Origin of the sequence: Streptomyces sp. NPDC098781, assembly GCF_044759995.1 — a bacterium.
Lineage (GTDB): Bacteria > Actinomycetota > Actinomycetes > Streptomycetales > Streptomycetaceae > Streptomyces.
The window spans coordinates 110,819-166,649 of sequence record NZ_JBIWAK010000002.1 but is presented as its reverse complement, the minus strand read 5'-3'; the positions used below and the strand labels follow the sequence as shown (position 1 = coordinate 166,649).

Below are 55,831 nucleotides of genomic sequence, written 5' to 3'. Positions count from 1 at the left end.
GCGTGGGCCACGACTTCGGTGTAGTAGGCCACGACTTCGGTCATGAATCGACAGGAGCCCCCCGATCATGGTCCCCCGAGTTCTCCCCGTCCCGCGTGCCCGCCGCCGAGCGGGTGGGGCCGCCGTGCTGTGCGCCGCGCTCGTCATGGCCGTGGGCGGATGCACGGCTTCCGGCGGCGAGGGCGGCGAGAACGGCGAGGGCGGCACCGCGTCGGGGCGCGCCACCGCCCCCTCGACGCCGGGTGGCTCGGGGAAGGTCGTACTGCCCGAGCCGGGGGCCGCCTTCGACTACCAGATCGGTGGCGCCTACCCGCCGCCGGCCGGGGTGCGCGTGGTGTCCCGGGACCGTGCCGCGAAGCCCGCGGCGGGCCTGTACAACATCTGCTACGTCAATGCCTTCCAGGCCCAGCCGGACAGTGAGCGCTGGTGGGAGGCGCACCACCCGGACCTGCTGCTCCGGGACGACGAGGGCGCGCTCGTCGTCGACCGGGACTGGGACGAGGCCCTGCTGGACATCTCGACGGCCGCCAAGCGCGCGCGGCTCGCCGAGGTGGTGGGGGAGTGGATCGACGGCTGCGCGGCGGCCGGATTCCAGGCGATCGAGGCCGACAACCTCGATTCGAACGAGCGGTCCGACGGCCTGCTGGCCCCCGAGGACAACGTCGCCTTCGCCGAGCTGATCGCCGACCGGGCCCACACCGCCGGTCTGGCGATCGGCCAGAAGAACGCCGCCGGTCTGGCCCGCCAGGGCCGGGACGTCGGCTTCGACTTCGCGGTCGCCGAGGAGTGCGGCCAGTACGACGAGTGCGGCGCCTACGCGGGCGCCTACGACGACCGGGTCCTCGTCATCGAGTACCGCTCGGACGGCCTCGCCGCGGCGTGCGCCGAGTGGGGCGACAGGCTGTCGGTGGTCGAACGGGACCTGGACGTCGTACCGGCGGGGGACAGCGGGTACCGCCGCCGTACCTGCTGACCCGGGCGGCCCGACTCCCGGCGAAGACGCGTCAGTCGAGGACCGCGACGGCCTCGATCTCGACGAGGTGCTCGGGTACGTCCAGCGCCGCGACGCCCAGCAGCGTGGCGGGCGGTGCGGCGGTGGTCCCCAGCTTGGTGGCGGCCCGGGTCAGGCCCTCCATGAGCAGGGGCATCTTGTCCGGGGTCCAGTCGACGACGTGGACGTTGAGCTTCGCGACGTCCTCGAAGGAGGCGCCGGCGGCGGCCAGGGCGGTGCCGACATTGAGGTAGCACTGCTCGACCTGGGTGGCGAGGTCGCCCGCCCCGATCGTGGTGCCTTCCGCGTCCCAGGCGACCTGCCCGGCGACGAAGACCAGCTTCGACCCGCTCGCGATCGACACCTGCCGGTAGGCATCGATCTCCACCAGTCCGGTCGGGTTCATCAGGGTGATGGCCATGCGGTGGTCCGCCTCTCTCGACGAGCTCTGGTCCGTGCGGCTCCAGCGCTCTCTTGTGGATACCCAGGAACCGTAGGAGAGTGAGCCCTGACATGGAAGAACGCACTTTTCAGTGACTGGGGAACCTCATGGGAACCAAGCAGTCCAGCGGCCTGCTGGACGAGGCGGACGTGACGCGGGCGGACTCCCTGGCCCGGGAGATCTTCTCGGACATCGCCAACAAGTGGGCCCTGCTGATCATCGAGGCCCTGGGGGAGCGCACCCTGCGTTTCAGTGAGCTGCGCGGCGATGTGGAGGGCATCAGCCACAAGATGCTCACCCAGAACCTGCGCATGCTGGAGCGCAACGGCCTGATCGAGCGCACGGTGTATCCCACGGTGCCCCCGCGCGTCGAGTACACCCTCACCGAGCCCGGCCAGGCCCTGCGGGTGACCATCGACGGCATGTGCGACTGGACCCACCGGTACCTCGGCGCCATCGAGGAGTCGCGCCACCGCTTCGAGGCGGGGAAGCCGTAGCTCCGCCGCCGGTTCACGAACCGTTTGTGTACGGCCGTACGCATCGGTGTGTACGCTCGTACACATGGGATACCTGCTGCTCGCCGGAGCCATAGCGGCCGAGGTCGGCGCCACGACCGCCATGAAGTACAGCGACGGATTCAGCAGGCTGCTGCCGTCGCTGCTGACCGCCCTGGGCTACCTCGTCTCCTTCGCGCTGCTCGCCCAGACACTGAAGACCGTCTCCGTGGGCACGGCCTACGCGATCTGGGCCGGGGTGGGCACCGCCGCCATCGCCACCATCGGGATCGCGTTCCTGGGGGAGGGGATGACGGTCACCAAGGCGGCCGGCATCGCGTTGATCATCGTCGGCGTGGTCGTGCTGAACCTGGGCGGCGCCCACTGATGGCCCGGCGCTACGACCCTGAGCGGCGGCAGCGGATCATCGACGCCGCGATCCGGGTCGTGGGGGAGAAGGGCATCGCGGGGCTGAGCCATCGCACCGTCGCCGCCGAGGCGGACGTACCGCTCGGCTCCACGACGTACCACTTCAAGACCCTCGACGATCTGCTGGTCGCCGCGCTGCGCCAGGCGAACGAGGGCTTCGCCAAGGTCATCGCCTCGCGCGGTGGCCTGGAGGACCCGGACACCGACCTCGCGGCCGAACTGGCCGGATGGATGGGCGAGTGGCTCGCGGGCGACCGCACGGGCGTGGAACTGGAGTACGAGCTGTACCTGGCCGCCCTGCGCCGCCCCGCCCTGCGCCCCGTCGCCGCCGAATGGGCCCACGACCTCGCCGACCGCCTGTCCGACCGTACGGACCCGGTCACCGCACGGGCGCTGGTGGCGCTGATGGACGGGATCTGTCTCCAGGTGCTGCTCACGGAAACGCCGTACGACGAGGGGTACGCACGCGATGTGCTGCGCCGCGTGATCCCCTGAAGTGCCCTGCGGGACGAGGTCCCTGATCGGCCGTGAACTCTTTGCCGTCCCGCGGGGAACAGGGGGTGACACGCCCGGTACGAACGACAGGGGGATGCCTTGTGAGCGGACCACCGCCGACGACGGCAAGTGTGGCGGACGATGCCGAGGTCGTGGCCGGATCGCTGGAACAGCCCGAGCTGTTCGCCCGGCTCTACGACCGCTACGCGTCCGACATCCACCGCTACGCGGCACGGCGACTGGGGGAGACGGCCGCCGACGACATCACGGCCGACACCTTCCTGACCGCCTTCCGCATCCGCGCCCGCTACGACCGCGGCCGCCCGAGCGCCCGGCCGTGGCTCTACGGCATCGCGGCCAACCTCATCGGCAAGCACCGCCGTGCCGAGGTACGGGCGCTGCGGGCGCTGGCCCGCACGGGGCACGACCCGGTGGCCGCCTCCTGGGTGGAGGACACCGACAGCCGTGTCTCCACGCAGGGTCCGCTCGCCGACGCCCTCGCCTCCCTCTCGGCGGGCGACCGGCATGTGCTGCTCCTCGTGGCCTGGGCCGACCTCACCTACCAGGAGGTCGCCGAGGCACTGGACCTCCCGGTGGGGACGGTCCGCTCCCGGCTCAACAGAGCCCGGCGCAAGGTACGCACGGCGCTGGGCGCCGATCCGGCATTCGTGAGCGACGCGGCGGAGGTGGCGTGACCGTGGACGAGATGACCCAGGTGCGGGAACTGCGCGCCGACGCCCCCGTGGCCGACCGGGCGCGGCTGGCGCCGGGGCGTGACCGGCTGGTCGAGGCGGCCCTGACGGCGAGGCGGAGCCGGGTGACATGGGGACGACGGAGCCCGCTGATGGTCGCCGCGGTCTTCGTCGCCGTGACGGTGGTCGTCGTCACCGCGACACTGCTGGTCAACGGGCATCGGGCGGGACGCGTGAGCACGCCCGCCACGGCGCCGGGACTGGATCTGAAGGGGATGAGCGTGCCGGAGCTGCTGGAGTTCGCGGCACGGACGGTGGAAGGTCAGCCGCCGGTCGCCGAACCGCGCGCCGACCAGTGGATCTACGCCAAGGAGACCCAGGAGGGCGACGGCGACGCGGACTTCGAGCTGGAGAAGTGGCTCCGCTACGACGGTGCGAAGCTCGTCTCCTACCCCAGGCCCGGGGCGGACGACCCGGGCGAACTCGAGACGACCGAGCTGAACCTCGAAGGGCTCGGCGACGAGTACGACGACCGCTCGCCCCGCCAGCTGTACCGCTTCCTGGCGACCCTGCCGGCCGACGGCGAGGGCACGCTCAAGGCGCTGCGCGAGGAGAACGCCCTGGTCGATGACAAGAGCCTGACCCAGGCGGGCAACGACTACACCGAGATCCTGGTCCTGCTCGACGCCTACGTACAACCGCACGCGGGCCTCGCGGGCCTGTACCGCGCGCTGGCCACCCTGCCGGGCGGCGAGCTCGTCGACCACCTGGTGGAGGACGAGGCCGGCCACCGGGCCGTTGCCCTCAGGTTCCCCGTGCCGGGCCGCGAGCGGGAGAAGCACGCCGACGAATGGCTGCTCGACCCCGTGACCTTCGAGGTCGTCGGCCAGCGCAGGATCGAGGACGGCGAAGTCGTCGGCGGCAACGCGTACGTGGCGAAGGCGGTGGTGGACGAGGCGGGCCGGCGTCCCTGACACCTGACGCCGGCTGGGCCGGCCCGCGCCGTGAGGGGGAGCGCGGGTCGGTCGGCGCGGGTTGGTCGGGGGCCGGGTGCCGTGGTCCGGGCGTAGCCGACGGGACCTGGGCGCCCGTGGGCGCACCTGCCCGGCGGCTCGCACCCTGAGACGCCGCCTGGCCGAGTTCCGCCCCGGGGAGCGCGGGTCGGCGGGCGCCGGTTGGTCGGGGGTCGGGTGCCGGGTCCGGGCGTAGCCGACGGGACCTGGGCGCCCGTGGGCGCACCTGCCCGGCGGCTCGCACCCTGAGACGCCGCCTGGCCGAGTTCGCCCCGACCCGCCCCGGCCGGTTAGGTTGCCCTTATGACCGACACGACTGCTCCTCGCACCACCGGCGCCGTGGCCGCCGGCCTCGCCACGATCGCCGCTGACGGCACCGTTCTCGACACCTGGTTCCCCGCGCCCGAGCTCGTCGCCGAGCCCGGCCCGTCCGGCAGCGAGCGGCTGTCCGCCGAGAAGGCCGTCGAGCTGCTCGGCGAAGGCGCCGCCAAGGCGATCGGTCCGGACGCCCGCCGTGGCGTCGAGGTCGTAGCGGTCCGTACGGTCATCGCCTCCATCGACGACAAGCCGATCGACGCGCACGACGTCTACCTGCGCCTGCACCTGCTCTCTCACCGCCTGGTCAAGCCGCACGGCCTGAGCCTGGACGGCCAGTTCGGCTTCCTCGCCAACGTCGCCTGGACGTCGCTCGGCCCGGTCGCCGTCGACGACATCGAGAAGGTGCGCCTGAACGCCCGCGCCGAGGGCCTGCACCTCCAGGTCACCTCGATCGACAAGTTCCCGCGCATGACGGACTACGTGGCCCCCAAGGGCGTCCGCATCGCCGACGCCGACCGGGTCCGCCTCGGCGCCCACCTCGCCGAGGGCACCACGGTCATGCACGAGGGCTTCGTCAACTTCAACGCCGGCACGCTCGGCACCTCCATGGTCGAGGGCCGCATCTCCGCGGGCGTCGTCGTCGGCGACGGCTCCGACATCGGCGGCGGCGCGTCCACGATGGGCACGCTGTCCGGCGGCGGCAACGTGATCATCAGCATCGGCGAGCGCTGCCTGATCGGCGCCGAGGCGGGCGTCGGCATCGCCCTCGGCGACGAGTGCGTGGTCGAGGCGGGCCTGTACGTCACGGCGGGCACCCGCATCACGATGCCCGACGGCCAGATCGTCAAGGCCCGCGAGCTCTCCGGCGCGTCCAACATCCTCTTCCGCCGCAACTCGGTCACGGGCGCGGTGGAGGCCCGGCCGAACAACGCGGTGTGGGGTGGGCTGAACGAGGTTCTGCACAGCCACAACTGATCATCGGCGGCCGTGACCTGCGGCTGCCTTATCGATCAACGTCCTGACCTGCTGCTGAGCTGTCGGTAGCTGTCGGCGTTGGTCAGCGTTGAGCGCCCTCCCACGGCCCTAGGACGGCCCGGGAGGGCGCTCGTGCATGATCACCGCATCAGGAGTTCGATCCGCGTCCGCACCGGCTGCTGCCGACGGCTGGCGCGACGGCCGGACAGAGACGCTGGTGTACGCCTCCGTCCGGCGTCGTTGATGTCAGCTGTAGATGTCGGAAGCCTCCAGCCTGGGCCCCCTACAGACCGCGCAGCGCCTCGTACAGATCGGCGTAGGCTGCCCAACAGTCGATGCTGCCGTCGTCGTAGAGGCTGCCCATGTACCAGTCGTCATCATGAATAGGCTTCACGAGGCACAGGCTGTGGAATCGGAGAACGATCTCCGGGTGCAGGACCTCGTCAGGGGCTGCGGGGCGGGCTACCCACTTCACCGCCCGGTTTAGATCCAGGGCGACAGCCTCTTTGTCTCCGGATGCGTCACGGATCTGCTGGAGAGACCATCCAGGGGGGAGCTGTGCGTCTGCCATCCATGGATGGTCTCACCCGCCAGATGTGAAGCACCGCTTTAGGAGCGAGGTGAGGTGAGTGACGCTCTGACCTGCGAACTGTCCACATGGGCGGACCGAGGGTCGCCCACCCGCCGGCCACCGTCGTTCCCCGTGGCTCCCCGCTGGATCGGGCACGGCAGTGGCACGGGGAACTCCTAATCCGTAGCTCTATGTGGATCGGTCGCGAACGGTCGCACCGGCTACGCTGCGGCCCTCAAGGGACGCTACCGGATGGATCGATTGCTGGGGTTGCTGTACTTCGCTGCTGTACAGCAGGATCGAGTGATGTCCCGATCAGTATGCGCACACACCGCCGATCCCTGCCCTCGGTGCTTCGTCGAGGCGGTCCGTCCGGGCAGGCTGATGACTGTTGCGGGGCACGATGTGGTCGGCTACGTCTGCGATCACTGTGCGCACACGTGGTCTCGGCCGGTCGAGGATGACCTGGAGGTCTATGACGCCGTGAGGGTTGACCTCCCCGACGCCACGCTCTACGGCACCGCCTGGCAGGTGGAGGCCGATCGCGTCCAGGTACGCGGTACGGACGGTGACTGGCTGCTGTGGGTCGAACGCTGGAGAGTCATCATCTACTGAAGACTCTCCGCAGGGCTGAGCCGAAGACCTGTGAGGCCAGGGAAGGATCTTTCTCCCTGGACTCATCCTTATCAGGTCGATCACGGTAGGTCGCCGAGGTCGCATAACCCTTGTTGTGCCTCGACCGACGGTACGCAGAGGTTCAGCGGCGTTCGCTCGCGTTCGTGCCTGTTGGTGTCAGACGTAGGTGTCAGATGACCGAGTGGGGCTTGACAAGCTCGCGGTGCGAAACGCAGCCGAGCTCCGCGCGAAGGACACCCCTTCGCTAGCAACGGGAAGCCGCCACTTCCCAATACATGCCTAGTCATCCCGTTACGCCGAAGGGCACTTGCTGTTAGTCGGGTGCGTCAGACTGGTCCACGCGGCCAACGGGTCGGAGCAGCACGCCGCCACTTCCGCCGATTCCTCAACTCCGCCACATATGAACTCGTGCGGGCCGGGGTGAAGGCCAGCCTGAGGGGGGTTGCCGCATTCGCGCTCTACTGGTGGAACCACCACAACTGATCAGCACGCGCGTCAGCCCTTCCATGGCCCGAGGACGGCCGGGGAGGGCGCTCATGCGTGTGGCCGGCCCGCGGGCCACGCCCACGTACGGGTTACTCCTCGTGACCTCGCCCCGGTCCAGGCAGATGAACGGGTGGACGCAGTTTCCGATCACACGCCGAACCGACGAGATGAGGGCTGAGGGCCGATGACGGGTCGAGTGAAGAGGAACCAGCGGGGGCGGGTCGTACTGCGCCTCGTGGCCGGAGTGCTGGGGGTGGGGGCCGTGTGCTGGTTGCCGGCGGGGAGTGCGTACGCCGACGAGACCAATACGGGCTCGCACAACGGGCCGCGCATCGGGCTCGTCAACGTGGGGCAGGTGGACGACCCGATGGAGGACGTGCTGGAGCACTTCCTGCTCTTCGGCGACGGGTACAAGTGGGGCTGAGCCACCGCCGGGCGCACAGGACGGGGCCGGTGACCGCAGGGCATCCTGCGGCATCGGCCCCGGCCGCGTTTCCTGCGGGATTCTCGCGCCGGTGATCAGGCGGCGGCGGTGACCGACTCGTACGCCGCCAGCAGCGCGTCGACCGCGGCGCGGTCAGCGGGCCGCAGCGGCGGGCGGACCGGGCCCGCGGGCAGCCCGAGTTCGTTGAGTACGGCCTTGGTGGTGACCGCGCCCGGGAGGCCGGCGGCCATCATCAACTCGATGAGTGACGTGGCGAGTTGCTGGAGGTGGGCAGCGCCCGCCGTGTCTCCCGCGTCGAACGCGTCCAGTACCGCAAGCAGGTGACGGGGGATCACATTAGAGACCGTGCTGACGTACCCGGTCCCGCCCACCGCGTACAGCGCCAGATTGTGCTCGTCGCAGCCCGCGTAGTACGCCAACTCCGTGCGGGCCAGCACCTTCTGGGCGCCGAGGAAGTCGTAGGAGCAGTCCTTCACCGCGACGATCCGGGGGTGCTCGGCGAGCCGCAGCACCGTCTCCGGCTCGATGCGGGTGCCGGTGCGGCCCGGGATGTCGTAGAGCATGAGAGGCAGACCGGCCGCGTCGGCGACCTCGCGGAAGTGCGCCTCGACGGCGTCCTGCGGGGGCCTGCTGTAGTACGGCGTGACCACCAACAGACCGTCGGCGCCCGCCTTTTCGGCCGCCAGGGCCAGCTCGACGGTGTGCCGGGTGTCGGAGGTACCCACGCCCGCGACGATCGAGGCGCGGTCGCCGACCGCCTCCCGCACCGCCCGGATCAGGTCCGCCTTCTCGGCGTCCGTGGTGGTCGGCGACTCGCCCGTCGTCCCGGAGAGCACCAGACCGTCACAGCCCTCGGTCACCAGTCGGTCGGCGAGCCGCCGCGCGCCCGCGAGATCCAGGGCTCCCGTCTCGGTGAAAGGCGTGATCATGGCACACAGGGCGCGGCCGAAGGGAGCTGCGGAGGGACGGGAGGAGGGACGGGCGGAGGGACGGGAGGAGGCGGCTGGCGTCATGGGAGTAGTGTCGGCAAGGAAATCCCGTAGCTCCACTTAATTCTTCTACTACGTATTGATAAGCGATGCTGCGGAGTGGGGGAGCGGGTGGGTGTCTTTGCGGCCTCGTAGGCCCTATGTCCAAGTGGGGCGCCATGGGTCACCATGGCCGGGACGGTCAACGACCCCTGCTTGTGGGAGGCGTCATGAAGCTCGGTAAAGCACTCGCCACCGGAATGGCGGAGGAGCGCCCGCGGGAGCGCGACGAGACACTCGAACTCGCCGAGGGGATGGGGGAGATCGGGGGACTCGGGGAGATCGGGGAGATTACCGAGGCCGGCTACGGTGCCGCTGTCGCGCCCGAAGAGGTCCCGTCCGCCCGATGAGACTGCGGCTTCCCGAGGAACGCCCGACGGAGCCGCCGACCGGATTCAAGATCGCCCACCCGATGCTGTCCCAGGACGGCACCCGGGCCGGGTTCACCGGTGTGTCGCTGGGCGGCCCGCTGCCGTACGGAGTCCTGGCCGACGCGTCCTGCGTGTACGGCCTGCGGCACCGCGCGCCGAGCCGCCGCTGCGACTGCGGCTTCCACTGTGTGCACGACCGTACGACGGCCGAGGCGCTGCTGTGCACGGCCGAGCACCGGTCGGCCGTACTGCTCGAAGTCACCGTGCTGGGCCGCTACATCCGCTTCGAGCGCGGCTTCCGCTGCGCACGTCAGCGGGTACGCACAGCCACCGTCGGCCCCTGCGCCTGCGGCACCGTCGCCGCCGTCCTGACCGACGCCGGCTGGGGCCGCCCCGGCTGGCGGGCCCTCACCGCGTCCTGCGTGGGCTGTCTGCGCGGCCGTACGGCCGTCTCGCTCGCCGGGTTCGCGCGGCTGGCCGGGGAGGGGCTGCGGGTCGTCGCCGGGAAGGGGATCCTCGTGGCCGGGGTCGCCGACGAGCTCGGCGTTCCCGAACTCACTGCGGAGGCGGCGCTGTTGCAGGCCCGCCTCGACTGGTTCCAGGCCCAGCTGGCCCGGTTGGGCGAGCGCGGACCCGGCGCCGCCGGACAGGGATAGCGGGGCCCGCCCCGGGTACTCGGGGTGCTCCGAACCCGAGAGAAGGCGGAACACCGTGACCGGGACCACGGCCCACGAGCCGGCGCACGACGAGCATCACTCGGTGGGTGAACTCGTAGCGCAGGCCGGCGAACAGCTCTCCCGACTCGTACGACAGGAAGTCGCCCTCGCCAAGGAGGAACTGGCGGAGAAGGGCCGACGGGCCGGGCGCGGCGGCGGTCTGCTGGGCGCGGCGGGTGCCTTCGCGTACGCCGGGCTGCTGTTCCTGGCCGCGACCGCCACCGCCGCGCTCTCGCTGACGCTGTCCCTGTGGGCCTCGGCGCTCATCGTGACAGGGGTGCTGTTCGCCGTCGCGGGCGTGCTGGCGGCGACCGGCCGCGCCCAACTGCGCCGGGCCGCACCTCCCACGCCCGAGGAGGCTCTCGACAGTGTCAGGACGGACGTCGACGAGATCAAAGGAAGGGTGCACCGATGACGGACAGGGCAGCCGGTGACATACGCGGCGCTGCCGCGAGGGCGACCGGCGGGGCCAAGGGGCCTGCCGAGCTACGTGACCAGATCGAGCGGACACGCGGCGAACTGGGCGACACCGTGGCCGAGTTGATGAGCAAGGCCGATGTGAAGGGCCGCGCCATGGCCCGCGCCGCCGACCTGCGGGACAAGGCGGGCGCGATGACCGTGCAACTGCGCAGCAGCGCCGCGCAGGCCGGACACGTCGTGCAGGACCGGGCGACGCGCGCCGGACACGTCGTGCAGGACCGGGCGACGCGAGCGGGGCACGTGGTTCAGGACCGGGCGAGCCAGGCCGGTCACACCGTCCAGGACACGGCGACGCAGGCGGGCCACACGGTGGAGGACCGCGTACCGCGCCGAGTCCGCACCCTCGTACAGACCGGGCTGCGGCATCCGCGTCCGGTGCTGGTGGTCGGTGCGGCGGTGGGCGCGCTGGTCGCGGCCGGGCTGGTGCGGCGGCGACACGAGGGGCGCGGCTGAAGCGGCGGTGACACGAGGGGCGCGGCTGAAGCGGCGGCGCGGCTGAAGCGGCGGCGAGGTCGCCGGTATGGCGAAGCGGCGCGGGACCGATGTGCATGACCGGGCATCGGTCCCGCGCCGCTCACTTGACCTCAAGTCCGCTTGAGGCCGAAGGGTGGTGGGTGCACGCACTCGACCACCGAGCCCTGGAGGCCCCGTGTCCCGCCGCACCGACGCCCATCCCGACCTCACCCACCCCGAGACCGGCGCCCCCTTCTTCAGTACCTGGCGCGTGGGCACCCCCGAGCGGCAGCGGCAGACCGTCGAGGCGATCGGCGCCACCTGGGAACGCCGTCCATGGCCCTCCGGTGACCTGCTCGGCTACTACGTCTACGCGGGCCACGACGGCTCCACCCTCCTCCACTACTCACAGTGGCGCAGTGAGCAGGCCTACGAGTCCTTCGTGAAGGCCCACCGCCAGGAGCGCGTCGACGAGATCGACACCGCCGTTCCGGGCATCGAACGGCTCGGCCTCGGCCGGTACCGCCCCTACCGCAGCGCGCGCCGGCCGGACGACACCCGCGTCCCCGGCTGCATCGTGATCGTCGACATCGAGTTCGAGGGCCACGACCCCGACCGGCAGCGCGCCTGGGTGGACGCCGTACTCGAAGCACTGGCGGCCGAACCCGACCCCCACCCGGGCGGCATCTCGGGCCACTTCCACCTGAGCACCGACGGCACCAGGGTCCTCAACTACGCCGAGTGGGAGACCGCCCAGGCCCACATCGACGCGCTCACCGCCCCGGGCGACGGCATCGGCTCGGCGACGGAGTCGTGGCGTCGCGTGCAGACCTGGCCGGGACTCAAGAGCAGCACGGTCAACCGGTAGAGTACGCCCTCGGGCTGATTCCCGGTGAGCCCGGTCGCCGGTAGGGCACAGAGCCTTCTCCTGCGCCGAGCACACCGACCACGAGGAACACACCGGCCACACCCACACCGAACACACCGAACACTCGAACTTCCTGGACAAAAAAAGTTTTCGGTGAGACGGTGGTTCCATGTTGGACGTCACCGTGATCGAGGACCCCGAGGCCGCAGCCGTCTCCCTGGACCCCACAAGGGCCCGGCTGCTCGCCGAGCTGGCGGTCGGCCCCGCGTCGGCCGCCATGCTGGCCGGCAAGGTCGGGCTGCCCAGGCAGAAGGTGAACTACCACCTCAAGGCGCTGGAGCGGCACGGCCTGGTCGAGCTGGCCGGAGAGCGTCGTAAGGGCAACGTCACCGAGCGGCTGATGCGGGCGACCGCCGCGTCGTACGTGATCTCCCCCCTCGCGCTCGCCTCCGTGCAGCCGGACCCGGACCGCTTCCGCGACCAGCTCTCGGCGCGCTGGCTGCTCGCCCTCGGCGCCCGCCTCGTGCGGGACGTCGGTTCGCTGATCACCGGCGCGACCAAGGCGCGCAAACGGCTGGCGACCTTCGCGCTGGACGGCGAGGTCCGCTTCGCCTCCGCCGCCGAACGAGCAGCGTTCATCGAGGAGTTGACGGCCGGCGTGAGCGCGCTGATCCGCAAGTACGACGCGCCCGGCGCCGACGGCGGCCGGGATCACCGGATCGTCGTCGCCGTCCATCCCACGGTGAAGCCCACGGCCGAGGCGGCGGCCGAGTCCTTGCCCGAGGTCACGGCGGAACCCGCCGTCGAGGCACGGCCCCGTCCCGAGCCCACCCCCGAACCGAACCAGTAGCACCGCACCCAGGAGTCCAGGAGCCCACCATGTCCAAGGAATTCGAGATCGCCCGCGAGTTCGAGGTCGATGCCACACCCGAGGAGGTGTGGGAGGCCGTGACCGCCGGCACCGGCGGCTGGCTGTGGCCGATGGAGGCGCCCGAGCCCCGGGAGGGCGGCCAGGGCCCCTTCGGGTCGACCGTGACCGCGTGGGACCCGCCGCATCACTACACCAACCGCGTCGAGGACGTGGAGGGCATCTCCGAGCAGACCCTCAACCAGCTCGACTACACCATCGAGCCCCGCGACGAGGGCCGTCGCGCCTGGGTGCGGTACGTGCACAGCGGGATCTTCGTCGACGACTGGGACAACCAGTACGACGGCGCCAGCCGGCACACCGACTTCTACCTGCACACCCTGCGCCAGTACCTCACCCGCTTCCGGGGCCGCCCGGTCACCGGCTTCGCCACCTTCGACGGGCCCGAGGCCTCCAAGGCGTCCGACGCGCTGGTCACCGTGGGCCGCGCGCTCGGTCTGGCCGACGACACCGCCGAGGGCGCGCGGGTGCAGGTGCGCGGCCCCGGGAGCAAGGTCCTCGACGCCGTGGTCGACTTCCGCAGCCCCTACTTCCTCGGGCTGCGCACGGACGACGCGCTCATCCGCTTCTTCGGCCGCAATCACTGGGGCTACATGGTCGGCATGTCCGTGCACGACTTCGCGCCGGACGCGGACGCCGAGGCGGACGAGGAGATGTGGAAGGGCTGGCTGAAGGGTGTGTTCAGCCAGCCCTGAGACCACCGGAGGTTACGGGCGGAAGCGCAGCACCTGCGGGTCGTGGTCGGAGATCTGGTCGTTGAACTCCGAGTTGATGTGCACGCTGTCGTACTCGAAGTCGCAGGAGCGCCGGATCGACGGGCTGACCAGGATCTGGTCCAGCGTCTGGGCGTTGCCCTGATAGACGTAGGAGTAACGCTCGCTCCGCGGCAGCGACTTGATCGCCGACCACAGCTCGCCACGGCCTTCGAGGATGTCCACGGTGTCGGAGAACTCGAAGTCGTTGATGTCGCCGAGGGCGATGACGTCCGCGTTCTTCTGCGTGTCGAGGATGTCCTTGACGAAGGAGTGGATCGCCGTGGCCTGCGCGTGGCGCTGGGTCTCCGAGCTACGGGTCGGCGGCTGGTACTGCGCGGTCAGACCCTGGTCGCCACCCTTGGAGTTGAGGTGGTTGGCGATCACGAAGACGGTCTCGCCGCGGAAGACGAACTCGCCGACCAGCGGCTTGCGGCTGTTGGTGAAGGCCGCGTTCGCCGGGTCGATCCGGCCCGGGGAGACCGTCAGGGCGGCCTTGCCGCGCACCTTCGTCACCCCGGCGGCGGTGGTGGCGTCGCCGCCCGCACGGTCGGTGAAGGAGACCCGCTCCGGGTTGAACAGGAAGACCTGGCGGATGTTGCCGCCGGGCTCGCCGCCGTCGGCGTTGTTGACCGGGTCGACGGAGCGCCAGTCGTACTTGGGGCCGCCCGCCGCGACGATCGCGTCGGTCAGCTTGGCCAGCGTCTGATCGGCGGCGACCGTGCCGTCGTTGGTCGCGCTGTTGTTGTCCTGGATCTCCTCCAGGGACACGATGTCGGGCGACTGGAGGTTGTTCACGATCGCGGAGGCGTGCTCCTCGAACGTGGCGTCGGACGGGTCGAGGTTCTCCACGTTGTACGTGGCGACCGCGAGCTCGCGGCGCGACTGCCGGTGCGTGGTCTCCTTCTCCAGACCGGCGCTCTTCAGGGTGCCGAGCTGGTTGGCGACCAGGGTGTAGCCGCCGAACTGGTTGTAGTCCAAGGGCCCGGCCGTGGCGCCCTTGAGGACGTCACCGACGTTCGCGGCCGGGAAGTCGGCGACCTTGCCCAGGGACTGGATCTGGAGCCGACCGGTGTTCTGGGAGTCGTAGGAGCCGTAGACCGTGCCGCCGCGGCGGTTGCGGTGCTCCCACGGCTTCACCGTGACCCAGAGCTCGGTGTACGGGTCGGTGGCGCCGACCACACGGGTGTCGGCGACCTGGACGTTCTCGCCCTCCAGGGACTCGTAGTAGTCCAGGGCGTACTTCTCGGGCCGCAGCGTCAGGCCGTTGACCGAGCCGCTCGCGGCGGTGTCGCCCTCCGGGCTGTAGGCGGCCGGCACCGAACGGGCGTCGATGACCTTGGCGGCCGGGACGGCGTTGCCGCTGGACACCACGGTGATCACCGGCTTGGTGATCTCGGTCAGCGACTGGTTGCCGGAGGAGGCACCGCCCGGGACGTACTCGGAGACCGTGCCCGAGACCAGGACCGAGTCGCCGACGGCGACCTTCGGGATGGAGCTGGTGAAGACGAAGACGCCCTCGCTGGTGGCCGGGTCGGCGTCGGGGCTCGGGTCCTGGATCCAGAAGCCTCTGGACGAACCGTAGGTGCGTACGCCGGTGACGATCCCGGCCACGTCCGCGACCTGCTTGCCGGCGTACGGGGATATTCGGGTGCTGCCCTGGACGTCATGGATGCGCACGGAGTCGGCGTGCGCGGGCGCCGTGAGAACGACGGTGGACGCCGCGGAACAGACGGCGGCGACGGTGAGCGCGGCGAGACGCGCGGACTTCTTGCTCGGCAACGGGATCCCTCCGGGGACATACGTGGGTGCCGGGACGAGAGCGAACGTGAGTGGTGCGTGGAACGTGAGGTCACGGCCGGTGGGGCGGCAACGCGCGTAGAAAGTCCAGTGAACAAATGTCCGCCAAGTTTCTACGCGCGTAATCTCGTGCCTGGTCAGGCCAGTTGTCAAGGTTTCGGCCATGTACGCCCCCTGACGGGGAGATGAACCGGGCGGCATGGGTGGAAATCCGTCTAGGCTGACGGCTGAGCCGTGAAGTGTGCGGCCAGGGCCGTGTCGTGTACGGCCATGCAGAGCGCCCTAGGAGAACCATCCGATGTCAGACAGCTCCCCCCTGCCACCGGTACGGCTGCACCCCGAAGCGGAGCTGGCGCGGGACGCGCTGGCCACGCCCCTGCTCTCCCGTGCCGCGCGGCTGGCCCGCTGGGCCGGGCCCGACACCCGGGTCGACGCCGGCGGAGAGCTCGTCGACGAGCAGTTGCCCGCGGCCGCGGAACTGCTCGGGCTCAGCGGGGACGACGCCGCCGCCTACGCCGGTGAGGCCTGGCGGGTGGCCGTGGACACCGGGCTGGTCGAGGTCGTCGACGAGGAGGCGGGCACCGTGACGGCCGGCGCGGACCTCGCGCTGCTGACCGGCGGCTCGCCGCACGACGTGCTCGCGGTGTGGCTGGGCGCGCTGGAGACGGTGCTCGCCGACGCGAGCGTGCCCGACCTCGACGACCTGGTCGAGGCCATGGGCGAGGGCGGCGAGGTCGACCTCTCCGAGCTGGACTGGGACCCGGAGGCCGAGGCGGAGTTCCTCGACGGCGTGCTCGGCAACCTGTATCTGCTGACGGTCAGTGAGGACGGCCCCGGCGAGGGACCTGTGCCGCTGCCGGCCCTCGCCGCTTCGATGATCGTGCCCAGCGACATGGGCGAGCCCACGAACGACGTGCTGGAGCAGGTCTCCGACGCGATGATGCGGCTGGACGACCAGTTCCGGGTGCTGGAGCCGGTCGGCCTGGTGGAGTACCAGCCGGTCGACGAGGCGTTGATGGCGGACGCCGAGAGTGCCGTGGAGGAACAGGCGGCGAGCGACGACGACACCGACGTGTCGCGCTACGGCATGGTGCGGCTCACCCCGCTCGGACGGTACGGGATGCGGGCGCGGCTGCTGGAGGCCGGGTTCGAGGCGCCCGCCGTCGGAGAGCTCAGCGACAAGGGCGCCGACGCGCTCCTCGACGGCACCGCCGCCTTCCCGCAGGCCGCCGCGCGGACGGAGACCGAGCAGTGGCTGACCCGACGCGAACCCCTCCCCGCCGCACGGGAGTTGCTCGCGGCGGCACGGGGCGCGGACGCCGGGGCGCCGCTGCGCCGGCTGCGCTGCCAGCAGGCACTGTCCCTGCTGGGCGCCGAGGCCGAGCCGGCCCTGCGGGAGGTTCTCGACGATCCGGAGCTCGGCGGGCTGGCCCGGGTATGGCTGTCCGAGGCGGGGTTCGGTGACGTTCCCGCGCCGTCCCAGGACCTGGTGTTCTGGCTGACCGTCGACACGGTCGCCGCGCAGCTGGCCGCCGAGGGGAACTCGGACGAGCTGCGGGCGCTGGTCGAGGGACTCGCCGCGCAGCACAGCGGGTTCTTCGCGGCGGCGTGGCGGGTGGACCATCCGGCCACGGCGGATGTGCTGGAGGCGATGGGGCGGCTGCATCCGGACAAGAAGGTCGCGAAGGAAGCACGCAAGGCGGCGTTCAAGGCGCGGTCGCAGCACGGGGGTTGACGCCGGGTGGCGGCCCCTGAGAGGTAGGACCGGTCGCGCCCTCGCGGGCGCGGCCGCATACGGCCACAGTCCCGCGCCCCTTGGGACGTTGTTCAACCGGCGTTAACGCGTGAGCGGGAATGTGGCGCCGATCGAAGTCCGCCACCCTCCACGGCACTCACTGTCACAGGGAGACACCATGTCGCTCACCCGCAGGGACTTCGCCAGAACATCCGCGGTCACCGGCGTCGCGCTGGCCGGCAGCGCCGGCGTCCTCGCCACCGCCCCGAACGCGCTCGCGTCCACCGAGTCCGAGGCCGAAGCCGATGCCGCGAGCGAGCGGTCCGCGGACGCCCACCACTGCGGCGGCGTCGGGTACGGACCGCTGATCGCGGACCCCGAGGGTCTCCTCGCGCTGCCCGCGGGCTTCAAGTACCGCGTCATCACCTACAGCGGCAGGACCAAGCTGGAGTCGGGCGAGTTCACCCCCTCCAACCACGACGGCACCGCCGCCTTCGACGGCCCGCGCGGCACCACCCTGCTGGTCAACAACCACGAGCTCGGCGGACCCCGCGCCCAGTGGCCCCACCCCGTGCCGCTGACCGAGGGCCTCGTCTACGACCCGGCGGCGTCCGGCGGCTGCACCGTCGTCGAGGTGCGCCCCGACGGCCGTGTCGCCGAATGGGTCGGCATCGCGGGCACCGCCACCAACTGCGCCGGCGGCAGCACCCCCTGGGACACCTGGCTCACCTGCGAGGAGACCGAGGACAAGGCCGGCGCCAACGGCATGACCAAGGACCACGGCTACGTCTTCGAGGTCGACCCCGCCGACCGCCGGGCCAACAAGGACCCCAAGCCCATCAAGGCGTTCGGCCGCTACGCCCACGAGGCCGTCGTCATCGACCCCAAGCGCGGCCACGCCTACCTCACCGAGGACGCCTCCAACCCCAACGGACTGCTCTTCCGCTGGACCCCGCCCGAGCACTTCCGGCACGGCCGCGGCAAGCTGCGCACCCTCGCCGACGACGCGGGCAGGCTCCAGGCGTTCCAGTGCTTCGACTCCGGCGGCAAGTTCGTCGACGACCTCTCCCGTGCCACGAAGATCGGCACCGTGTACGGCGTCGACTGGGTCGACGTGCCCGACCGGGACGCGAAGACGACGGCCGTGCGCAAGCAGTTCACCACCGGCCAGGTCACCCGCGCCCGCAAGCTCGAAGGCATGTGGTGGGGTGACGGCGGCGTGTACATCGTCTCCTCCTACGCCCGCGCGGAGAGCCCTGGGCAGCCGCACGACGGCTCGGTCTGGTTCTACGACCCCAAGCGCCGCACCCTGACCCTGAAGGTCCTGCTCGGCGTCAACCCCGACCCGTCCAAGGACGGCGCCTTCGACGGCCCCGACAACATCACCGTCTCCCCGTACGGCGGCCTGGTCATCGCCGAGGACGGCGAGGGGGTCCAGCACCTGTTCGGCGCCACCGACAGCGGCCGTACCTACCCGATCGCCCGCAACGAGCTGAACATCGGCACCGAGGAGGAGCCCGAGTACAGCGAGTTCACCGGCGTCACCTTCTCCTGCGACGGCCGGACCCTCTACGCCAACATCCAGACCCCCGGCATCATGCTCGCCATCACGGGGCCCTGGAAGCGGCAGCGGCGGTAATCCACCGACGGGTGCGTTTAATTCGTTCGCCCGGCCGGAGCTGTGCCTCCTACAGTGAGATCACAACGTCACGCACCTCCCGGTGCGATGGCAGCGGCTACTTCTTTGCAAGAGAATCCCACGCCGCCGCCGACTTGATCTCGGGAGGCGCAGCTCATGGTGGGTGCCCGGTGCGCAGGCAACGGTTACTTCATTGGATCTGAGGGTTGCGGGTTCGAATCCCGTCATCGACTTCGGGTCGGTGTAGCTCAATTGGGTAGAGCATCGGGCTAAAGTCCGTCGCCGACTTCTGATCTCGGGCATCCATCTTTTGCTGTGCCTTCCTCCGGAACACGATTGAATTCGGGGGGAATTCACCATGGCGCGATTCAACACGCGCGCCGCGAAGGCGCGACCGACCTCGCGGGTCACCTCGACGGGGCGGGTACTGCGTACGTACGAGGGCGGCCGCGGCCGTGAGCGCGACGCGCGCTCCGAGCTCTTCCTGCTGGCGGTCTCCCACTTCGTCACTCAGCAGGCCTTCTACGAGACCGGCGCCGACCGCGACGACCGGTTCGCACGGCTCGTGCGCGAACTGGCCGTCACCGACCCCGAGTGGACGGCCGGCCTGCTCGGCTGGCTGCGCGGCGAGGGCAACCTGCGCACCGCCTCGATCGTGGGCGCCGCCGAGTACGTCAAGGCACGTCTGGACGCCCGGGCCACCGACGGCCCGTCGAACCGTCAGGTCATCGCCTCCGTCCTCCAGCGGCCCGACGAGCCCGGCGAACTGCTCGCGTACTGGACGGCGCTGTACGGCCGTAACGTCCCCAAGCCCGTCAAGCGCGGCATCGCCGACGCCGTACGGCGTCTCTACAGCGGCAAGTCGCTGCTGAAGTACGACACCGCGTCCAGGGGCTACCGCTTCGGCGACATCCTCAACCTGGTGCACGCGGCCCCGGACGCCGACAAGCCGTGGCAGGGCGAGCTGTTCCGGTACGCCCTCGACCGCCGGCACAACCCGGACACCGCGCTGCCGCCCGCCTCGGACCGCACCCTGGTCGCGCACCGCGAGCTGATGGCGCTGCCCGTCGAGGAGCGGCGTGCGGTGGTCGTGTCGGACGGTGGGGCCGAGCGGCTCGCGGCGGCCGGGATGACCTGGGAGGCGCTGGCGGGCTGGCTTCAGGGGCCGATGGACAAGGAGGCCTGGGAGGCCGTGATTCCGTCGATGGGTGCCATGGCGCTCGTACGGAACCTGCGGAACTTCGACGAGGCCGGCGTCCGCGACGAGGTGGCGGTCCAGGTCGCCGCACGGATCAGCGACCCGGCGCAGGTCGCACGGTCGCGGCAGTTCCCCTTCCGGTATCTCGCCGCCTACCGGCACGCGCCGTCGCTGCGCTGGGCGTACCCGCTGGAGCAGGCGCTCGGCCACTCGCTGGCCAACGTGCCCGCGCTGCCCGGCCGCACGCTGGTGCTCGTCGACCGCTCGGGCTCGATGTTCTGGTCGCGGCTGTCGGACCGCTCGGAGCTCAACCGGGCCGACGCGGCGGCGATCTTCGGCACGGCGCTCGCGCTGCGGGCGGCGGACGCGGATCTCGTCGAGTTCGGTACCGCCAGCAACGCGATCCCGTTCCACGAGGGCGAGTCGGTGCTGAAGGTGCTGGACCGGTTCGGGGACCTCGGCGGCACCGACACCACCGAGGCCGTGCGCCGGCACTACCGGAAGCACGACCGGGTGCTGATCGTCACCGACGAGCAGTACGCGCCCAGCCGGCACGGCGACCCGACCGAGCAGGTCCCGGCCCATGTGCCGGTCTACACCTGGAACCTCGCCGGGTACCTGGCGGGCCACGGTCCGTCGGGGTCGGGCAACCGGCACACCTTCGGTGGCCTTTCCGACGCGGCTTTCCGGATGGTTCCGCTGCTGGAGGCCGCCCGGGACGCCGACTGGCCCTGGGTGGCCTGAAGGGAGAGCGGCCCGCACCACGTGGGGAGTGCGGGCCGCTCTCTTGTCGCCCAGCACGCTGACATCTAACATTTCAGTTCATGGAGGCGATCCGACCCGTGGCCCGGACCCTGCTCAGGGACCAGGCCTACACGGCGATCCGGGACGCCATCGTGGCCGGGGAGATTGAGCCCGGCGCGGTGGTGCGGGACGCCGAGTTCGCCGAGCGGCTGGGGCTGTCCCGGGCGCCGGTGCGCGAGGCGTTCTCGCGGCTCGTGGACGACGGGCTGCTGGAGAGCAAGCCGCAGAGCTACACCCGGGTGACGCCGGTCGTGGCCGCCGACGTACGGGACGCGGCAGCCGTCGTCGGCTCCCTGCACGAACTGGTGACGCGGGTCGCCGTGCCCCGGCTGACGGCAGGGGACCTGGAGGCCATGCGCGCCGCCAACGGCCGCTTCGCCGGTGCCGTCGCGGCCGGCGAGGTGGACCTCGCCCTGCGGGCCGACGACGAACTGCACGACGTCCTGGTCCGGGTGAGCGGCAACCGCGCGGCCGCCGCCACCGTCGCCCGCTACACCCCGCTCATCCGCCGCCTGGAGCGCAGGCGCTTCGGCGAGGGCGGGAGCTGCCGTTCGGCCGGACTGCACGAGCGGTTGATCGAGGCGTGCGCCGCCGGTGACGTGGCCGCGGCGGTCCGCGTCACGGCGGAGATCTGGCGCACCCTCGCCGACCTGGCCGACTCCTGGTGACGCCCTTGCCTTCTGGAGGCGCCTGATGTCCCTGTCCTCGTACGCCCGCTACCCCCTCCTCTTCGGCCCGTCACCGGTCCATCCCCTGGAGCGCCTCACCGACCACCTCGGCGGGGCCTCCCTGTGGGCCAAGCGCGAGGACTGCAACTCCGGTATCGCCTACGGCGGCAACAAGACCCGCAAGCTGGAGTACCTGGTCGCCGACGCGCTCGCGAAGGGCTGCGACACGCTCGTCTCGATCGGCGGGGTGCAGTCCAACCACACCCGGCAGGTCGCGGCCGTCGCCGCCCGCGCCGGGCTCAAGTGCGTGCTGGTCCAGGAGAGTTGGGTCGACTGGCCCGACTCCGTGTACGACAAGGTCGGCAACATCCTCGTCAGCCGGCTCGCCGGAGCCGATGTGCGGCTGGTGCGGGCCGGGTTCGGGATCGGCTTCAAGGAGAGCTGGGAGCAGGCGCTGCGCGAGGTGGAGGAGCAGGGCGGAAAGCCCTACGCCATCCCGGCCGGCGCCTCCGACCATCCGCTCGGCGGGCTGGGCTTCGCCGGCTGGGCGTACGAAGTCGCCGAGCAGGAGCGCGAGTCGGGTGTCTTCTTCGACACGGTGGTCGTCTGCTCGGTGACCGGCTCCCCCCAGGCGGGCATGGTCGCCGGCTTCGCCGCCCTGGAGGAGGCGGGCGCCCGCCCGCGCCGGGTCCTCGGCGTCGACGCCTCGGCGAATCCCGTCCGCACCCGCGAGCAGATCGCCCGGATCGCCCACGCCACCGGCCGGCTCATCGGCGTCGAGCGCGAACTGACCGAGGCCGACGTCGAACTCGACGAGCGCTATCACGCGGGCACCTACGGCATCCCGGACGAGACCACCCTGGAGGCGATGCGGCTCGCGGCCAGGACCGAGGGGATGGTCACGGATCCGGTGTACGAGGGCAAGTCGATGGCCGGGATGATCGATCTGGTCCGGCGCGGGGAGATCGGGCGGGACTCGACCGTGCTGTACGCCCACCTCGGCGGTCAGCCGGCGCTGAACGCCTACAGCGCGCTGTTCTAGGCCGTCGGTCACGGACGGCGAGGTGGCGCCCGGGGCCCGTCCTGGTACCGGGACCTGCCCCGGCTGCCACCTGGCCGGATACAGTGCTCAGCGTGTTGGCGGACGAACAGCAGCGGGAGCCGGGTGTCGACCGGGCCGACGACCCCCGTCGCCGGGCCACGATCCACGACGTCGCCAAACTGGCCGGAGTGTCACGTCAGACGGTCTCCCGTGCGGTGAACGACAAGGGTGAGATCGACCCGGCGACCAAGCAGCGGGTCCTGGAGGCGGCCCGTCTGCTCGACTACCGGCCCAGCCGGTTCGCGCGCGGGCTCGTGCGGAAGGGGACCGTCACGGCCGGGCTGGTGATCCCGGATCTGATGAACCCCTTCTTCCCCGAGGTGGCCGCGGGAGTGCTGGAGGCCGCCGAGCAGCGCGGCTGGCAGGTGGTCGTCTGGGACTCGCGGACCGACGAGGCGCGTGAGCGGGAGGCGCTCGACGTGCTCTCCCACCAGGCGGACGCGGTCGTGGGCTACTTCAGGAACGCGGAGGACGTGCTGGCCCGGCACCTCGGAGGCGTGCCGCTGGTGCTGCTGGAACGCGGCCCGGAACGGACGCGGTTCGCGGCCGTGGGCATCGACGCGGCGGCCGGCCTGCAACAGGGCATGGCCCATCTGGTCCGTGCGGGGCATCGCCGTATCGGCATGCTGGACGGCTTCCACGGGCCCGCCCCGAGGAGGCACGCCTTCCTCGCGGAGGCCCGGCGACACGGTCTGCCGGTGGACGAGGGCTGGGTCACCATGTGCCCCGAGCACAGTGTGGCGGGCGGTGAGGAGGGCATGGAGCGGCTGCTGGACGCGCGGCCCGAGATCACCGCGGTGTTCGGCTTCAACGATCTGATCGCGGTCGGCGCGATGCGCGCGGCCGGGCGCCGTGGCCGCAGGGTCCCGGACGACCTGGCCGTGCTGGGCTTCGACGGGCTGTCGCTGGGCGAGCTGGTCCAGCCGGCCCTCACCACGCTGCACATCGACAAGCGGAAGCTGGGCCGGCTGGCCGTGGAGCAGGTGGCGCGGTTGCGGGCGGGGGAGGATCCGATCGGCGGCGCCGAGGCCTGGGTGGTGCCGGAGCTGGTGGTACGGGCGTCCGCTTGACGCACGGCCGGGGCGCCCCCTGCCGCCGGGGGCGCCCTGGACGTCGTACTGCTGCCTAGAGTGCCTGGGCGGCCGGCTTCACCATCCCTCGCACCGTGCGGGACTTCACGAAGTCGCCCATCGCCGTCATCTCCCACTCACCGGAGAACTGCTTGATCAGCTTGGCCATCATCACGCCCGTCTGCGGCTCGGCGCTGGTGAGGTCGAAGCGGACGAGTTCCTCGCCGGTGGTGGCGTCGAGGAGGCGGCAGTAGGCCTTGGCGACCTCGGTGAACTTCTGGCCGGAGAAGGAGTTGACGGTGAAGACCAGGCCGGTGACCTCCTGCGGCAGGCGCCCCAGGTCGACGGTGATGACCTCGTCGTCTCCGCCGCCCTCGCCGGTGAGGTTGTCGCCGGAGTGGCGGATGGCGCCCTGCACGATCTGGAGCTTGCCGAAGTAGCAGCTGTCGATGTGGTTGCGCTGCGGTCCGTAGGCGATGACCGAGGCGTCCAGGTCGATGTCCTTGCCGCGGTACGCCGGCTCCCAGCCGAGGCCCATCTTGACCTGGGAGAGCAGCGGGCGGCCGCCCTTCACCAGGGAGACGGTCTGGTTCTTCTGGAGGCTGACGCGGCCCTTGTCGAGGTTGATCTTTCCGGCGCCGGGGGCGGGGGCCGGCGGCGCCGGCGGGGCCGGGGGTGCGGCCGGCGCCTGGGGCGCCGGGGGAGTGGACATGGGCGGGGCCGGCGGGGCGACCGGGGGCTGCATGGTGGGCTGCGGCGGGGCCACGGGGGCGGCCGGGGCGGGTTCCTCGACCGTGACGCCGAAGTCGGTGGCGATGCCGGCCAGGCCGTTGGAGTAGCCCTGGCCGACCGCGCGGGCCTTCCAGGCGCCGTTGCGCTGGTAGACCTCGACGATCACCAGGGCGGTCTCGGTGCCCAGCTGCGGGGGTGTGAAGGTGGCGAGGACGCTGTTGTCGTCCGCGTTGCGGATGGTGGCCGTCGGTTCGATGCCCTGGAAGGTCTGGCCGGCGGCGTCCGGGCTTGCGGTGACGACGATCTTCTCGATGCCGGGGGGTACGGCCGAGGTGTCGACGGTGATCGCGTCGGGGGCGGTGCCGCCGCCCGAGCGGTACGTCACGCCCGGGCCGGCCGGCTGGTTGTAGAAGATGAAGTCGTCGTCCGAGCGCACCTTGCCGTCGGCGGTGAGCAGCAGGCCCGATACGTCGAGCCGCACCGGTGCGGCGACGTCCACCGTCACGCGCGCGGCGGAAAGAGGGATGTTCGAGCCGGGGGTCATAGCTGTCATGCCCCGTGAACGAGCGGGGTCGCTTTACCGTTCCCTTACCCGGGGCCGTTCGGCTCAGCGGCGGTTTCGCGGGTGGTTACGGGCCGTGCGCTCGTTGCCCCGCTTGTAGTTCCCGGTCCAGCGGGCCATGACGAGCTGAGGGTCGGAGGACGCCTCGACCTCGGCGAGGAACTGGCCGGAGCGGGGCGCGTGGAGCGTGGTGGCGGGGCGGCCGTGGTGCGTGATCCGCACGGTGTCGTCGGCGTGTTCCTCGTAGCGGAATCCCTGGGGGCGCGGCATGCCCGGATCGTACGGGCGCGGGGCCCGCGCCCCCAACGGATTTTTCCGCGGCTACGGCACCACCACGATCTTGCGGCCCACCCCCGACGCGAACTGCTCCAGCGCCTGCGGGTACCGCTCCAGCGGGATCCGGTCGCTGATGAAGATCTCCGGGTCGAGGACACCGTTCGCGAACAGCTCCGCCGCGCGCTCGAAGCTGTGCAGGACGGCCATCGAACCCGTGATGGTGATCTCCTGGTTGTAGATGCGGTACGGGTCGATCGTCACCCGCGTCGCGTAGTCCGCCACCCCGAACTGCAAGAACGTGCCCGCCTTCGCCACCCGGTCCAGGCCGTCCTGGATCGCCGCCGCGTTGCCCGTGGCGTCGACGACGAGGTCCCACCCCTGCGGCCGGTCCAGCTCGTCCGGGTTCGCCGCCGACGCCGAGACGCCGAGGCGGCGGGCCGTCTCCAGGCGCTGCGGGTTGACGTCCACGATATCGACGCTCGCCGCGCCGGTCCGTTTCGCCAGTTCCAGCATCATCAGGCCCATCGTGCCGGAGCCGTAGATCAGCACATGTGCGCCGAGACGGGACTGAAGGACGTCGTAGCCGCGCACCGCGCAGGACAGCGGCTCCACCAGCGCGGCGTCCTGCGTGCGGACGTGCTCGGGCAGCTTCACGCAGTTCGCCACCGGGGCCACCGCGTACTGCGCCGCGCCGCCGGCCGTCGTCACACCGATCGCCGCCCAGCGTTCGCAGAGGTTGTTGTGGCCGGTACGGCAGTAACGGCACTCGTAGCAGTACAGGGACGGGTCCACCGCGACCCGGTCGCCCACCGACACCTCCGTGACCTGGGTGCCGACCCCGACCACCGAACCGGCGAACTCGTGCCCGGGCACGATCGGCAGCTTCGGCGCGAACTCGCCCTGGAGGATGTGCAGATCGGTTCCGCACAGGCCGCAGGCGGCGACCTCGACCACGACCTCGCGCGGTCCCGGCGTCGGGTCGGGGACCTCGGCGACGACGGCCTTGCCCACGGACTCGATGACGGCGGCCTTCATTTCACGGCTCCCAACGACAGGCCCTGGACCAGCTTGTCCTGGGCGGCGAACCCCGCGGCGAGCACCGGCAGGGAGATGACGAGCGACGCGGCACACACCTTGGCCAGGAACAGGCCCTGGCTGGTGATGAAGCCGGTCAGGAAGACGGGGGCGGTCTCCGCGACCACGCCGGTCAGCACCCGGGCGAACAGCAGCTCGTTCCAGCTGAAGATGAAGCAGATCAGGGCTGTCGCGGCGATGCCCGGCAGCGAGATGGGGGCCACGATGCGCGTGAGGATCGTCGGAAGCCTCGCGCCGTCCACCCGCGCCGCCTCGATCACCGCGACCGGGATCTCGGCCAGGAAGGACTGCATCATCCACACCGCGATCGGCAGATTCATGGAGGTGTAGAGGATGACCAGCAGCCATATGTTGTCGAGCATGTCCGTGTTCTTCGCGAACAGGTACAGCGGCAACAGGCCCGCCACGGCCGGCAGCATCTTGGTCGACAGGAAGAAGAACAGGACGTCCGTCCACTTCTTCACCGGACGGATCGACAGCGCGTACGCCGCCGGCAGGGCGAGGACCAGGACGAACAGCGTCGAAGCGACCGACGCCACGGTGGAGTTGATCAGCGCGGGCCAGGGGCTCGCGCCACCGCCCGCCCCGAAGAACTCGCGGTAGCCGTCCAGCGTCAGCGACGCGGCGAAGGACGGCGGGTTGGTCGCCGCGTCCGCCTCGCTGTGCAGGGATGTCAGGGCCATCCACGCGATCGGCAGGAAGAACGCGATCCCGAGCAGCCAGGCCACCAGGCCGAGGCCCGCTCCCTTGCGGCGGCTGCGAAGTCGTACGGCCACGGCACTCATGCGCGCGACACCTCCTCGCGGAACAGGGACGACACCACGCGCAGCGCGAAGGTCGCGATGATGATCGAGCCGATGACCACCAGGACGCCCGCGGCCGAGGCGAGGCCGTTCTCATGGGCCTGGTAGAAGCTCTGGTAGACGGTGTAGGGGAGGTTGGCGGTGCCGAGGCCCCCGGACGTGATCGTGAAGACCGCGTCGAAGTTCTGGACGATGTAGATCGAGCCCAGCAGCGCGCCGAGTTCGAGGTAGCGGCGCAGGTGCGGGAGGGTCAGGTGGCGGAAGATCTGCCAGTCGCTCGCGCCGTCGACCCGGGCCGCCTCGATCTGCTCGTGGTCGCGGCTCTGGAGGCCGGCCAGCAGGATCAGCATCATGAACGGCGTCCACTGCCACACGAGTGAGGCCTCCACCGCCAGCAGCGGTGTGTTGGAGATCCAGTCGGGCTGTGGGCCGCCCACATAGTGCAACAACCCATTGAACAGGCCGTATTCAGGGTTGTAGAGCACATGTTTCCAGAGCAGTGCCGCAGCCACGGGGACCACGAGGAACGGGGCGATCAGCAGGGTGCGGACCACTCCCCGGCCCTTGAACCGCCGGTCCAGCAACAGGGCCAGGATCAGCCCCAGGACCAGGCTCGCCAGCACCACCGCGACCGTGAGCAGCACCGTCGTCCACACCGACTGGCGCAGATCCGCGTCGGTGAGGACTTCCCGGTAGTTGTCGATGCCGGCGAACTGGCGGGCGTCCGGATAGAGGGAGTTCCAGTCGAAGAACGAGATCACCAGCGTCGCCACGAACGGCAGCTGGGTCACCACGATCATGAAGATCAGGGCGGGCAGCAGGGGAGCCCGGGTCGCCCAGGCGCGCAGCCGGGCGGAGGGTTGGCGCGTCGTGTGCACGGGAGTCGTGGCCACGGGGGCCGTGGTGGTCGCTGTCATCGCCCCTCGTACTCCTCGGAGATCTTCTCGGCGAGCTGCTGGGACTTCTTCAGGGCCGAGTCGACGGACTGGCGTCCGGCGATGGCCGCGCTGATCTCCTGGGAGACCTTGGTGCCGAGGTCGGTGAACTCGGGGATGCCGACGAACTGGATGCCGGGCGCGGGACGTGGCTGTACACCCGGGTCGTTCGGGCGGGCGCCCTCGATGGCCTCCTTCGTCATCTCCTGGAAGGCCGCCGCCTCTTGGCGGTACGCCGGGTTGGCGTAGGTGGAGGCGCGTTTGCCGGCCGGCACGTTGGACCAGCCGATCTCGTCGCCGACCAGCTGCTCGTACTGCTTGCCGGAGGCCCAGGACACGAACTTCCAGGCCTTGTCCGGGTTGCGGGACGCCTGCTGGATGCCCCAGGCCCAGGTGTAGAGCCAGCCCGCGGACTCCGTCTTCTCGACGGGTGCGGGGGCGTAGCCGACCTTGCCCTTGACCGGGCTGTTCGCCGCCTCCAGGGAACCGGCCGCGGAGGTGGCGTCGTACCACATGGCGACCTTGCCCTGGGTCATGTTGTTCAGGCACTCGGCGAAGCCGGACTGGGCGGCGCCCGACTCACCGTGCTCGCGCACCAGGTCGACATAGAACTTCGTCGCCTTCTCCCACTCGGGGGAGTCCAGACGCGCCTTCCAGTCCTTGTCGAACCAGGTGCCGCCGAAGGTGTTCACGACGGTGGTGAGCGGTGCCATCACCTCGCCCCAGCCGGGCAGGCCGCGCAGACAGATGCCCTTCATGCCGGGCTCGGCGCCGTCCGCCTTCGCCGCCAGGTCCGCCACCTGCTGCCAGGTGGGGTGCGCGGGCATCTTGAGGCCCTCCTTGTCGAACACGTCCTTGCGGTACATGAGGAAGGACGACTCGCCGTAGAAGGGCTGGCCGTAGAGCTTGCCGTCGTCGCCGGTCAGGGACTGACGCATCGGCTTGAGGACGTCCTGCTCGTCGTACGCCGGGTCCTTGGCGACGTAGGAGTTCATCTCCTGGAGCCAGCCGTTGCGGGCGTAGATCGGTATCTCGTAGTTGGAGAGGGTGGCGACGTCGTACTGGCCGGCCTGGTTGGCGAAGTCCTGGCTGATCTTGTCGCGGACGTCGTTCTCGGGCAGGACGGTGAAGTTGACCTTGATGCCGGTCTCTTCGGTGAAGCGGGGGGCGAGCTTCTGGAGCTCGGTCATCTGGGGGTTGTTGACCATGAGGACGTTGATCGAGTTGCCGCCCGACCCCGCCCCGCCGGCGCCGACCCAGCAGCCGGAGAGCAGCGGGGCGAGCAGCGTCCCTGCGGCGGCCATGGCGAGCGTGGCTCGCGGTGGCCGTCGTCGGCTCTGGGTTCGCATGGATCGCTCCTGGACGTATGGGGAGATGAGAGGTAGAGGGGTGAGGCATGGAGGGATGAGACGTAGAGGGCATAAGGGGCATGCGGCGGCTGGTGCGTGCGTGCCCCGAGGGGAGGGGGTTCGGTTGTCAGACGCGGATGACCTGTGGTCCCAACAGCGAGTACCGGTGCGCCTCGGCGGCCGGCAGCAGGGTGCTCGTCACGATCGTCTCCAGTGCGCCGATGTCGGCGAACCGGCAGAAGCTGACCGCGCCGAACTTGGTGTGCACTCCCGCGAACACCGTGCGCCGCGCGGCCCTGATGGCCTGTGCCTTGACCTCGCTGACGGCCGGGTCGGGGGTGGTCAGGCCGTGTTCGCGGGAGATGCCGTTGGCGCCGATGAACGCCAGGTCGATGACGAATCCGGCCAGCATCTTCGTGGTCCAGTGGTCGACGGTGGCGAGGGTGCCGGACCGCACCCGGCCGCCGAGCAGCAGCACCGAGATGTGCTCCGTCTCGGCGAGCGCCCCCGCGACCGGGAGGGACGCGGTGACCACGGTCAGCGGCCGGTCGGTGGGCAGGGCCTCGGCGATGAGCTGGGGGGTGAAGCCCTCGTCGACGAAGACCGTCTCGGCGTCCCCGAGCAGCTCGGCCGCGGCGGACGCGATCCGGCGCTTCTCGGGGACATGGCTGGTGGCGCGGAAGGCGAGGGTCGTCTCGAAGCCGGCGCTCTCCACCGGGTAGGCGCCGCCATGGGTGCGGCGGAGCAGGCCGTGGTCCTCCAGGACACGCAGATCCCGTCGTACGGTCTCCTTGGCCACGCCCAGCGAGGTGGCGAGCTCCGTGACGTCGACCGAGCCGTCACGCCGTGCGGTCAGCACGATCTCGCGCTGGCGTTCTTCCGCCGTCTTCGTGCTCATGGCCGACGCCTGCCCTCCGCTTGGCTGCCCGTTCGGGCCCGGTGCGGCCCATGGGGGAAGTTCTACAGCGGGGGTCCGACGCTGACCAGCTCTGTTGCGTGCCCGATGCTGCCCGTGTGTGCCCGTTCACCGTGTGCGGTGCCCGTCTCGGACCTGCGCGGTTGCGACGGGGCGGGTGAGATCGGGCGCGCGCGGCGCCCGAATGCGCGGGCGGGCGGGCCCGTTCGGTGCCCGCCCGCTCTTTCACGCCGACTTGTTTCGGTCAGTACGGCCAGATCGGCGGGTCGCTGACGAAGTGGCCGCCCAGGTAGGCGTGCGCGATGTTCCGCGGGTCGAGCTCGCCCTGTTCGGCGACGAGCTTGTCGGCGTACGGTTCGGAGTCGTCCTGCGGCTCGTAGCCGAGGGCACGGGCGGAGGTGAGGTCCCACCACAGGCGGGTGTTCGCGGAGGAGCCGTGCACGACGGTGTGTCCGACGTTCTCGGCGGTCAGGGCCGCGTGGAAGAGACGGGCGCCGTCGGCGGGGCTCATCCACACCGAGAGCATGCGGACGCTGGTCGGCTCGGGGAAGCAGGAGCCGATGCGCACGGACACGGTCTCCAGGCCGTGCTTGTCCCAGTAGAACTGCGCGAGGTCCTCGCCGAAGGACTTGGACAGGCCGTAGAAGGTGTCCGGGCGGCGCGGGGTGTCGATGGGGATGAGGGGGTCGTCCCCCTGGGGGCGGGGTGTGAAGCCGACCGCGTGGTTGGACGAGGCGAAGACGATCCGCGCGACGCCCTCCTCGCGGGCGGCCTCATAGAGGTTGTACGTGCCCTCGATGTTCGCCTTGAGGATCTTCTCGAACGGCGCTTCCAGAGAGATGCCGGCCAGATGGATGATCGCGTCGACGCCCCGTACCGCCTCGCGCAGCGCCGCCCGGTCGGCGAGGTCGGCGACGATCGCGTCCGGCTCGCCCTCGACCGGGCGCAGATCGAGCAGCCGCAGGGCGTAGCCGTAGGCCGGGAGCAGGTCCCGCATCAGGGTGCCGAGGCCGCCGGCGGCGCCGGTGAGCAGAACGGTGCGGGGGGCTGGCATCCTCGGTACTCCTTGGGTTCCAGAGCCGTATTCATACACGGGATTCACATTCGTGGACAAGCTAAGGATCAACGACCTTTCACGTCAAGGGTGGTGCGCCACGCGTTCATAAACGTAAACTTTGATCAGAATGCCGCATGCCCCGCATGCACCTCGCAGTCGTCCTCGTCCTAGGGAGAGCCCGTGACGTCAGCCCCTCTCGCCGCACGCCTGAGCGTCCCCGGCGGGCCGCTGTTCTTCCCCGTCACCGCCTACGGCCCCGACGGCTCGGTCGACCTGGACACCTACCGCACCCATGTGCGCCGAGGAGTCGAGGCCGGCGCCGCCGCGGTGTTCGCGTGCTGCGGCACCGGCGAGTTCCACGCGCTCACGCCCGAGGAGTACGAGGCGTGCGTACGGGCGGCCGTCGAGGCGGCGGACGGACGCGTGCCGGTCGTCGCGGGCGCCGGGTACGGCACCGCCCTCGCCGTGCGCTTCGCCGGGCTCGCCGAGGCGGCGGGCGCGGACGGGCTGCTCGCCATGCCGCCGTACCTCGTGGTCGCCGGGCAGGAGGGGCTGTTGCGGCACTACAAGGAGATCGCGGCGGCGACCGCGCTGCCTGTCATCGTCTACCAGCGCGACAACGCCGTGTTCACCCCGGACGCCGTCGTCGAACTGGCCCGCACGGACGGCGTGATCGGCCTCAAGGACGGCCTCGGCGACCTGGACCTCATGCAGCGGATCGTCAGCGCCGTGCGCACCGAGGCGCCCGGCGACTTCCTCTACTTCAACGGCCTGCCCACCGCCGAACAGACCCAGCCGGCCTACCGGGCCCTGGGCGTCACCCTCTACTCCTCCGCCGTGTTCTGCTTCGCCCCGGAGATCGCCCTCGCCTTCTACGAGGCGCTGGAGACCGGCGACGAGCCGACGGCCACCCGCCTCCTGGACGGCTTCTACCGCCCGTTCGTCGAACTGCGCGCCCAGGGCCGCGGTTACGCCGTGGCCCTCGTCAAGGCCGGTGTACGGCTGCGCGGCCTGGACGTCGGTGCGGTGCGGCCGCCGCTGCACGAGCCGAGCGAGGACCATGTCAAGCAGCTCGCCCAGGTGATCGAGCGCGGCCACGCGCTGCTGGAGAAGAAGCCGGAGGACGACAAGTGAAGGCGTCGACATTCGTCTACCCCTGGGACGTCAACGAAGACCCCGAGGCGCCCGGCAGGATCGCCGACCTCGGCGTTCCCCAGGTGACGCTCGCCGCCGCCTACCACTCCACCCGCGCCCTCACCCCCCGCCACCCGCGCCACCGCATCGTCACCGCCGAGCACGCCGCCGTGCTCTACCCGACGGACGACCGCTGGAAGGGCCGGGAGCTGCGCCCGTACCCCGCGGGCGACTGGGCGCCCGGCGACGCCTTCGGGGAGGCGGCCGAAGCGCTGGCGCACGCGGGCCTGGAGGTGCACACCTGGGTGGTCCTCGCGCACAACTCCCGCCTGGGCGCCGAACATCCGGCGACCTCCGTCGTCAACGCCTACGGCGACCGCTACCCCTGGGCCCCGTGCATCGCCCAGCCCGCCACGCGCGCGTACCTCGTCGACCTCGCCGCCGAGGCCGCCGTACGCCCCGGCGCCCACGGCACCGAACTGGAGTCCCTCGGCTGGTACGGCCTCCAGCACCTGCACGCGCACGACAAGACGGCCGGAGTCCCGCTGGGGGACGCCGGGTCGTACCTGATGGCGCTCTGCTTCTGCCCCACCTGCGAGGAGGGCTACGGCGGTCAGGGCCTGGACGCCGACGAGCTGGCGACCGCCGTACGCGCCGCCCTGGAGCCGCTGTGGCAGGGGACGCGGGACGACGGGGGGTGGGCCGGCGTCGAGAAGCTGCTCGGTCCGGACACGGCGGCGGCCACGCGCGCGTGGCGGGACGGAGTCGCCCGCACCCTCCAGGAGGCGGCGGTCCGCGCGGTCCGCGCCGCCGCCCCGGACGGCTTCCAGGTCCTGCTGCACGCCGACCCCGTGACGTACCACGTCGGCGCCAACGCCGGCGTCGACCCCGAGCACATCCTCTCCGTGGCGGACGGCGTGGTCGTGCCCTGCGCGGGCGGACCCGGTCCGCTCGCCCCCTTCGCCGCGCAAGGCCGCGACGGCGCGGTCGTCGCCGCCAACCTCGGTGTGGTCGCCGGGATGGGCGGCAGCCCCGGCACGCTGGCCGCGGACGCGGCACGCGCGCGTGAGGCGGGGGCCACGGAGATCCGGCTCTATCACGCGGGATTGGCGTCGGACGGGGACCTGGCCGCGGTACGGGAGGGGCTCGCCGCGCTCTGAAGCAGCGGTACGGCGGTCAGCAGCCACGCCGGGCCCAGTACGGCCAACAGCAGCCGTACGTCGCACAGTTCCACCAGGACCGCGCCCCCCGCCAGCCCGATGACGTTCGGTGTGAAGACGAGCGTGTTGGCCGTGGCCGCCGTACGGCCGAGCAGTGCGTCCGGTGTCTCGCGCTGCACGGCCGTGAACGCGGCGATCAGAACGCAGGGCAGCCCCGCGCCGATGGCCGCGCTGCACACCAGGGCCGCCGCGTCGGACGGGACGGCCCGCAGTCCCGCGGCGACGGCGGTCAGGGCGATGCCGTACCCGGCGAACCGGCGCTCGCCGAGACGGCGCAGCGCCGGCCCCGAGAGCAGCCCGATCGCCACCGAACCGGCGCCCTGGACGGCGTACAGCACACCGGCATACGCCGGGGCATGGCCGAGGCCGTCGATCACGGCGTAGAGCATCGCCCCGCTGAGACCGGCGAACAGCATGGTGGTGCCGCCGGCCAGGACGAGCGGGCGCAACGTCGGGTGGGCCCACAGGTGCCGGACGCCCTCGGCGGTCTGTGCCCGCCATCCGCCGGCCGGGCGCTCGGGCCCGCTCTCCCGTACCCGCAGACAGGCGTACAGGCCGGTCGCGAGCACGAACGTGACGGCGTCGAGCAGGGCGACGTCCGCACCGCCGTACGCCGCGTAGACGGCGGCCCCGGCCAGCGGGGCGAGGAGCTTCATGCCCTCGGTGGCGGTCATGCGCAGCCCGTTGAAGTCGCCGAGGAGAGGGCCGGGTACGGCGGCGGCGACCAGGGCGGACTCGGCGGCGTCGTGCACGACGCCCGCGACGCCGTACCCGAACAGCACGACGAACACGAGCCACACCCGTTCCGCCGAGTCGACCAGGAACAGCACCGGCAGCAGCGCCGCCAGCAGCAGATTCGTGCCGATCAGCAGCGGCTTGCGCCGGACACGGTCGGCGAGCGCACCGAGCAGCGGGCCGGCCAGGGTGGGCGCCCACAGGGCGAGCATGCACAGCGCGGCCAGTCCGTCGGACCCGGTGAGGTCCTTGACCCAGACCCCGGCCACCAGCCACAGCGCGGAGGTACCGAAGCCGGAGACCACGACACCGGCGAGACAGAGGCCGGCATTGCGATCGCGCAGGACGCGGGGGAGGGAACGCGGGGTGGGGGTGGTCGTCATGCCTGGCCACTGTGGGGGTAAGGCGGGGGTGGGGGGATCGGTCATGTGCCCTAATCGCTACTGGACGAGCTCCATTTGAACGTGTTCAAATATGACCGGCGGACGGACGATGGGGGAGTGAACCGTGGGTTCGGGTGCGGGCGGGATCATGCTGGCGGTGTTCTTCCTCTACGTGCTCCTCATGGGGCCGTTCTGCGTCCTCGTAGGAACGCGAACGTCCTGGCGCATGGGCTGGCTGATGTCGATTCCGTTGATCTTCCTGCCCTTCGCCCTGCTGGTCGGCGTACTGGTCCCCTGAGCCGTTGGGCTGTCGGCGAGAACCCGTCGGTACCTGTCGCTTCAGCCACTTGGGTGCGGGAGAGCCCGCTCATAGCGTGGTGAGCCGTCCAAGTCACCCGCGGGAAAAGGCACTTCCATGCAGTACGTCGCGCCCATCGGCGTCGGTCTTCTCTACGCCCTCCTGATGTCCCTCATCCGGGAACCGCACCGCCGCCGCTTCAACGCGATCATGGTCGGTGGAGCCGGGGCCGCCTATCTCAGCGGGGGAGGCCTGAGTGGCTGGGAGTTCGCGTTCACGGTCGTGGCCACCTACGTCGCCTATCGCGGCCTGGAGTCATGGACCTTCATCGGCGTCGCCTGGCTGCTGCACACCGCATGGGACGTCGTCCACCACGTCAAGGGCAACCCGATCATCCCCTTCGCCCACACCTCCTCCCTGGGCTGCGCGATCTGCGACCCGGTGATCGCGCTGTGGTGCTTCGCGGGCGGGAGGACGCCGAAGGAGCTCGTGGAGTGGGCGCGGGGAGCCCGGACGGTGCCCCTGCCCCCGGCGCCGGATCCCCTCCCGCGGCGCCGATGAGTTTCGTGCCCGCCGTCGGTCCACCTCTCAGGAACACAGCCGTGAGGAGCCCGCCCATGACCGACATGATCCTCGACCTCGGACCGCAGACCCGCGTCGTCGCCCGTCTCGCCGCCGCCGTCGGCGACGAGCAGCTCTCGGATCCGACGCCGTGCCCCGACATGGCGGTACGCAACATGTTGGGCCATCTGCTCGGCCTGACCGTCGCCTTCCGTGACGCCGGCCGCAAGGACCTGGGCGCCACGACCGACACCAGCCCGGAATCCGCCCTGCCGGACATCGACCCCGGCTGGCGCGAGGAACTGCCCAAGGTGCTCGACGAGCTGGCCGAGGTCTGGCGTGCCCCGGACGCGTGGACCGGCATGACCCGCGCGGGCGGCGTCGAGCTGCCCGGTGCCGTCGCCGGCGCGGTGGCCGTGGACGAGCTGGTGATCCACGCCTGGGACCTGGCCGTCGCCACGGGACAGCCGTACGCCCCGGACCCGGCCGCCCTCCAGATGTCCCACGACTTCCTGCGTGCCGCCGCCGACGAGGGGGACCGCGGCGGCGGCATCTTCGGCCCGGTCGTCCCGGTGCCGGACGAGGCACCCCTGCTGGACCGGGCGGTGGGGCTGAGCGGCCGGGATCCGGGCTGGAAGCGGGGTTCGTAGGGCGGAAACCGAGTACCGGAAAGGACCGGAACAGCGCCACGGCCTGAACAACCACTGTTCGGAGGGCGCCGGAGCACGCGGGAGGTCGTGTCCGCTGTGCTGCCGTGGCTGGAGACCTTCTGCGCACCGGTCGATTTCGACGACCTGCTCGCCCACCCGGCTGCGGCACGTCGGCGACGCCGAGTTCCTCGCGGCCTGGCTGCGGCATCCCCGGTTCCGTCTGCCGTAGGAGACCTCGTCTGACCTGCGCAGCCCTGGGCCGAGAAGGTGCACAGCGCCCTCAACTTCCCTGCCGCGTCCTCAACTTCCTTTGTCAGAAGCGTTGACGAATCATGCGCCCCCTCCTACCTTCATCGCGTCGTACCTCGTACGTCATATATGAGACGCGATACGTGAGATCCGATACGCGAGATCCCTCCCCTGGGCCCCGCGAAGATCCGAGAGGCGCGCATGACCTCTGTGCCCACGCCGATCCCGTCCCGCACGCAGTTCGTGCTGGAGGAGATCAAACGCCGCATCCTCACCGGGCAGTTGACGCCAGGGCAGGCCCTGGTGGAGACCGACCTCGCCGCGCAGTTCGGGGTGTCGAAGACACCGGTGCGCGAGGCGCTCAAGACGCTCGCCGGGACCGGCCTCGTCGTGATGAACCAGTACAAGGGCGTCACGGTGCGCATGGTGGACGCGGACATGGCGCGCGAGGTCTACGACGTACGGCTGCTGCTGGAGCCCGAGGCGCTCAAGCGGGCCGTCAGGCGCGGCGCCTCCCTCGACGCCGCCCGTGACGCGCTGACCCGCGCCGACGCGGCCGGCGACACCGCCGAACGGTCGCTCGCCAACCGGGAGTTCCACCGGGCCCTGTACCTGCCGTGCGGCAACCCGCTGCTCGGCCGGATGCTCGACGAGGTGCGGGACCAGGCCGCCCTCGTCTCCGCCGTCGCCTGGGCCGCATCGCCCTCCTGGGAGCGGGAGGCCGGCGAGCACCGGGAGATCCTGCGGCTGGCGCTCGAAGGGGACGCCGACGGCGCCGCGCGCGCCCTGCACGCCCACATCGCGTCGTTCGTGCGACGGGCCTTCCCGGATGCGGGAGTCGAGGCCCAGGGAGAGGACGGTCCGGCATGACAACGACGTTCGAGCCCCAGCGGACTGCCCTGGCCGACGTGGTGGCGATCCCGGTGACCCCGTTCGCCGAGGACGGCACCGTCGACCGGGACGCCCACCGGGCCCTGCTGCGTCGCCTGCTCGACGGGGGAGTCATCACCCTCACCCCGAACGGTAACACCGGCGAGTTCTACGCCCTCACCCCCGAAGAGCGCCGTCTCGTCACGGAGTTGACCGTCGAGGAGGCCGGTGACCGTGCCGCCGTCCTGGTGGGCGTCGGCCACGACGTGCCCACCGCCGTGGCCTCCGCCCGCCACGCCCGCGACCTCGGCGCCGGGATGGTGATGGTCCACCAGCCCGTCCACCCGTACGTCTCGCAGCGCGGCTGGGTCGACTACCACCGCGCCATCGCCGCCGCCGTGCCCGACCTCGGCGTCGTGCCGTACCTCCGCAACGCCCAGCTGGGCGGCGAGCGCCTCGCCGAACTCGCCGACCACTGCCCGAACGTCATCGGCGTGAAGTACGCCGTCCCGGACGCCGCCAGGTTCGCCGCGTTCGCCCGGGACGCCGGCCTGGAGCGCTTCGTGTGGATCGCCGGGCTCGCCGAGCCGTACGCGCCGTCGTACTTCTCCGCGGGAGCCACCGGCTTCACCTCCGGGCTGGTGAACGTCGCCCCCGCCGTCTCCATGAACATGATTGAAGCGCTTCGATCCGGTGACTACCCCGGCGCGATGAAGGTCTGGGAGCAGATCCGCCGCTTCGAGGAACTGCGCGCCGCGGGCGGCTCCGCCGACAACGTCACCGTCGTCAAGGAGGCCCTCGCCTCCCTCGGCCTGTGCCGCCGCGACGTCCGCCCGCCGAGCAGGGAACTGCCCGAGGACAAGCGTGCCGAGGTCGCCGCCATCGCCGCCGGGTGGTCCATATGACCGACAGGAAGCGCCCGGAGGAGCTCAGAAGCCACCAGTGGTACGGCACCGAGGGGCAGCTGCGCACCTGGTCGCACAACGCCCGGATGCGTCAGCTGGGGTACGAGGCGGCGGAGTACCGGGGCCGTCCGGTGATCGCCGTCCTGAACACCTGGTCCGACATCAACCCCTGTCACGTCCATCTGCGTGAGCGGGCCGAGGCGGTCAAGCGGGGGGTGTGGCAGGCGGGGGGCTTCCCGCTCGAATTCCCGGTCGCCACGCTCTCGGAGACCTACCAGAAGCCGACCCCGATGCTCTACCGGAACCTCCTCGCGATGGAGACGGAGGAGCTGCTGCGGTCGTATCCGATCGATGCGGCGGTGCTGCTCGGAGGCTGTGACAAGTCGACTCCGGCGCTGCTCATGGGCGCGTCCTCGGCGGACGTGCCGTCGATCTTCGTGCCCGCGGGGCCGATGCTGCCGGGGCACTGGCGCGGGGAGACGCTCGGCTCCGGCACCGACATGTGGAAGTACTGGGACGAGCACCGTGCGGGCAACCTGACCGACTGTGAACTGCGCGAACTCCAGGGCGGGTTGGCACGTTCGCCCGGTCACTGCATGACCATGGGTACCGCGTCCACGATGACCGCGGCGGCCGAAGCCCTCGGCATGACCTTGCCCGGCGCCTCCTCGATCCCGGCCGTCGACTCCGGGCACGAGCGCATGGCCGCCGCCTCCGGGCGCCGCGCCGTGGAGCTCGCCTGGACCGGGCTCGAGCCGTCCGCGATCCTCACCCGCGCGGCCTTCGAGGACGCCGTCACCACGGTGCTCGGACTCGGCGGCTCCACCAACGCCGTCATCCATCTGATCGCGATGGCGGGCCGCTGCCAAGTCCCGCTCACCCTGGACGACTTCGACCGCATCGCGCGCTCGGTGCCGGTCCTGGCCAACGTACGGCCCGGCGGGCGGACGTACCTCATGGAGGACTTCCACTTCGCCGGCGGTCTGCCCGCCTTCCTCTCGCGGATCACCGACCTGTTGCACCTCGACCGGCCGACCGTGACAGGCACCCTGCGCGAGCGGATCGAGGGAGCCGCCGTCCACGACGACGACGTCATCCGGCCCCGCGACAACCCGGTCGCGAGCGAGGGCGGGGTCGCCGTCCTGCGGGGCAACCTCTGCCCGGACGGCGCCGTCATCAAGCACATCGCCGCCGAACGCCACCTGCTCAAGCACACCGGTCCCGCGGTCGTCTTCGACGACTACAAGACGATGCAGCGGACCATCGACGACCCGTCGCTGAACATCACCGCCGACAGCGTGCTGGTGCTGCGCAACGCCGGACCCAAGGGCGGTCCGGGCATGCCCGAGTACGGCATGCTGCCGATCCCCGACCACCTGCTGAAGCAGGGCGTACGGGACATGGTCCGGATCTCCGACGCCCGGATGAGCGGCACGAGCTACGGCGCGTGCGTGCTGCACGTGGCGCCCGAGTCGTACATCGGAGGGCCGCTCGCCCTGGTCCGCACCGGCGACGCCATCACCCTCGACGTCGCGGCACGCACACTGCAACTCGACGTGGACGACGACGAGTTGGAGCGCCGCCGGGCCGCATGGGTGCCGCCGGCCGCCCGTTACGAGCGAGGCTACGGCGCGCTCTACAACGAGCAGATCACCCAGGCCGACACCGGTTGCGACTTCGAGTTCCTCGCGCGGCCGGGCAAGGTGCGCGACCCGTACGCCGGTTGAACCACCCTCGACCGCAGCCCGGTTTCTCTTGGTCGAGATCCCGAACAATGATCGGAAAGCGCTTCACCGAGAACGGAGAACAGTCATGGCCCAAGCCGCAGCCGTGGCGAAACCGCCCGCGCCACCCCGGCGGCGCCGTGCCTCCGCCACCCCGCGCAGGCTGCCGTATCTGCTGATCGCCCCGGCCGCCCTGCTCATGCTGGGCTTCATCGCCTACCCGGTCATCAGCGTCTTCTACTACAGCCTTCAGGAGTACAACCCCACCAAGCCCTGGCGGAACGGCTTCACGGGCTTCGACAACTTCGTGCACGCCTTCACCGAGGACCCGCTGTTCTGGGACACGCTGGTCTTCAGCGCCAAGTGGGTGGTCGTCGAGGTCGGCTTGCAGCTGCTGTTCGGGCTCGCACTCGCGCTGATCGTCAACCAGACGTTCGCGGGCCGGGCGCTGGGCCGGGCGCTCGTCTTCTCGCCCTGGGCCGTCTCCGGAGTGCTCACCTCGGCGATCTGGGTGCTGCTGTACAACTCCCAGACCGGCATCACCCGTTACCTCGCGGACGTCGGTGTCGGCTCGTACGGCACCAGCTGGCTGTCGGACACCTCCACCGTGTTCCCGGCGGCGATCGTCGCCGACCTGTGGCGCGGGGTGCCGTTCTTCGCGATCCTCATCCTCGCCGACCTCCAATCCGTCTCCAAGGACCTCTACGAGGCCGCCGAGGTCGACGGGGCCGGCCGGATCAAGCAGTTCTGGTACATCACGCTGCCCCATCTCAAGGACGCGATCGTCCTGTCCACGCTGCTGCGCGCGGTGTGGGAGTTCAACAACGTCGACCTGCTCTACACCCTGACGGGCGGCGGGCCGGCCGGAGTGACCACGACACTCCCGCTCTACATCGCCAACACCAGCGTCGACGCCCACAACTTCGGCTACGCGTCCGCCCTGACCACGGTCGCGTTCGTGATCCTGCTCTTCTGCTCGATCGTCTATCTGCGGCTCAGCAAGTTCGGAGGCCAGGACAAGTGAGCGTGAAGGAAGCCACCGAGGCCGCGCCCGCGCCCCCGCGCGCCGACCCCGAACCGCCGCGTCCGACGAAGAGGCACCACGCCTGGGACGAGGTCCCCCGCTGGCAGATCTACCTCCCGCTGTCGGTGTACCTGGTCTTCACCCTGATCCCGTTCTACTGGATCCTGCTGTTCTCCCTGCGCCCGGCCGGCTCGACCTCACTCGTGCCCTGGCCGATGACCTTCGACCACTTCGAGAAGGTCTGGACGGAGCGCAGCTTCGGTACGTACTTCCAGAACAGTGTCCTCGTCGGCGTCGTCACCCTGCTGATGACCACCCTCGTCGCCCTGGCCGGCGGCTACGCCCTCGCGCGCTTCGACTTCAAGGTCAAGCGTGCCTTCATGCTCGCCCTGCTGTGCTCCCAGTTCGTGCCGGGCGCGCTGCTGCTGGTACCGCTGTTCGAGATCTTCGCCGAGCTCCGGATGATCAACTCGCTGGGCAGCGTCATCATCGCCGAGACGGTGTTCCAGTTGCCGCTGTCGATGATTCTGATCAGCAACTTCATCAAGAACGTGCCGTACTCGCTGGAGGAGGCGGCCTGGGTCGACGGCTGCAACCGAATGACGGCGTTCCGGATCGTCGTCCTGCCGCTGCTGCGGCCCGGTCTGATCGCCGTCGGCTCCTTCGCCTTCGTGCACTCCTGGAACCACTTCCTGTTCGCCCTGATGTTCCTCAACAACCAGGAGAAGCAGACCATCCCGGTCGGCCTCAACACCCTGATGGGCGCGGACAGCGTCGACCTCGGCGCGCTCGCCGCGGGCGGCATCATCGCGGCCGTACCCGTGGTGATCGTCTTCGCCTTCATCCAGAAGTGGCTGATCACGGGATTCAGCGCGGGGGCGGTGAAGGGATGAGGCTCCGTCGGACCAGCGTGCTCGGGGCCGTGCCGGCGCCGCGCGGCCTCACGGCCGACGTCGGCCGGGCACCTAACCTGCACCCAAAGATCGACAGCGCCGGGGCCCCCGACCGTGCGGTGGCCCGTGGCGCGGGCGCAGGGAGGTTCCCATGAGCACTGCCGTACCCGTCGTCCTCGCAGGCGCCCGCGGCCACGGCCGCTGGCACCTCGACAACATCCGCCGGCTCCAGGACAAGGGAATCGTGCGGCTGGCGGGGCTCTGCGAGCTGACCCCGCTGAGCGAGGACGAACTGCCCGAACGCCTCGGGTCACCGGATCAGTCCGCCGACTTCGACGCCCTCCTCGACTCCACCGGCGCCAGGATCGCGGTGATCTGCACGCCGATCCCGACCCACACCGACCTGGCCCTGACGGCTGCCCGCAGGGGCGTGCACATCCTGCTGGAGAAGCCGCCCGCCCCGTCGTACGCCGAGTTCCGGCGCATGGCCGACGGGATCGCCGCGGCCGGGGTCAGCTGTCAGATCGGCTTCCAGTCGCTGGGCTCGGGCGCGGTGCCCGCGATCCGGACGCTGATGGCCGAGGGCGCCATCGGCGAGATCGCCGGCATCGGCGGCGCGGGCGCCTGGGCGCGCCCCGAGGCGTACTACCGGCGGGCGCCCTGGGCCGGCCGACGCACGCTCGACGGCGTCGACGTGATCGACGGAGTGCTCACCAACCCGCTCGCGCACGCCGTCGCCACCGCGCTCGCCCTGGGCGGCACCGTCCACGCGGACGACGTCACCGGCATCGAGACCGAACTGCTGCGGGCCAACGACATCGAGTCCGACGACACCTCCTGTGTCCGCGTCACCACGACCGGGCCCCGGATCGTCGTCGGCGCCACCCTCTGCGCCGAGGAACCCGACGAGCCGTACGTCGTCGTGCACGGCGATCGAGGGCGGATCACCTTCTGGTACAGGCGGGACCGCGTGCTGCTCCAGCGCGCGGGCCACGGTCCCGAGGAGTTCGAGTACGGCCGCACGGACCTGCTCGAGAACCTCTTCGAGCACCTGGGCGACGGCACCGACCTGCTGGTCGCGCCCGAGGCGACCGGCGCCTTCATGAGGGTCGTCGAAGCGGTGCGACGGGCCCCCGACCCGACCCCCCTGCCCTCCGACGCCTGGCACCTGCTGCACGGCGGATCCGACGAGCGGCGCCGGGTCGTGCCCGGCATCGACGGCCTGGTCGCGGCGGCCGCCGACACCCTCGCCCTCTACTCGGAACTGGGCGCCCCCTGGGCCCTTTCGGCGAGATCGAAAGAGGTGAGCACCTGATGACCCCCCACGACACCCCGGTACTGCGCGTCGCGGGCCGGCCGGTCGGCCGGTACGTCACCCGGCCGGAACTGCCGGCCCGGCTCTCCCCGCGCCCGTATCTGCACCCCGTCACCACCCTGGCCGGCACGGCGGTCACCGAGCTCGGCCCCGCCGACCACGCACACCACCTCGGCGTCGGTGTCGCCGTCCCCGACGTCGAGGGGGCCAACTTCTGGGGCGGGCGCACCTACGTCCGCGACCGGGGCCCGACCGAGCTGGACAACCACGGCGCCCAGCGGCACAGCTCCTTCCAACTCCGCGACCCCGACGGCTTCGTCGAGGAGCTGCGCTGGGTGGCGGCGGGCGCCGAGCTGCTGCGCGAGCGCCGCACGGTCGCGGCCACCGAACTGACCGCCACGGCCTGGGCGTTGGACTTCACCTTCTCCCTCACCAATGTGACCGCACGCCCGCTGTCGATCGGCAGCCCGGCGACCAACGGACGGCCCGGCGCGGCCTACGGCGGATTCTTCTGGCGGGCCCGCAAGGAGCAGCGGCCCCCGGAGGTCTTCACCGCCGACCGCGAGGGCGAGGCGGCGATCCACGGCACCCGCGCGGACTGGGTCGCCCTCGTCGGCGGCACTTGGACGCTCGTCTTCGCCGGGGCCACCGAACAGACCCGACGGGATCCGTGGTTCGTGCGCGCCGAGGAGTACCCGGGCGTCGGGTCGTCGCTGGCGTCCGAGGAACGGCTCACCGTCGAGCCGGGCGAGACCGTCGTACGGCGGATCGCCACCGTCGTCGCCGACGGACACCTTCCCCGCCCGGAGGCCGCGGCCCTGGTCCGCAAGGCGGTGAGCCAGTGACGGCCGACGTCTACCGCAACCCCGTCCTGAACGCCGACTGGTCCGACCCGGACGTCGTGCGCGTCGGCGACGACTTCTATCTCACCGCCTCCACGTTCGGCCGCGCCCCCGGCCTGCCCCTGCTGCACTCCCGGGACCTCGTCAACTGGACGCTGATCGGCCACGCCCTGGAACGCCTGGAACCGGCGCCGGAATTCACCGAACCACGCCATGACTGCGGGGTCTGGGCCCCTTCCCTGCGGCACCACGACGACCGCTTCTGGATCTTCTGGGGCGACCCCGACCGGGGCATCCTCCAGGTCAACGCCCCCGAGATCCGCGGCCCCTGGACCCGCCCGCACCTGGTCAAGGCGGGCAAGGGGCTGATCGACCCGTGCCCCCTCTGGGACGACGAGACCGGCGAGGCGTACCTGGTGCATGCCTGGGCCAGGTCCCGGTCGGGGGTGAAGAACCGCCTCACCGGCCACCGGATGCACCCGCACGGCACCGAACTCCTCGACGAGGGCAAGGTGATCGTCGACGGCGACCGCATCCCCGGCTGGTTCACCCTCGAAGGGCCGAAGCTGTACCGGCACGACGGCTGGTTCTGGATCCTCGCGCCCGCCGGGGGAGTGGAGACCGGCTGGCAGGGCGCCCTGCGCTCGCGTGCCTTCTTCGGGCCGTACGAGGAGAGGATCGTCCTCGAACAGAAGGACACCGACGTCAACGGCCCGCACCAGGGCGGCTGGGTGCGCACCCCGTCCGGTGAGGACTGGTTCCTGCACTTCCAGCAGCGCGGAGCGTACGGCCGGGTCGTCCACCTCCAGCCGATGCGCTGGGGCGCCGACGGCTGGCCGGTGCTCGGGTCCGACGGCGCCCCCGTCGCTGTACACCGAAAGCCCGACCTGCCGCCGCAGCCGACCGCGGCGCCCGCCACCGACGACGACTTTCCCGGCGGACGCTTCGGCCGTCAGTGGTCGTGGACCGCCAACCCCCAGGACGGCTGGGCCACCCAGCACTCCGGCGACGGACTGAGACTGGCCTGCGTCCGCTCGGCCCACGCGCACGACCTGCGCGGACTGCCGAACATCCTCACCCAGCGGCTGCCCGGCACACCCTGCGCGATCGAGGTCGAGCTGCGGCTGGACAGCGCGGAGCCGGGGGCGCGGGCGGGGCTCGCGGTGCTCGGGGACGCGTTCGGCTGGATCGGGCTCCAGCGCGGCACGGACGGGGAGGTGCGGGTCGTGCACCGGTTCGCGGAGGCCGTCGCGCGGCGGGAGCGGGACGCCGAGCACCCGCGGCTCGCGCCGGAGGGCCGGGTGCGGCTGCGGATCGAGGTCGGCGCCGGGGCGCGATGCCGGTTCTTCCACGACGTCGGCGACGGGCCGCGCGCCTCGGGACCGGTGTTCGCCGCCACGCCCTGGCGCTGGGTCGGTGCCCTGCTGGGGCTGTTCGCCCTCGCTCCCGCCGGTCAGGGACACGCCGGCGCGGCGACTTTCGCGCAGTTCAGGGTCAGCGCCCTGTGACACGGCCGGGCGCCGTACGCCCGTCGCCGACCCCCCACAACTCCATAGTTCCGCTGGATCCAGCAGAAGAAGAGAGCCGACCGATGAAGATCAGCATCCGTAGAAGCAGGCGCGCCGCCACGGCCGTCGCCCTAGGGTCCGTCCTCGCCCTGACCGCCACCGCCTGCGGTGACGACGGCAGCGGCACGGGCGGCGACAAGGGCGCCGAGGGCAGCGGCACCGGAAAGATCGTCTTCTGGGACAACAACGGCGGTGTCCGCACCGACATCTGGAAGGAGATCATCGCCGACTTCGAGAAGGCCAACCCGGACATCGAGGTCGAGTACGTCGGGATCCCGTCCACCGACTACCAGTCCAAGGTCGACACCGCTATCCAGGGCGGCGGCCTGCCGGACGTCGGCGGCGTCGGCGCCGCGATGCTCGCCGGGTTCGCCGCGCAGAACGCGCTGGAGCCACTGGACGACCGGCTCGCCAAGTCCTCTCTGAACGGCAAGCTCAACGAGGACATGGTCGCCTCCCTGAAGGCCGCGGGCGGCGGTGACGGCAAGCTGTACTCGCTGCCGACCTCCGCCAACAACGGTGTGCTGTACTACCGCACCGACCTGTTCAAGAAGGCCGGACTGGACGAGCCGGCGACCTGGGACAAGTTCTACGAGGCCGCCGAGAAGCTGACCGACGCCGGGAAGAACGAGTTCGGGTACACCATTCGCGGTGGCGCCGGTTCCATCGCGCAGGCGCTCGACGCCATGTACGGGCAGTCCGGGATCACCTCCTTCTGGGACACCAGCGGTGCGAAGACGACCGTCAACGACCCCGCGAACGTGGCCGCCTTGGAGAAGTACGCCGCGCTCTACAAGAAGGTCACTCCCGCCGCCGACCTCAACAACGACTTCACCAAGATGGTCGCCCAGTGGGATTCCGGCACGATCGGCATGCTGAACCACAACCTGGGGTCGTACCAGGACCATGTGAAGGCGCTCGGGACCGAGAAGTTCCGGGGCATTCCCCAGCCGGTCGGCTCGGGCGGCAAGCGGGTCCAGGTGTCCAACCCGGTGGACGGGATGGGCCTGTTCAAGAGCTCCAAGAACAAGGAGGCCGCCTGGAAGTTCATCGAGTTCGCCACGTCGCACGACGAGAACTCGAAGTTCAACAAGGCGGCCGGGCAGGTGCCGTCGAACAACGATGCGGCCAAGGACGCGTGGATTTCCGAGGCCGAGCCCACGAAGCTGGCCGCCGCCGCGTTGACGGACGGGTCGACGACGATCGTGCAGTTGCCGTACTACCTGCCCGACTGGAACACCATCTCCAAGGCCGACAACGAGCCGAACCTTCAGAAGGTCCTGAACGGGGACATGAGCGCCAAGGAGTTCCTGGACACGGTCGCCGGTCAGCTGAACGAGGCTCAGGCCGAGTGGAAGTCGCGTAACGACAGGCCCTAGGTGGGACAACCCACCCCTGCTGAAAGGCACCCCCCGTGTCTCCTACGCGCAGACAGGTCACCTTCGCGGCCGTTGCCGCCGTCCCCCTCGCCCTCGGCGGCACCGGTATCGCCCGAGCAGCGCAGCGGAACCGCACCCTCTACATCGCCGGTGATTCCACCGCCGCCCAGAAATACGCCGAAGCCGCCCCCGAGACCGGGTGGGGCATGGCGCTCCCCTTCTTCCTGCGCCGGAACCTGCCCGTCTCCAACCACGCGGTGAACGGGCGCAGTTCCAAGAGCTTCGTCGACGAAGGGCGGCTGGATGCCGTCCTCGCCGCCATCCGGCCCGGAGATCTCCTGCTCATCCAGTTCGCGCACAACGACGAGAAGGCCACCGACCCCACCCGGTACACCGAGCCCTGGACCACCTACCAGGACTACCTGCGTCTCTACCTCGACGGCGCCCGTGCCCGGGGTGCCCGCCCCGTCCTCGCCACCGCCGTCGAGCGCCGCAGGTTCGACGCCGACGGCAACGCTCTGCCGACCCACGGCGACTACCCGGCGGCGATGCGCGCGCTGGCCCGGCGGGAGCGGGTCACGCTGCTCGACATCCAGGCGCTGTCCCTCGCCCTGTGGCAGCGGATCGGGGTCGAGGAGACGAAGACGTACTTCAACTGGACCGCCACCGAGCAGGACAACACGCACTTCAACCCGCCGGGCGCGATCGCCGTGGCGCGTCTGGTGGTGCGGGAGCTGCTGCGTACGCGGGTGCTCGGCCCGCAGGACGTGCGCAGGCTCGGCGAGGAGATCCCGGAGTCCTGGATCACCTGGCCGGAAGCCTCCGCCGCCTAACCACCCCGACTGAAGAAGAGAGAGCCGCACCATGAACACACAGATATGGCATGGGCATGTCACAAGGAGAGCCGCCGTTCTGATCGGCTGCACGGCCCTCGTCCTCGGCCTCACCGGTACCGGCGCCCAGGCCGGGCCCCGCGACCTCGGCCGCCAGGTCCTCGGCGCGCACGACGGCTGGGCCTCCGAGGGGACCGGGACGACCGGCGGGGCCACCGCCGACGCGGCGCATGTGTACACCGTGAGCACCTGGGCGGAGTTCCGGCACGCGCTCGCCGACGACGCGGGCGCGCCCCGGATCATCAAGGTCGACGGCATGATCGACGCCGTGTCGGAGGGCTGCGACGCCTTCGCCGCGGACGGGTACGACTTCCAGCGGTACCTCGCCGACTACGACCCCGCGGTGTGGGGGCACGACAACCCCGTCAGCGGCGAGCAGGAGGACCTGCGGGCCGCGTCCGCCGCCGAGCAGGACAAGGCCATCAAGGCGAACGTTCCCGCCAATACCACCATCGTCGGGATCGGCAAGGGCTCCGGGATCCTCGGCGGCAGCCTCCAGATCAAGGGCGTCGACAACGTCATCCTGCGCAACCTGACCATCGAGGCCCCGGTCGACTGCTTCCCCCAGTGGGACCCGACCGACGACAACCGGACCGGTGCCTGGAACTCCGAGTACGACGGCGTTGTGGTGTACGGCTCCACCCATGTGTGGATCGACCACAACACACTCACCGACGGCCGCTACCCCGACAGCTCCCTGCCCTCGTACTTCGGCAAGGTCTACCAGCAGCACGACGGGCTCCTCGACATCGTGCGCGGCGCCGACCATGTGACCGTCTCCTGGAATGCGTTCGCCGACCACGACAAGACCATGCTGATCGGCAACAGCGACAGCGCAGGTCCGACCGACACCGGCAAGCTCAAGGTCACCCTGCACCACAACCGCTTCGAGGGGATCGTCGAGCGGGCGCCGCGGGTGCGGTTCGGGCAGGTCGACTCGTACAACAACCACTTCGTCGTCACCGGCGGCCAGAACTTCGCGTATGGCTTCGGCATCGGCGCCTCCTCACAGTTGTACGCCACCCACAACGCCCTGTCGCTGGCCCCGGGCGTCAGCGTCGGCAAGGTGCTGAAGAAGTGGAACGAGGCCCCGCTCACCGCCGAGCACAACTACGTCAACGGCCGGGCCACGGACCTCATCGCCGTCCACAACGCCGAGATCCCCGGCGAGACGCTCCAGTCGGGAGCCGGGTGGACGCCGACCCTGCGGACCAAGGTCGACAACCCGAAGGCGGTGCCCGCCATCGTCGATCACCGCGCGGGCGCCGGCCGGCTGCGCTGACCGGCCCGACGGGGGAGGGGGCACGCCCAGGCGCCCCCTCCCCACAGCGGCCATCCCCGACAAGCCGTCCCGCGAAGGAGCACCCGCATGCCCTCGCCCCACCACCGTAAACTCCCCCTGTCCAGAAGGGGATTCCTCACCGTGAGCGCCGCCGGAACCCTCGCGCTCACCTCGGCCCCCGCACGGGCCGTCACCGGAGCCAGGCCCCGCCCCTTCGGCCGGTACGGTTCGCCGAACGCCCGCCTGACACCGACGACCCTGTACGTCCACCCCTCCGGCCAGGGCGACTTCACCTCCGTCCAGGCCGCCGTGTCCGCGGCGAGCGGGAGCGGCTGGACGCTGGTCCTCGCGCCCGGGACATACCGGGAGACGGTCGCCGTCGACGTGACCCGCACCGGGATGACCTGGCTCGGGGCCGGTGACGACCCGCGCGACGTCGTCATCGTGTACGACAACGCCGCCGGCACCCCGAAGCCCGGCGGCGGCACCTACGGCACCACCGGCTCCGCCACCACCCTCGTCCAGGCCGACGGCTTCACCGCCCGCGCCATCACCTTCGCCAACGACTGGCTGCGCGCCGACCATCCGGGCGTCAGCGGCACCCAGGCCGTCGCCATCAAGGTGCAGGGCGACCGCTCCGCGTTCCACCACTGCCGGTTCCTCGGCCACCAGGACACCCTGTACGCCGACTCCATGGCCCTCGGCGTCTTCGCCCGCCAGTACTTCGCGCACTGTTACGTCGAGGGCGACGTCGACTTCGTCTTCGGGCGGGCCACGGCCGTGTACGAGCGCTGCCACTTCCGGACCCTGACCAGGACCGACCTCTCCTCGGCCCCGTACGGCTTCGTCTTCGCCCCCTCGACGGCGGGCGCCGACCCACGCGGCTGCCTGGTGACCCGGAGCCGTGTCACCAGCGAGGCCCCGGACGGCTACTACAAACTGGCCCGCCCCTGGGTGCCCAGCTCCGACCCGACCGCCCGCCCGTCGCTCACCGTCCGCGACACCCACCTCGGCCCCGGCATCGACGCGGTCGCCCCCTACACCAACATGTCGGACAGCTTCCCCTGGCAGGACCAGCGCTTCGCGGAGTACCGCAACACCGGCCCCGGCGCGCTCGTCACCGTCCCCGCCAACCGTCCCCAACTCACCGCCGAACAGGCGAAGTCGGCGACGCGCGAGGCGTACCTCGGGGACTGGACGCCATGGAAGGAGAGCCGCTGAGATGCGCAGACGCACCCTCCTCGGCGCCGGGATCGCCGTGGCACTGGCGGGCCCCACCCCTGCCTCCGCCGACACCGGGCGCCGGGTACTGCACGTCCGCCCCGGCAACACCGTGCAGGCCGCCGTGGACGCCGTGGACGGCCCCGGCTGGACGATCGTGGTGCACCCGGGGACATACCGCGAGGTCGTGGAAGTACCCCCGCAGAAGGCCGAGTTGACTTTGCGCGGCGCCACCCGGAACCCACGCGACACCGTCATCGTGTACGACAACGCCAACGGCACCCCGAAGCCCGACGGTTCGGGCACCTACGGCACCGCCGGCTCGGCCACCTTCACCTCGACGGCGCCCGGACTGACCGTCCGCGACCTCACCCTCGCCAACGACTGGCTGCGCGCCGACCACCCGGAGATCACCGGCACCCAGGCGGTGGCCGCGTACCTCACCGGCGACCGGACGTCCTTCGAGAACGTCCGCCTCCTCGCCCACCAGGACACCCTCTTCACCGACACGACCGCCCTCGACGCCTTCGACCGGCAGTACTTCCGGCGCTGTCACATCGAGGGCGACGTCGACTTCGTCTTCGGACGGGCCACGGCCGTCTTCGAGGAGTGCCGCTTCCACACGCTCCGGCGGGACGTGGACTTCATCCCCAAGGGCATGGTCTTCGCCCCCTCCACGGCCCGCGCCAACCCCCACGGCATCCTGGCCGTCCGCTCCCGGATCACGTCCGCTGCCGAGGACGGGGCGTACAAGCTGGCCCGCCCCTGGGTGCCGTCGTACGAGACCACCGCCTGGCCCTCCCTCGTCGTGCGGGACTCGTGGATCGGCCCCGGCACCGACGCGGTGGCGCCCTACACCAACATGCGGGACGCCCATCCCTGGCAGAGCATGCGCTTCTGGGAGTACGCCAACTCCGGTCCCGGGGCGGCCGTCCCGGTGCCGGAGAACCGTCCCCGGCTGACGCCCGCGCAGGCCGCGTCGCACACCCGGCGGGCCTACCTGGGCGACTGGCGGCCGTATGAGTGCCCCTGAGTGCCCGTACCCGTCGCCGGCCGAGGTCCTCGACCGGCTCGACTCCGTCCGGTGAACCATCCCCCCACCCGCACGAGAAAGGACCCGCTCCCCATGTCCCGTCGTACCGCACTCACCACCGTGGCCGCCCTCACCCTCGGCGCCGGTCTGGCCGTACTCCCCACCCATGCGCAGGCCGCGACCGTGGTCGTCGGCAACTCGACCGACCTGTCCAACGCCATCAAGAACGCCACCGCCGGCACCGTCATCCAGGTCCGCGGCGGCACCTACTATCCGACGGCCACGCTTCAGTCCACGGCCAACGGCACCTCGTCGGCGCCGATCACGCTCACCGCGTACGGCTCGGAGACCGTGAAGATCGACGGCACGAACCTGCCCGACGGCGACTGGATCCTCAAGCTGACCGCCGACTACTGGAACGTCTCGAACATCACCTTCCAGAACTCCCCGGACAGCGCGGTCGTCTGCCAGTCCTGCACCGGCACCAACTGGAGCAACATCAAGACCATCAACGGCGGTGACTCCGGCTTCACCCTCACCGGAGACGGGACCGTCAACAACACGGTCCGCAACATCGACTCCTACGGCCACTACGACGCCGCCAACCACGGCGAGAACGCCGACGGGATCGCCGTGAAGTTCGGCTCCGGCACCGGCAACCTGATCACCGGCGCCCGCCTCTACAACAACTCGGACGACGGTCTGGACTTCTGGTCCTTCTCCTCCCCGGTCACCGTCGAGCACACCTGGGCCTTCGGCAACGGCAGGAACCGCTGGTCCGACTCGGCCTTCGCGGGCGACGGCAACGGCTACAAACTGGGCGGCGACGGCGAGGTCGTCGCGCACGTCGTCAACAACTCGGCGGCCTGGGACAACGCCGGCAACGGCTTCACCGAGAACAGCAACAAGGGCGCCATCGTCATCAACCGCACCACCGCGTACGCCAACGGCAAGTGGGGCTACTACTTCGCCACGGGTGCCGCCAGGCTCGGCAAGAACCTCGCCGTGAGCAACGGCGGCGGCTCGGTGAACAAGGGCTCATCGGTCGTCTCGGCCGGCAACAACTGGGACTCCGGGATCTCGACTCCGGCCTTCCGGTCGACGGACGCCTCGACGACCTACAACGCGCGGCAGTCGGGCGGCGCGCTGCCGGTGACCACGTTCCTGACGACGGGCAGCACCACCATCGGGGCGACGATGGACTGAGCCGGCGACCTGACGGCCCGTTCCGAACCCGGGTATGAGAACGCCCCGTCGGACGTCACCGGCGGGGCGTTCCGCTCTGCCGGGCCGAAGGGGGGCTCAGAACCGGCAGAACGATGACCAGCGTGGTGGCTGGTACGTGCTGTCAGATGACGAGAACCCGCGGCAGGTTGCGTCCGGACACCGTTCATCCGTCGTGCGAGGCGAAGTCCCCCGCCACGGACAGCCGTTCGCCGCCCGCCGTCGCCGTCATCGCGTACCGGTCGTCCGCGGCGTCCCGGCCGCCGCGCTCATGGTCGTACTGCCCCGCGAACACCCACTCGCCCGCGCGGACCGTACGGCCCTCCTTGAGCAGCCAGGTGTAGACGAGGAAGCCGTCCTGCTCCTCGACCGTCAGTGAGAAGTCGTCCTCAGGAAGCGAGCGCCAGGCGCCGGCGTTCTTGACCCCGCCGGTCTGCGCGATCCTCAACCGCACGGTGAGCGCGCTGAGTTGCTCGCCCGTCCGGAGGGTCAGGCTGCTCTGCGCCCAGAAGTCGTTGCTGTGCGGGTCGATGGAGCCGTCCGACCACAGCGGGCCGTCCTTCTCGCCGACGGCGGCCGGTGGCGTGGCCGGGGCGCTCGGCTGCCGGGTGGGCGGCTTCGTCGTCCCACGGGACTCAGGGGTCCGCTCCGGCGTGGGGTCGGCCGACGGGACGGGCGGGACCGGGGCGTGGCTCGTCGCGTCCGGGGACGCGGTGGGCGTCGGCGAGGTGGCCACCGACTGCCGTGGACGGTCCTCCTTCACGGCGGACGCCACCGCGTACCCGCCGACCGCGAGGACGCCGGCGACCGCGGTCGTGGCGGTGACCACCCGGAACCAGCCGTACACCGGCGGACGGGTCGCCCAGTGGTCGGGGCGCGTCCGCTCGGCCATGCCGCGTTCGACACGGGCCAGGATCCGCTCTCGGTCGGGCTCGTGCGCCTCGGCCGCCCCGTGCAGCCGGGCACGCAGTTCGTCGTGCACGTCCCGCCGCATCATCGGTTCCTTCCTCCGGCGCCCCCGGTGCGGGCGGCCATCGCCGCCGCGTGCACCTTGAGCGGGGCGCCCTGGGTGCCGAGCAGGCGTTGCAGCTCGGCCATCCCCTTCGAGGTCTGGCTCTTCACCGTACCGACCGATATGCCCAGGGCGAGCGCCGTGTCCTTCTCGGACAGGTCGAACGCGTGCCGCAGCACCACACAGGCGCGTTTGCGGAACGGGAGTCTACGCAAGGCCTCCTGGACATCGACCACGCCGGCGACGTCCGGGTTCTCCGTCCTGTCCTCGCGCTGCGACCAGAACAACGCGACCCGGCGCCGCTCCCGCACCGCACTGCGGATCCTGGTGCGGGCCAGGTTGGCCACCACCCCCCGCGCGTACGCCACCGGGTGGTCGGCCGCGCGCACCCGGTCCCAGCGGTGCCACAGCGCCAGCAGCGCGTCCGCCGCCAGATCGTCGGCGGCATCCGCCTCGCCCGTCAACAAGTGGGCCAGGCGGGCGAGTTCGGCGTAGTGGCGCTCGAAGAACGCATGGAACTCCACGGAGGCGGCGTCGTCGACGACCGTGCCCACGGGCGACCCTCCTGCCTGCGCGGCGGCATGTGAACGACATGTGGCCGACCGGCGGTCATTTCGCGATCTTGCGGTCGAGGTGCGGAAGCGTAGCAGCGATCGAACGGCCGACTTGTACGGGGTCTCGAACAGCGTGTGGTGCCTCGCACATGAGCGGCTCTGATTCCGTAACACGGAGAAAACCTGAAACGCGTTCAACGCGGGAACAATCCAGCCAGCATCCGCACATCGATCCATCAGGCAACAAGGAGTACCGCCATGTCCGAATCCCAGAAGGTGGCCGACCGGTCAAGTGCCCCGCCGCCGCACGTGAACAGCGTCGACCGGTTCTTCAAGATCTCGGAGCGGGGATCCACCTTCGCCCGTGAGATACGGGGCGGCCTCGCCACGTTCTTCACGATGGCGTACATCCTTGTCCTGAACCCCATCATCCTCGGCAGCGCGAAGGACAAGTTCGGCGACCAGCTGGACCCCGTCCAACTCACCACCGCCACCGCCCTGGTGGCCGCCGTCATGACGATCATCATGGGCGTCGGCGGCAACCTCCCGCTCGCGCTCGCCGCCGGCCTCGGCCTGAACGCCGTCGTGGCGTTCCAGATCGCCCCGCTCATGGCGTGGGACGACGCGATGGGACTCGTCGTCCTCGAAGGCCTGTTGATCTGCGTGCTGGTGCTCACCGGCCTGCGCGAGGCCGTGATGCACGCCATCCCGCAACCGCTCAAGCAGGCGATCAGCGTCGGCATCGGCCTCTTCATCGCCTTCATCGGCTTCGTGGACGCCGGGTTCGTCACCCGCATCCCGGACGTCGCGAACACCACCGTGCCGGTTCAGCTCGGCGGCACCGGTCAGCTCACCGGATGGCCGATCCTCGTGTTCTGCCTCGGGATCCTGCTGACGATCGCGCTGCTCGCCCGCAAGATGAAAGGCGCCATCCTCATCAGCATCGTGACCATGACGATCGTCGCGATGATCATCAACTCGATCGCCGACATCAAGGTCTGGGGCCTGACGACGCCCGCGTGGCCCGACCAGGTGGTCGACACCCCCGACTTCGGACTCATCGGCGACTTCAGCCTGTTCGGCGCGTTCGGCGAGACCACCGCCCTCACCGTCGTCCTGCTGATCTTCACGCTGGTCCTGTCCGACTTCTTCGACACCATGGGCACCGTCGTCGGCATCAGCGCCGAGGCCGGGCTCCTGGACGAGCAGGGCAAGGTCCCCCACCTCGGCCGGGTGCTGCTCATCGACGGCGCGGCGGCGGCCGCCGGCGGCGCGGCCTCGTCGTCCTCCGCGACCTCCTACATCGAGTCCGCGGCCGGCGTCGGCGAGGGCGCGCGCACCGGCTTCTCCAACCTGGTCACCGGCGGCCTCTTCGCCCTGGCCCTCTTCCTCACCCCGCTGCTCACCATCGTCCCGCTCCAGGCGGCCGCCCCCGCCCTGGTCGCCGTCGGCTTCCTGATGATGACCCAGGTCAAGCACATCGACTGGGACAAGTACGAGATCGCCATCCCGGCGTTCCTGACCATCGCCGTCATGCC

56 protein-coding genes and 1 pseudogene (1 of these 57 only partly in view) are annotated in these 55,831 nt (G+C 70.9%); 43 read left to right on the top strand and 14 right to left on the bottom strand.

Annotation, left to right across the window (positions count from 1 at the left end; all coding sequences use genetic code 11):
• Window positions 1–67: 67 nt before the first annotated feature.
• A complete protein-coding gene (locus ACIQWG_RS06820) occupies window positions 68–973 on the top strand; it encodes an endo alpha-1,4 polygalactosaminidase (protein ID WP_404091268.1) in 906 nt (301 codons plus the stop codon).
• A gap of 31 nt (window positions 974–1,004) precedes the next feature.
• On the opposite strand, the gene ACIQWG_RS06815 is transcribed toward ACIQWG_RS06820, so the two are convergent.
• Window positions 1,005–1,412: a RidA family protein gene (locus ACIQWG_RS06815; protein WP_404091266.1), complete on the bottom strand. Its 408-nt coding sequence runs from the start codon at window positions 1,410–1,412 to the stop codon at window positions 1,005–1,007.
• Window positions 1,413–1,540: 128 nt separating this feature from the next.
• Between ACIQWG_RS06815 and ACIQWG_RS06810 the strand changes: the two genes are divergently transcribed.
• From ACIQWG_RS06810 to ACIQWG_RS06775, 8 genes are all read left to right on the top strand, one after another.
• Window positions 1,541–1,930, top strand: coding sequence for a winged helix-turn-helix transcriptional regulator (locus tag ACIQWG_RS06810; RefSeq protein ID WP_404091263.1), 390 nt, complete (start codon window positions 1,541–1,543; stop codon window positions 1,928–1,930).
• A gap of 64 nt (window positions 1,931–1,994) precedes the next feature.
• Window positions 1,995–2,315, top strand: a complete 321-nt coding sequence (locus ACIQWG_RS06805) for a DMT family transporter (RefSeq protein WP_404091260.1) — start codon at window positions 1,995–1,997, stop codon at window positions 2,313–2,315.
• Window positions 2,315–2,851 (top strand): TetR/AcrR family transcriptional regulator, encoded by a 537-nt coding sequence (locus tag ACIQWG_RS06800; RefSeq protein ID WP_404091258.1) that lies wholly within the window; start codon window positions 2,315–2,317, stop codon window positions 2,849–2,851. Before ACIQWG_RS06805 ends, ACIQWG_RS06800 begins: the two co-directional genes overlap by 1 nt.
• 101 nt (window positions 2,852–2,952) lie before the next feature.
• Window positions 2,953–3,546, top strand: a complete 594-nt coding sequence (locus tag ACIQWG_RS06795; RefSeq protein ID WP_404091255.1) for an RNA polymerase sigma factor — start codon at window positions 2,953–2,955, stop codon at window positions 3,544–3,546.
• Complete coding sequence (locus tag ACIQWG_RS06790; protein ID WP_404091253.1) at window positions 3,543–4,517, top strand: CU044_5270 family protein; 975 nt, start codon at window positions 3,543–3,545, stop codon at window positions 4,515–4,517. Before ACIQWG_RS06795 ends, ACIQWG_RS06790 begins: the two co-directional genes overlap by 4 nt.
• Before the next feature lie 342 nt (window positions 4,518–4,859).
• Window positions 4,860–5,849, top strand: a complete 990-nt coding sequence (gene dapD, locus ACIQWG_RS06785; protein ID WP_404091251.1) for a 2,3,4,5-tetrahydropyridine-2,6-dicarboxylate N-succinyltransferase — start codon at window positions 4,860–4,862, stop codon at window positions 5,847–5,849.
• A gap of 1,054 nt (window positions 5,850–6,903) precedes the next feature.
• Window positions 6,904–7,035 (top strand): hypothetical protein, encoded by a 132-nt coding sequence (locus tag ACIQWG_RS06780; protein WP_404091248.1) that lies wholly within the window; start codon window positions 6,904–6,906, stop codon window positions 7,033–7,035.
• A gap of 691 nt (window positions 7,036–7,726) precedes the next feature.
• Window positions 7,727–7,966, top strand: coding sequence for a hypothetical protein (locus ACIQWG_RS06775; protein ID WP_404091245.1), 240 nt, complete (start codon window positions 7,727–7,729; stop codon window positions 7,964–7,966).
• A gap of 95 nt (window positions 7,967–8,061) precedes the next feature.
• On the opposite strand, the gene dapA is transcribed toward ACIQWG_RS06775, so the two are convergent.
• Complete coding sequence (dapA, locus tag ACIQWG_RS06770; RefSeq protein WP_404091241.1) at window positions 8,062–9,000, bottom strand: 4-hydroxy-tetrahydrodipicolinate synthase; 939 nt, start codon at window positions 8,998–9,000, stop codon at window positions 8,062–8,064.
• A 185-nt stretch (window positions 9,001–9,185) separates the two neighbouring features.
• Here dapA and ACIQWG_RS06765 point away from each other — a divergent pair, with 185 nt between their 5' ends.
• From ACIQWG_RS06765 to ACIQWG_RS06735, 7 genes and pseudogenes are all read left to right on the top strand, one after another.
• A complete protein-coding gene (locus ACIQWG_RS06765; RefSeq protein WP_404091238.1) occupies window positions 9,186–9,365 on the top strand; it encodes a hypothetical protein in 180 nt (59 codons plus the stop codon).
• On the top strand, window positions 9,362–10,042 hold the full coding sequence (locus ACIQWG_RS06760) for a hypothetical protein (RefSeq protein ID WP_404091235.1): 681 nt from the start codon (window positions 9,362–9,364) through the stop codon (window positions 10,040–10,042). The genes ACIQWG_RS06765 and ACIQWG_RS06760 overlap by 4 nt, the downstream gene beginning before the upstream one ends.
• A gap of 55 nt (window positions 10,043–10,097) precedes the next feature.
• On the top strand, window positions 10,098–10,517 hold the full coding sequence (locus ACIQWG_RS06755; protein WP_404091232.1) for a phage holin family protein: 420 nt from the start codon (window positions 10,098–10,100) through the stop codon (window positions 10,515–10,517).
• Window positions 10,514–11,035 carry a DUF3618 domain-containing protein gene (locus ACIQWG_RS06750; RefSeq protein WP_404091229.1) on the top strand — a complete coding sequence of 174 codons (522 nt, stop codon included), beginning with the start codon at window positions 10,514–10,516 and terminating at the stop codon, window positions 11,033–11,035. The genes ACIQWG_RS06755 and ACIQWG_RS06750 overlap by 4 nt, the downstream gene beginning before the upstream one ends.
• Window positions 11,036–11,231: 196 nt before the next feature.
• Window positions 11,232–11,947: pseudogene (locus ACIQWG_RS06745) on the top strand (antibiotic biosynthesis monooxygenase).
• 125 nt (window positions 11,948–12,072) lie between these two features.
• On the top strand, window positions 12,073–12,753 hold the full coding sequence (locus ACIQWG_RS06740; RefSeq protein WP_404091226.1) for an ArsR/SmtB family transcription factor: 681 nt from the start codon (window positions 12,073–12,075) through the stop codon (window positions 12,751–12,753).
• Window positions 12,754–12,782: 29 nt separating this feature from the next.
• Entirely contained in the window at window positions 12,783–13,526 is a 744-nt protein-coding gene (locus ACIQWG_RS06735; protein WP_404091223.1) for an SRPBCC domain-containing protein, read from the top strand.
• A gap of 12 nt (window positions 13,527–13,538) precedes the next feature.
• Here ACIQWG_RS06735 and ACIQWG_RS06730 read toward each other — a convergent pair whose 3' ends face one another.
• Window positions 13,539–15,365 (bottom strand): endonuclease/exonuclease/phosphatase family protein, encoded by a 1,827-nt coding sequence (locus ACIQWG_RS06730; protein ID WP_404091221.1) that lies wholly within the window; start codon window positions 15,363–15,365, stop codon window positions 13,539–13,541.
• A 316-nt stretch (window positions 15,366–15,681) separates the two neighbouring features.
• Here ACIQWG_RS06730 and ACIQWG_RS06725 point away from each other — a divergent pair, with 316 nt between their 5' ends.
• From ACIQWG_RS06725 to ACIQWG_RS06700, 6 genes are all read left to right on the top strand, one after another.
• Window positions 15,682–17,118 (top strand): hypothetical protein, encoded by a 1,437-nt coding sequence (locus ACIQWG_RS06725; RefSeq protein ID WP_404091218.1) that lies wholly within the window; start codon window positions 15,682–15,684, stop codon window positions 17,116–17,118.
• A gap of 178 nt (window positions 17,119–17,296) precedes the next feature.
• The gene (locus ACIQWG_RS06720; RefSeq protein WP_404091215.1) at window positions 17,297–18,757 is read left to right on the top strand and encodes an alkaline phosphatase PhoX; all 1,461 of its coding nucleotides are present in this window, start codon (window positions 17,297–17,299) and stop codon (window positions 18,755–18,757) included.
• Between the two features lie 358 nt (window positions 18,758–19,115).
• Window positions 19,116–20,699 carry a TROVE domain-containing protein gene (locus ACIQWG_RS06715; RefSeq protein ID WP_404091212.1) on the top strand — a complete coding sequence of 528 codons (1,584 nt, stop codon included), beginning with the start codon at window positions 19,116–19,118 and terminating at the stop codon, window positions 20,697–20,699.
• Between the two features lie 80 nt (window positions 20,700–20,779).
• Window positions 20,780–21,427, top strand: coding sequence for a GntR family transcriptional regulator (locus ACIQWG_RS06710; protein ID WP_404091209.1), 648 nt, complete (start codon window positions 20,780–20,782; stop codon window positions 21,425–21,427).
• A gap of 25 nt (window positions 21,428–21,452) precedes the next feature.
• Window positions 21,453–22,469 (top strand): 1-aminocyclopropane-1-carboxylate deaminase, encoded by a 1,017-nt coding sequence (locus ACIQWG_RS06705; protein ID WP_404091206.1) that lies wholly within the window; start codon window positions 21,453–21,455, stop codon window positions 22,467–22,469.
• A gap of 83 nt (window positions 22,470–22,552) precedes the next feature.
• Window positions 22,553–23,599, top strand: a complete 1,047-nt coding sequence (locus ACIQWG_RS06700; RefSeq protein WP_404091204.1) for a LacI family DNA-binding transcriptional regulator — start codon at window positions 22,553–22,555, stop codon at window positions 23,597–23,599.
• A 55-nt stretch (window positions 23,600–23,654) separates the two neighbouring features.
• On the opposite strand, the gene ACIQWG_RS06695 is transcribed toward ACIQWG_RS06700, so the two are convergent.
• From ACIQWG_RS06695 to ACIQWG_RS06660, 8 genes are all read right to left on the bottom strand, one after another.
• Entirely contained in the window at window positions 23,655–24,875 is a 1,221-nt protein-coding gene (locus ACIQWG_RS06695) for a TerD family protein (protein ID WP_404093466.1), read from the bottom strand.
• A 63-nt stretch (window positions 24,876–24,938) separates the two neighbouring features.
• Window positions 24,939–25,163, bottom strand: coding sequence for a hypothetical protein (locus ACIQWG_RS06690; protein ID WP_404091202.1), 225 nt, complete (start codon window positions 25,161–25,163; stop codon window positions 24,939–24,941).
• A 51-nt stretch (window positions 25,164–25,214) separates the two neighbouring features.
• Window positions 25,215–26,204, bottom strand: a complete 990-nt coding sequence (locus ACIQWG_RS06685) for a zinc-dependent alcohol dehydrogenase family protein (RefSeq protein ID WP_404091199.1) — start codon at window positions 26,202–26,204, stop codon at window positions 25,215–25,217.
• Window positions 26,201–27,049: a carbohydrate ABC transporter permease gene (locus tag ACIQWG_RS06680; RefSeq protein ID WP_404091196.1), complete on the bottom strand. Its 849-nt coding sequence runs from the start codon at window positions 27,047–27,049 to the stop codon at window positions 26,201–26,203. Before ACIQWG_RS06680 ends, ACIQWG_RS06685 begins: the two co-directional genes overlap by 4 nt.
• Entirely contained in the window at window positions 27,046–27,984 is a 939-nt protein-coding gene (locus ACIQWG_RS06675; RefSeq protein ID WP_404091193.1) for a carbohydrate ABC transporter permease, read from the bottom strand. Before ACIQWG_RS06675 ends, ACIQWG_RS06680 begins: the two co-directional genes overlap by 4 nt.
• On the bottom strand, window positions 27,981–29,351 hold the full coding sequence (locus tag ACIQWG_RS06670) for an ABC transporter substrate-binding protein (protein WP_404091190.1): 1,371 nt from the start codon (window positions 29,349–29,351) through the stop codon (window positions 27,981–27,983). Before ACIQWG_RS06670 ends, ACIQWG_RS06675 begins: the two co-directional genes overlap by 4 nt.
• 127 nt (window positions 29,352–29,478) lie before the next feature.
• Complete coding sequence (locus ACIQWG_RS06665) at window positions 29,479–30,249, bottom strand: DeoR/GlpR family DNA-binding transcription regulator (protein ID WP_404091189.1); 771 nt, start codon at window positions 30,247–30,249, stop codon at window positions 29,479–29,481.
• A gap of 262 nt (window positions 30,250–30,511) precedes the next feature.
• On the bottom strand, window positions 30,512–31,321 hold the full coding sequence (locus tag ACIQWG_RS06660; RefSeq protein WP_404091187.1) for an NAD-dependent epimerase/dehydratase family protein: 810 nt from the start codon (window positions 31,319–31,321) through the stop codon (window positions 30,512–30,514).
• A 183-nt stretch (window positions 31,322–31,504) separates the two neighbouring features.
• Here ACIQWG_RS06660 and ACIQWG_RS06655 point away from each other — a divergent pair, with 183 nt between their 5' ends.
• Window positions 31,505–32,458 carry a 5-dehydro-4-deoxyglucarate dehydratase gene (locus ACIQWG_RS06655; RefSeq protein ID WP_404091184.1) on the top strand — a complete coding sequence of 318 codons (954 nt, stop codon included), beginning with the start codon at window positions 31,505–31,507 and terminating at the stop codon, window positions 32,456–32,458.
• The gene (locus ACIQWG_RS06650; RefSeq protein WP_404091182.1) at window positions 32,455–33,618 is read left to right on the top strand and encodes a hypothetical protein; all 1,164 of its coding nucleotides are present in this window, start codon (window positions 32,455–32,457) and stop codon (window positions 33,616–33,618) included. Before ACIQWG_RS06655 ends, ACIQWG_RS06650 begins: the two co-directional genes overlap by 4 nt.
• On the opposite strand, the gene ACIQWG_RS06645 is transcribed toward ACIQWG_RS06650, so the two are convergent.
• A complete protein-coding gene (locus tag ACIQWG_RS06645) occupies window positions 33,555–34,796 on the bottom strand; it encodes an MFS transporter (protein ID WP_404091180.1) in 1,242 nt (413 codons plus the stop codon). The two genes, ACIQWG_RS06650 and ACIQWG_RS06645, sit on opposite strands and share 64 nt — an antisense overlap.
• Window positions 34,797–34,920: 124 nt before the next feature.
• On the opposite strand from ACIQWG_RS06645, the gene ACIQWG_RS06640 reads away from it, so the two are divergent.
• The 18 genes from ACIQWG_RS06640 (at window position 34,921) to ACIQWG_RS06555 (ending at window position 52,709) form a co-directional block, all read left to right on the top strand.
• Window positions 34,921–35,094 (top strand): hypothetical protein, encoded by a 174-nt coding sequence (locus ACIQWG_RS06640; RefSeq protein WP_404091177.1) that lies wholly within the window; start codon window positions 34,921–34,923, stop codon window positions 35,092–35,094.
• Window positions 35,095–35,211: 117 nt separating this feature from the next.
• Window positions 35,212–35,655 carry a DUF6010 family protein gene (locus tag ACIQWG_RS06635; RefSeq protein WP_404091174.1) on the top strand — a complete coding sequence of 148 codons (444 nt, stop codon included), beginning with the start codon at window positions 35,212–35,214 and terminating at the stop codon, window positions 35,653–35,655.
• A 56-nt stretch (window positions 35,656–35,711) separates the two neighbouring features.
• Entirely contained in the window at window positions 35,712–36,305 is a 594-nt protein-coding gene (locus ACIQWG_RS06630) for a TIGR03086 family metal-binding protein (RefSeq protein ID WP_404091171.1), read from the top strand.
• Window positions 36,280–36,534: a DUF6368 family protein gene (locus ACIQWG_RS06625; RefSeq protein ID WP_404093464.1), complete on the top strand. Its 255-nt coding sequence runs from the start codon at window positions 36,280–36,282 to the stop codon at window positions 36,532–36,534. Before ACIQWG_RS06630 ends, ACIQWG_RS06625 begins: the two co-directional genes overlap by 26 nt.
• Before the next feature lie 221 nt (window positions 36,535–36,755).
• Window positions 36,756–37,424: a GntR family transcriptional regulator gene (locus tag ACIQWG_RS06620; RefSeq protein WP_404091168.1), complete on the top strand. Its 669-nt coding sequence runs from the start codon at window positions 36,756–36,758 to the stop codon at window positions 37,422–37,424.
• Window positions 37,421–38,329, top strand: a complete 909-nt coding sequence (locus ACIQWG_RS06615; RefSeq protein WP_404091165.1) for a dihydrodipicolinate synthase family protein — start codon at window positions 37,421–37,423, stop codon at window positions 38,327–38,329. Before ACIQWG_RS06620 ends, ACIQWG_RS06615 begins: the two co-directional genes overlap by 4 nt.
• The gene (gene araD / locus ACIQWG_RS06610; RefSeq protein ID WP_404091162.1) at window positions 38,326–40,056 is read left to right on the top strand and encodes an L-arabinonate dehydratase; all 1,731 of its coding nucleotides are present in this window, start codon (window positions 38,326–38,328) and stop codon (window positions 40,054–40,056) included. Before ACIQWG_RS06615 ends, araD begins: the two co-directional genes overlap by 4 nt.
• Window positions 40,057–40,141: 85 nt before the next feature.
• Window positions 40,142–41,077, top strand: a complete 936-nt coding sequence (locus ACIQWG_RS06605) for a carbohydrate ABC transporter permease (protein ID WP_404091159.1) — start codon at window positions 40,142–40,144, stop codon at window positions 41,075–41,077.
• Window positions 41,074–41,970, top strand: a complete 897-nt coding sequence (locus ACIQWG_RS06600) for a carbohydrate ABC transporter permease (protein WP_404091157.1) — start codon at window positions 41,074–41,076, stop codon at window positions 41,968–41,970. Before ACIQWG_RS06605 ends, ACIQWG_RS06600 begins: the two co-directional genes overlap by 4 nt.
• Window positions 41,971–42,121: 151 nt before the next feature.
• On the top strand, window positions 42,122–43,285 hold the full coding sequence (locus ACIQWG_RS06595; protein WP_404091155.1) for a Gfo/Idh/MocA family protein: 1,164 nt from the start codon (window positions 42,122–42,124) through the stop codon (window positions 43,283–43,285).
• Window positions 43,285–44,130 carry a PmoA family protein gene (locus tag ACIQWG_RS06590; RefSeq protein WP_404091152.1) on the top strand — a complete coding sequence of 282 codons (846 nt, stop codon included), beginning with the start codon at window positions 43,285–43,287 and terminating at the stop codon, window positions 44,128–44,130. Before ACIQWG_RS06595 ends, ACIQWG_RS06590 begins: the two co-directional genes overlap by 1 nt.
• Complete coding sequence (locus ACIQWG_RS06585; protein ID WP_404091151.1) at window positions 44,127–45,635, top strand: family 43 glycosylhydrolase; 1,509 nt, start codon at window positions 44,127–44,129, stop codon at window positions 45,633–45,635. Before ACIQWG_RS06590 ends, ACIQWG_RS06585 begins: the two co-directional genes overlap by 4 nt.
• 83 nt (window positions 45,636–45,718) lie before the next feature.
• Window positions 45,719–47,074, top strand: coding sequence for an ABC transporter substrate-binding protein (locus ACIQWG_RS06580; protein WP_404091149.1), 1,356 nt, complete (start codon window positions 45,719–45,721; stop codon window positions 47,072–47,074).
• A 35-nt stretch (window positions 47,075–47,109) separates the two neighbouring features.
• A complete protein-coding gene (locus ACIQWG_RS06575) occupies window positions 47,110–47,907 on the top strand; it encodes a rhamnogalacturonan acetylesterase (protein ID WP_404091147.1) in 798 nt (265 codons plus the stop codon).
• Window positions 47,908–47,938: 31 nt separating this feature from the next.
• Entirely contained in the window at window positions 47,939–49,249 is a 1,311-nt protein-coding gene (locus ACIQWG_RS06570) for a polysaccharide lyase family 1 protein (RefSeq protein WP_404091144.1), read from the top strand.
• Between the two features lie 87 nt (window positions 49,250–49,336).
• A complete protein-coding gene (locus tag ACIQWG_RS06565; protein ID WP_404091143.1) occupies window positions 49,337–50,470 on the top strand; it encodes a pectinesterase family protein in 1,134 nt (377 codons plus the stop codon).
• A 1-nt stretch (window position 50,471) separates the two neighbouring features.
• The gene (locus tag ACIQWG_RS06560; RefSeq protein WP_404091140.1) at window positions 50,472–51,503 is read left to right on the top strand and encodes a pectinesterase family protein; all 1,032 of its coding nucleotides are present in this window, start codon (window positions 50,472–50,474) and stop codon (window positions 51,501–51,503) included.
• 93 nt (window positions 51,504–51,596) lie between these two features.
• Complete coding sequence (locus ACIQWG_RS06555) at window positions 51,597–52,709, top strand: chondroitinase-B domain-containing protein (RefSeq protein ID WP_404091137.1); 1,113 nt, start codon at window positions 51,597–51,599, stop codon at window positions 52,707–52,709.
• A 184-nt stretch (window positions 52,710–52,893) separates the two neighbouring features.
• On the opposite strand, the gene ACIQWG_RS06550 is transcribed toward ACIQWG_RS06555, so the two are convergent.
• Window positions 52,894–53,724, bottom strand: a complete 831-nt coding sequence (locus ACIQWG_RS06550) for a hypothetical protein (RefSeq protein ID WP_404091134.1) — start codon at window positions 53,722–53,724, stop codon at window positions 52,894–52,896.
• On the bottom strand, window positions 53,721–54,293 hold the full coding sequence (locus ACIQWG_RS06545) for a SigE family RNA polymerase sigma factor (RefSeq protein ID WP_404091131.1): 573 nt from the start codon (window positions 54,291–54,293) through the stop codon (window positions 53,721–53,723). The genes ACIQWG_RS06550 and ACIQWG_RS06545 overlap by 4 nt, the downstream gene beginning before the upstream one ends.
• Window positions 54,294–54,551: 258 nt before the next feature.
• Between ACIQWG_RS06545 and ACIQWG_RS06540 the strand changes: the two genes are divergently transcribed.
• Window positions 54,552–55,831: the 5' portion of an NCS2 family permease gene (locus ACIQWG_RS06540; RefSeq protein ID WP_404091129.1), read on the top strand. Its footprint extends 172 nt past the window's final position; only the first 1,280 of its 1,452 coding nucleotides appear in the window; its start codon is at window positions 54,552–54,554; its stop codon lies beyond the right edge, outside the window.

What these genes read in the sequence shown, in the direction of transcription:
- ACIQWG_RS06820 (WP_404091268.1), top strand. Translation starts at nt 68, where the DNA reads ATGGTCCCCCGAGTTCTCCCCGTCCCGCGTGCCCGCCGCCGAGCGGGT.
- ACIQWG_RS06815 (WP_404091266.1), bottom strand. Translation starts at nt 1,412, where the DNA reads ATGGCCATCACCCTGATGAACCCGACCGGACTGGTGGAGATCGATGCC.
- ACIQWG_RS06810 (WP_404091263.1), top strand. Translation starts at nt 1,541, where the DNA reads ATGGGAACCAAGCAGTCCAGCGGCCTGCTGGACGAGGCGGACGTGACG.
- ACIQWG_RS06805 (WP_404091260.1), top strand. Translation starts at nt 1,995, where the DNA reads ATGGGATACCTGCTGCTCGCCGGAGCCATAGCGGCCGAGGTCGGCGCC.
- ACIQWG_RS06800 (WP_404091258.1), top strand. Translation starts at nt 2,315, where the DNA reads ATGGCCCGGCGCTACGACCCTGAGCGGCGGCAGCGGATCATCGACGCC.
- dapD (WP_404091251.1), top strand. Translation starts at nt 4,860, where the DNA reads ATGACCGACACGACTGCTCCTCGCACCACCGGCGCCGTGGCCGCCGGC.
- ACIQWG_RS06775 (WP_404091245.1), top strand. Translation starts at nt 7,727, where the DNA reads ATGACGGGTCGAGTGAAGAGGAACCAGCGGGGGCGGGTCGTACTGCGC.
- dapA (WP_404091241.1), bottom strand. Translation starts at nt 9,000, where the DNA reads ATGACGCCAGCCGCCTCCTCCCGTCCCTCCGCCCGTCCCTCCTCCCGT.
- ACIQWG_RS06765 (WP_404091238.1), top strand. Translation starts at nt 9,186, where the DNA reads ATGAAGCTCGGTAAAGCACTCGCCACCGGAATGGCGGAGGAGCGCCCG.
- ACIQWG_RS06760 (WP_404091235.1), top strand. Translation starts at nt 9,362, where the DNA reads ATGAGACTGCGGCTTCCCGAGGAACGCCCGACGGAGCCGCCGACCGGA.
- ACIQWG_RS06750 (WP_404091229.1), top strand. Translation starts at nt 10,514, where the DNA reads ATGACGGACAGGGCAGCCGGTGACATACGCGGCGCTGCCGCGAGGGCG.
- ACIQWG_RS06740 (WP_404091226.1), top strand. Translation starts at nt 12,073, where the DNA reads ATGTTGGACGTCACCGTGATCGAGGACCCCGAGGCCGCAGCCGTCTCC.
- ACIQWG_RS06735 (WP_404091223.1), top strand. Translation starts at nt 12,783, where the DNA reads ATGTCCAAGGAATTCGAGATCGCCCGCGAGTTCGAGGTCGATGCCACA.
- ACIQWG_RS06725 (WP_404091218.1), top strand. Translation starts at nt 15,682, where the DNA reads ATGTCAGACAGCTCCCCCCTGCCACCGGTACGGCTGCACCCCGAAGCG.
- ACIQWG_RS06720 (WP_404091215.1), top strand. Translation starts at nt 17,297, where the DNA reads ATGTCGCTCACCCGCAGGGACTTCGCCAGAACATCCGCGGTCACCGGC.
- ACIQWG_RS06715 (WP_404091212.1), top strand. Translation starts at nt 19,116, where the DNA reads ATGGCGCGATTCAACACGCGCGCCGCGAAGGCGCGACCGACCTCGCGG.
- ACIQWG_RS06710 (WP_404091209.1), top strand. Translation starts at nt 20,780, where the DNA reads ATGGAGGCGATCCGACCCGTGGCCCGGACCCTGCTCAGGGACCAGGCC.
- ACIQWG_RS06705 (WP_404091206.1), top strand. Translation starts at nt 21,453, where the DNA reads ATGTCCCTGTCCTCGTACGCCCGCTACCCCCTCCTCTTCGGCCCGTCA.
- ACIQWG_RS06695 (WP_404093466.1), bottom strand. Translation starts at nt 24,875, where the DNA reads ATGACCCCCGGCTCGAACATCCCTCTTTCCGCCGCGCGCGTGACGGTG.
- ACIQWG_RS06690 (WP_404091202.1), bottom strand. Translation starts at nt 25,163, where the DNA reads ATGCCGCGCCCCCAGGGATTCCGCTACGAGGAACACGCCGACGACACC.
- ACIQWG_RS06685 (WP_404091199.1), bottom strand. Translation starts at nt 26,204, where the DNA reads ATGAAGGCCGCCGTCATCGAGTCCGTGGGCAAGGCCGTCGTCGCCGAG.
- ACIQWG_RS06680 (WP_404091196.1), bottom strand. Translation starts at nt 27,049, where the DNA reads ATGAGTGCCGTGGCCGTACGACTTCGCAGCCGCCGCAAGGGAGCGGGC.
- ACIQWG_RS06675 (WP_404091193.1), bottom strand. Translation starts at nt 27,984, where the DNA reads ATGACAGCGACCACCACGGCCCCCGTGGCCACGACTCCCGTGCACACG.
- ACIQWG_RS06670 (WP_404091190.1), bottom strand. Translation starts at nt 29,351, where the DNA reads ATGCGAACCCAGAGCCGACGACGGCCACCGCGAGCCACGCTCGCCATG.
- ACIQWG_RS06665 (WP_404091189.1), bottom strand. Translation starts at nt 30,249, where the DNA reads ATGAGCACGAAGACGGCGGAAGAACGCCAGCGCGAGATCGTGCTGACC.
- ACIQWG_RS06660 (WP_404091187.1), bottom strand. Translation starts at nt 31,321, where the DNA reads ATGCCAGCCCCCCGCACCGTTCTGCTCACCGGCGCCGCCGGCGGCCTC.
- ACIQWG_RS06645 (WP_404091180.1), bottom strand. Translation starts at nt 34,796, where the DNA reads ATGACGACCACCCCCACCCCGCGTTCCCTCCCCCGCGTCCTGCGCGAT.
- ACIQWG_RS06635 (WP_404091174.1), top strand. Translation starts at nt 35,212, where the DNA reads ATGCAGTACGTCGCGCCCATCGGCGTCGGTCTTCTCTACGCCCTCCTG.
- ACIQWG_RS06630 (WP_404091171.1), top strand. Translation starts at nt 35,712, where the DNA reads ATGACCGACATGATCCTCGACCTCGGACCGCAGACCCGCGTCGTCGCC.
- ACIQWG_RS06620 (WP_404091168.1), top strand. Translation starts at nt 36,756, where the DNA reads ATGACCTCTGTGCCCACGCCGATCCCGTCCCGCACGCAGTTCGTGCTG.
- ACIQWG_RS06615 (WP_404091165.1), top strand. Translation starts at nt 37,421, where the DNA reads ATGACAACGACGTTCGAGCCCCAGCGGACTGCCCTGGCCGACGTGGTG.
- araD (WP_404091162.1), top strand. Translation starts at nt 38,326, where the DNA reads ATGACCGACAGGAAGCGCCCGGAGGAGCTCAGAAGCCACCAGTGGTAC.
- ACIQWG_RS06605 (WP_404091159.1), top strand. Translation starts at nt 40,142, where the DNA reads ATGGCCCAAGCCGCAGCCGTGGCGAAACCGCCCGCGCCACCCCGGCGG.
- ACIQWG_RS06595 (WP_404091155.1), top strand. Translation starts at nt 42,122, where the DNA reads ATGAGCACTGCCGTACCCGTCGTCCTCGCAGGCGCCCGCGGCCACGGC.
- ACIQWG_RS06590 (WP_404091152.1), top strand. Translation starts at nt 43,285, where the DNA reads ATGACCCCCCACGACACCCCGGTACTGCGCGTCGCGGGCCGGCCGGTC.
- ACIQWG_RS06580 (WP_404091149.1), top strand. Translation starts at nt 45,719, where the DNA reads ATGAAGATCAGCATCCGTAGAAGCAGGCGCGCCGCCACGGCCGTCGCC.
- ACIQWG_RS06570 (WP_404091144.1), top strand. Translation starts at nt 47,939, where the DNA reads ATGAACACACAGATATGGCATGGGCATGTCACAAGGAGAGCCGCCGTT.
- ACIQWG_RS06565 (WP_404091143.1), top strand. Translation starts at nt 49,337, where the DNA reads ATGCCCTCGCCCCACCACCGTAAACTCCCCCTGTCCAGAAGGGGATTC.
- ACIQWG_RS06560 (WP_404091140.1), top strand. Translation starts at nt 50,472, where the DNA reads ATGCGCAGACGCACCCTCCTCGGCGCCGGGATCGCCGTGGCACTGGCG.
- ACIQWG_RS06555 (WP_404091137.1), top strand. Translation starts at nt 51,597, where the DNA reads ATGTCCCGTCGTACCGCACTCACCACCGTGGCCGCCCTCACCCTCGGC.
- ACIQWG_RS06550 (WP_404091134.1), bottom strand. Translation starts at nt 53,724, where the DNA reads ATGATGCGGCGGGACGTGCACGACGAACTGCGTGCCCGGCTGCACGGG.